The organism is Myroides odoratimimus (genome assembly GCF_030326305.1).
In the GTDB taxonomy this organism is placed as follows: domain Bacteria; phylum Bacteroidota; class Bacteroidia; order Flavobacteriales; family Flavobacteriaceae; genus Flavobacterium; species Flavobacterium odoratimimum_A.
Genome location: NZ_JACAKB010000020.1, coordinates 1 through 57,671 on the forward strand (window position 1 = coordinate 1; position 57,671 = coordinate 57,671).

The window sequence follows — 57,671 nt, forward strand, 5'->3', positions numbered from 1 at the left end:
AATGCTCAAGATAAAGTAGAAGGGGCAGTAGATTCTATGAAAGAGACAGCTAGCAATGCTCAAGATAAAGTAGAAGGGGCAGTAGATTCTATGAAAGAGATAGCTCAAGAAGCTAAGGAGAGAACAAGCGATTTTTTAGGTAATATGTGGGATAAAGCAAAAGGTTTAGTAGAAGATGTTGCAGAGGAAATTAAAGAGTTATCTCATAATACTAAAGATGAAGCTACTAAGGTATCAGATAAAATCTCTGATGTAGTAAGTGATACAAAAGATGCTGTTCAAGAAACAAGTAAAAATGTATCAGAAAAGATAGAATCAGTTGGTAATCAAACTCAATCTAACTTACAGAATACTTCTGAAGATTTTAAATAAGACAATAGCGTCTTAAATTTATTTAAGTATAGAAAGGGGCTGTCTCATAGCAAAATGAGACAGCCCCTTTTTTACTTAGGACGCTATTGAGTAAATATGTGTAAAAATAAATATTGTGATTTTTGTTTTTCATCTCTTTATTGAAATAGCATAAATAATAGTACATCTTTTTTTTTCGTCCTATCCTCTTTCAATAAACTGATCAGCACTTTCTGGATTGACAAAATCAAGTTTGATTGTGATATTTGTGGCCAGGTTGATTACGTTTTTGAATTTCTTGCGAGTTTCTGTAGCAGCTTTGTTTGAGATAGGGATAATAAATTATCCTTAATGGAGTAGATAAGTGATTTATTGCTCTAAAAATAAAATTAGGTTCTGTACCTTGCTTGTATTTTAGAAGTATATGGAGATGCAAAACAAACTTATAGATTATATCAAGACCTATACACCACTTACTCTTCAAGAACAGAAATATCTGATATCCCATATTGTTTATAGAAGTTATGCTAAACAAGAGATCTTATTTCAAGAAGGAAATGTATCTAACGAAATCTATTTTGTGACTAAAGGTTGTGTTAGGCTGTATTATAAGGTTGATGAAATAGATAAGACGGGATTCTTCTACACTGAAGGACAGTTTATCTGTGCGGGTGAGAGTTTTACATATAAAGTAAAGGCTAGTGAGAATTATCAAGTATTAGAAGACACAGAGTTATGTGTATTAACTAGAGAAAATATCGAATCGCTATTAAAGTTGTCTCCCGTATTTGAGATTATCGCTCGTATCGCTGTAGAGAATGAATTATTAACAGCACAGCGTATTATTCGCTCTTTTGTTACCCAATCTGCCGAAGAACGTTATAAAGAACTATTAGTTCATCAGGGAGAACTTTTCTTACGTGTACCCCAGCAGTATATCGCTACCTTTTTAGGGGTATCACCAGAGACCTTGAGTAGAATCAAAGCTAGAGTTTTAACCCAGATTAAGTGATAGAGATATAAACGAAAAGTAATTATACAAAATAGGATTGAATTAGTGATATAAGTATACTGTAGTATGTTTTTTAGAGTTAATGAAACAGATATGAAGTAGAAATGTTTTGAAGTATTTGGTTAATGCTTAATCTGGATTAAAAGTAATTTTTTTCTTGACGATAGTCAAGAGCTTTTTTGGGTTTAGTTATGCAACTTTGTGTAGAGAAATAAAAACAGCAAAGTAAGATGACCAAAAGAGTTTTAGTAGCAGGAGCAACAGGATATTTAGGCGGTGAATTAGTGAAGGAACTAAAAGCAAGAGGATATTGGGTAAGAGCTTTAATCCGCAACTCTTCACAACGCGATAAAGTCGCCCTAGCTGATGAGGTATTTATCGGAGAAATAACAACATCTCAAAGCATAAAAGGAGTTACACATACAATAGACTATGTATTTTCTACCATAGGAATCACCCGTCAGAAAGAGGGAATGACTTATATGGATGTCGATTATCAAGGAAATTTAAATCTATTACACGAGGCGTGTATCACTGATGTAGAACGCTTTTTATATGTATCTGCCATCAATGGAGATAAACTACGTCATTTAAAGATATTCCAGGCAAAGGAAGGTTTTGTGGATAAACTTAAAGAATCAGGTATAGACTATAGAGTAATTCGGCCTAATGGTTTTTTTTCAGATATGCGCGATTTCTTAGAGATGGCTAAGTCAGGTAGAGTTTACTTATTTGGTAAAGGGGATAAGAAGCTCAACCCTATTGATGGACGTGATCTGGCTAAGGTCTGCATTGACAAGATGCAAGGGACTCAAAGAGAGTCTAGCGTAGGAGGTCCTGATATAGTAAGTCATAGAGAATTGGCCTTATTGGCCTTAAATGCATGGGGTAAGAAAGAAAAGATTATCTATATTCCTGATTGTATACGAGTATGTATTATTAAGCTATTGCGTCTATTTACCTCTTCTAAGACTTATGGACCTTATGAATTCTTCCTAACAGCTATGAAAGAGGATAATATTGCTCCTTGTTATGGAGAGCATCGTTTGAAAGATTTCTTTAATCAAGAAGGTGTAGTTCATAGAAAGAATTAAAAATTAGGAGTTAGAAATTGTTTGCCCCTTGGTTTAAATTAAAAGAATCTCTAGTTCTTTGTTCTTTAAAAGAAGCAGTGTACTAGAGATTCAAAAGTACAAATCTATATATTGTTAGGGAGTTGATTCTCGATACTCTCTTTATCTTTTTTGCTCATCATAAGATTACCTAGTTTATTGATATATACACGAGTTTTCAGTGTGCGTATTCTACCGTAGTGGTGGAATAATACATATAATAATACACCTATACCCGCGATATTTATATACCCATATACTGTCTTGGTGGCAGCGAGTACCCCGTTTAGTTGGACAAGGGATAGATTAATACCAGACCCTGACCTTAATAACATGGCATCGTCTAGGTATACGGCTAAGTTGTTTAGACTCTGTATTTGGAACTGGTATTGTGTCCAGCTGTATAATGCACTAAAGATCCCTACAGCGATAAATGTACGCCATAGAATAGCAAACCCGATCAGTCCTAACATACTAGCTAAGTCTAACTTATCTAAGGTGTAATACCAAGTGGTGACAAAGATGACTCCCATTCCATATCCTTTAAAGAACATTGGTAGATACCACATCGAATAGCTGAACTCTGTTGCCATAGCAAGGTACATCATCACACTGTACATAAGAAATGCAGAGAATCCTGAGAAGACTAGAATGCGTATAGGGATTTCGTTTTTATACCAATAATAACAGACAACTGCCGCAGTAATAAGCCCGGGAATCAGTAAGAGATTTAGGGAGGCATTGGTCATGGGATTATATCCTAATATACCTACGGCAAAGATATTTTGTATCGTAGCGGTGGCAAGGTACATTCCTAAACACAATAACATAATCGTTCCGTGTCTTACATTGTTCTTCTTAAAGGCATTTAGAGGTAAGAATGGTCTTCTAATTAACTGCTGGCGAATGACAAAAATAAATAAGAGAATACAAAATAATAATAAGGCATATCTTATGATCTCTGAGTCAAACCAAGCTTGTTGTTTTCCAAAAGCTAGGATATAGGCTAAGGTCATGAATGTCACATTGAATAAAAGGATGCTAATCCAGTCAATGTAAATAAAAGGAACCTTGCGCATAAAGCGTTGGTTATGCTGAAATATAATGCAAATCAATGCTGCTCCAAAGCACATAATAGCTAGGTTCATATAGCTAATTTGCCAGCTGAATATAAAGCTTACTTTCGCTACAAAATAACCTGATAATTGGGTGATAACTAATAGGGCAGAGTAGTAGATACTGTAAAATATTCCTCTGTTACCTCCTACACTTAAGAGCATCATAAGGGGTAATACTACTTCCATCATTCCCATCATTTTAAATACTCCTATTAGATAAGAACAGGCGATAATGATATAGGGTTGATGTGTGGTAGATTGTACCAAATATAATAAACCACATATAGTGAGTGAGGTTACAAGAAGTTCTTTTGTTCTGAATCGGGCTTTGATCCTAACAATAAGAGGCATGACCGTACCTAGACCTATGGCATAGGCATAGTTAGCCCATAGGTAGTACTCTGTCATCGAGCCAGTACTACCCACGATATTGGTTATATTAGTGGTATATATTCCACTAATACTACAGAACACAGCTGCTATGATTACAATGAGTAATAGCATGACTGGTTTTGGTACCCAAGAGTGAAATAATCCTTTGTTATACATGTTTGTTTTTTTGTGAAATCGTGAAATCGTTTTTTTTGTGAGTTTGTGATTTTGTTTGAAAGACAATTTCACTATTAAAGTTGAGTAAAGACTGTTAACTGTCAACTGTCCACCGTTAACTCTTAATTAGCCAGCTGTATATTCATATTCATTCCCGCTTTAAGGTTAGCGATGTTTTCTATATCATTCGTATCTGTAAATTCGATACGTACAGGGATACGCTGTTGTACCTTGACGAAGTTACCAGTTGAGTTATCCGTAGGCATACTAGAATATCTAGAACCAGTAGCTGCAGAGATAGCCGTTACTTTTCCTTGAAAGCGTATTCCTTTTACAGCATCAGCTCTCATGTCGATAATACTACCTATTTGGATATTGTTCATTTGAGATTCTAAAAAGTTGGCTGTTACCCATTTCTCATTATCTTTTACGATAGTAGTAATTTGCTGGCTAGGTGAGAGTAGTTGTCCTTCACTGATTAGTCTTCGTCCCATCACTCCGTCATAAGGAGCTGTAATTACTGTGTATGATAGATTTAGTTTAGCCATATCTAACATCGCTTTTGTACGTTTGATATCTGCTTCATTCAGGGCAAGACGTGTTTCTATCTCTGATACTGAAAGTTTGGTTGTGTTTTGTTGTTTTATTAAACTTTCATAAGCAGATTTAGCAGCTTGGTACTCTGTTTTTACTTGATCATATTGTTGTTGGGTAACAGCCTCAGCTTGTAGTAAATTCTCATATCTTTTGTTGTTTTGTTCAGCGTTCCACAATCTTGCTTTTGCACCTTCAATATTAGAGCTAAATACCCCGATATTATTTGATGCTGTATGTATAGAGGAGCTAGTTACTTTCTTAGCAGCTAATGCGCTTAGATAAGCTGCTTCGGCTTGTTCTACTTGCGTTAAGATTTCTCTGTTGTCTAGGATAATAAGTGTATCGCCTTTTTTGACTTGTTGGTGCTCTATGAATCTGATTTCTTTAATATAAGCAGATACACGGGTATTAATAGGGTTAATGAACTCTTCTACCTGTGCTGATTCTGTGTAATCTCTATCGTTGATGTGAAAGTATTTAGTCAATAACCAGAAGAATGCGATTCCTATTACCGCAAATGTTAGGGTGTTGACTAAGAGTATCTTTGTTTTCTTCTTTTTTTCTTTTTTAGCTTTATCCTCTACAATTTGCTCTACTGGAGCTTGAACTGGTTGTTCAGTAGTTGTATTTTCTTTATTTTCCATTGCTTGTTTTGTTTTTTTGTAAAATCGTGAAGTCGTGATTTTGTTGTTGTCTCTATGCCCTGTCTTTTAGATAGGAATTAAACACAATCTATATCGCGTCATATTAGTACATTATGGCGTAGCTAAACATTCCTAATTCTTAATTAAATGTCCTGCGGGCATTAAAGTGTCCCTGTTGACTTTAATAAATTGTAGTATTGGTATAATACGTTTATTTCAGCATTGGCGTACTGAAGTTCGGCTTCTAATTTTGCATTAGTGGCATCTGTCATTTCAGCTTGTATAGCCAATTGGTTTAGGTATTTAGCCTCTATGATTTTGTAATTCTCTTGTGCGAGTTGCTGACTTTTCTTTAGCAGATTAGCGTTTTGTATAGCCTCATCATATTTGGTATAAGCTGCATTGACTCCCATCTCTAATTGTTGTTGTACTAGGGTGAATGTTTCTTCAGCTTTGTCTTTTTGAAGCTTCTCTAGTTTGACTTTTTTGGGCGTCTTGTATAAGTTGTCAATATTATAAGTTAGTGATACCCCTACTTGCCAAGCGTTAGAATACATATCCATCACAGGATTAGTTGTTGTGATCGGACGACTCATATTATACCCACCTACTGCAGCAAGAGCAGGATACTTATCTGTATTGGCAATCTCTATCTTTTTTTGTGCCGCTTCGACTCCTTTTTCTACTCTTTGTATCATAGGATGTTGCGTATAGGCTAGATCTAGATAATAGTTATAATCTCCTTCTAGTGGTCTGTGTACAAGAGCTTCATTAGGTGTTATTTTAGTTGAGATCGGCAGTCCTAGAGCAATCGCCAAATTATAGTTTAGAATCGATAGGTTATTATCTACACTTAACAGAGCTTGATCCATATTCTGAAGGACTAGTTCACCTCTGATTACTTCATTTCTAGTCATCATTCCTTCCTTGTAGTAACGGTTGACATTCTCAAGGCGGATTTGGGCTAACCTTTTATTGTTTTGATAAACTTGCTCTTGATGAATTAGTTTATATACATCTAGGTAGTTAGAAATAACTAAGAACTTAATGGCTTGTTGATCTTGTACAAGATCAAGAGAAGCAAGCTGTTCACCTATTTCAGCGAGTTCTATATTCTTATTAATCGCTCCCCCTTTAAATAGTAGTTCAGATGCCTGTACTGCATAGCTATTGCCAAAGTGAGGCATGTCTTTAGTCATGACTTTACTGAAATCTCGGTCTAATATAAGCGCATCTCCTATATAGGAAGCATTGGCAGTAAAGGCAAGATTAGGAAGGCGTTGTTGTTTAATTAATTGGGTTTGTTGCTGGCTAATGTTTTTGTTTAAAGCAGTGACTTTTAATTGTTGATGATTTTGCATCGCTAAGTTCACTGCTTGTTCTATACTAAGTGTTTGGTCGCTTACTTGGCTATATATTGAAGTATATGAGAGTAGTAGTAAGCCTAATCCACAAAAGTATTTGTGAATATTTCTTTTCATTTTATTTGTACTTTATGCCGACAAAGTTAGCTCAGTAGTACATGGTATAAAATGATTAAGAATATCAAAAAAGATGTTTAAAAGTATTATTCTATAACTTAAACATCTTTCTATACTGAGTTGGGCTGGTGCCTTGATGTTTTTTAAAGAAGTGAGCGAAAGCATACTGATCACTAAATTGAAGTTTAGTGGCTAATTGTTTGATAGGCAAAGTAGTAGTGGATAACTGTGCTTTAGCTTCGTTAAATATAAACTCATTAATGATTTCTATAGGTGTTTTTCCAGAAGTTTCTTTGACGACTGTACTTAGGTGTCTAATAGAGAGTTGTAGTTTATCTGCGTAGAACTGAACAGACTTGGTCTCTAGGTAATAATCAGAGACTAGCATCACGAATTTATATGTGATCTTTTGTTGTGAGGTCATTTGATTAATAGAATCTTCACTTCTAGGCGTGGCTATACTTACTAGGTGGTAGAGGATGATATTAAAATAATTTTCTATAATGTATTGACCATACTCAATCTCGTGGAAGTGCTCCAGGTAATAACCTAGAGATTCTACATTGGTCCAGAAGATCTCTAGTTCTTGTTTGCTAATGTGGAAATTGCGTTGTAATTGTGTTTTTAAATCTCTATATACTTTTAATCGGTGAAGCTTAAAAGAAGCAGTTTCTAAGAAATTTCGATCATAGCTAAGTAGTCTCAGTTCTGCATCGGGACTTATCTCTAAGATTTCGTATACGTATTTGACATCAATAAGGAAGATAGAGTTCTCTATGATTTCAAATTCATTAATCTGTTCTCTTATTCTTAGTTTTCCTTTTTTGACGAATAGAAAGGAAGAACGAGTGGGTCTATAAGGATGCCCAAAGTTTGCATGATCAAAGATGTTTTGTTGATCGTATATCTGTACATGTATAAATGAAGAATTTGCTGTCTCTATATTTCCTTGAAGCATAAGGATGGTTTTATAGGTGCAAGATAGGGAAAAAATAGGGAGTATAAGCTTTATATGTAAGCAGAATATTTGCTTATTTGGTGTGATATTTTTGTTGAAAGAAGCAATCTGAGTAGGAATATTTTCGGGATATGGAGTTATAGAGGGAAGGGGGGTAATTTAGTATTTATATTATAACTTCTTTATAAATACACAAATACTATATCGGATAGCCGAGTTAAAGATGTTATTAAAAAACAAGTAAAGTTTGTTGATAGTAGCACCATAAGTCTATTTAAAAGAAATATTAAGTTGTAAATCAAAAGACGGGAAATCAAAGGCAGGTGTAAAAGTTCACTCAGTAATTAATCTAATGTTTTAGAAACTTATTTCATTTAAAAAACAACAAAAAATTAAGCTAAATTTTATTTCTTTTTTTATTGTATTTGGATTAAAAAAATGTAAAAAATTATGTGTTACTATTAATAAGGTTAAAGTACTATTTTTAGTTTATAGAATTAAGGTTATTGTATTTTGTGAAGAAAAGTAAAAGTATGAAATATTGGTTTTATTTTAAGGATATCTCATTAATATATGAGGTAATGTGTGATTTTTTCATGATTTATGTCATGTTGACAAGAAAATTGCTGTTATATATTTGTCTCGAAAAAGTAAAAGATAAGGTAACAATGTCGGAGTTGCCTAGTATTTAAAAACGATCTTTTTTAGTCTGTTTTTTATTATGTAAACTTAATTGTGTTTATTTTATTTACAGTGATGTTATATAGCTGTAAAACGTCGAAAAGGGGAATGCAAGGCAGTTGATGTATTAATACCTCCAGAGGGAGAGGAGGTGTACACGGATTAAAAAAGATTATTATTAATTTTTTTTAATTATTTACATTATGAGACGATGTGCGCAAGTTTTAATTGGAGTTTTGATTATTGGTATGAGTTCATTATTAACTAGCTGTAGTACAGATGATAATAATAACTTAGTAATTGACAAAGCAGTAAGTGTTAATAGTATTAATATTGAAAAAACATGGATTGTGGCTCATTTCAACTTCCAAGAAGGAGTGAGTAGAAGTCATAAAGAAAGATACCAAAAGTCTTTAATTGAAATTGATATCATGAAAGGTGGAAAGTATCAAGCAATTGACAAATACAGTTTAGAGGAATCTAAAGGAAATTGGATACTAGAAGGTGAGATGATAAGTCTAGAAAATGATGCCGACGGAGAAGTGAAGAGATACAGAATCATTGATTTGAGTAGAGCAGAAGCTCTAGTTAGTCCAATTAATGTGAAGGAGATCTCACAAATGGAATTAGTGAGCTTTAAGAAATAGCTTCAGATAAGTTCACCTTATTGATAAAAAAGCAATCTATATTTTATAGGTTGCTTTTTTTTGGTGTGCCCAGAATGGGCAATAACTCTAGGGTGCAAGTCCCGAACACACCTTTACAGTGGGAAGTGTTAGCCAATAGCAATGGGGGCCATCGTGAGGTGGAATCTGAAGGAAGCTTACGGCAAAACCTTGACCTGACGAACAGAAACTATATAAGGCTCAAAGTATCGGATAAGGAGTGGACTTAGATTTAGAAAAGTTCTTCGATACAGTTAGTCATAGTCGGTTAATTGAACTTCTGTCAAAGCGGGTAAAAGACTCACATGTAATATCACTTATACACAAGTATCTAAACTCTGGGGGTTATAAATGGAAAATACGAACAGAGTACTCAAAGGAGTTGTTCAAGGAGGACCTCTGAGTCCATTACTGAGTAATATCATGCTTGATGAATTCGATATGGAGCTCGAAAGACGTGGACATCGATTTGTTCGCTATGCAGACGACTGTTTAATCTTCTGTAAAAGTAAGAGAGCGTGCGAACGTGTAAAAGAGAGTATAACTCTATTTATAGAAACAGTATTGCACTTAAAAGTCAATAAAGATAAAACTACTATAGAATATGCTTAGGGGAAAGAAATTCTTAGGATACAGTTTTTATGTCAATAAAAACAAACAGTGGGAACTATGTGTACATGCAAAGAGTTATAATAAACTCAAAGATAAGCTAAGAGTAATTACTAAAATAAGTAATGGACAAGGATATAATAAACTCAAAGAAACATTAAAGATGTTTGTAAGAGGTTGGGTGTCCTATTTCAAGTTAGCAAATATGTCAGATAAGATTAAGCGTATAGATAAATGGCTTCGGTCAAGAATAAGGAAAGCAGGTTATACATTTCTAAATGACATTTACCTAAAAGTATCGTAAATTAAGAACCGCCATGGTACGGAACCGTATGCCTGGTGGTGTGAGAGGTCGGCTGAAGAAATAATCTTCAGCCTCTTACTCGATTATTGAATTTTAAGTATTAAAATTATATTATTCAGCTTGTTTCTCTTTAAGTAAGTAACACCCTAAATACAACAGATGGCAGGCTAGTAATGAATATGCTGTAAGGCTCATAATATCTGCAGGAATAACATTAGTCACGGCCGATATGATAAAGGTAAATAACAGTTGTAATGTTCCTAATAAAGCTGATGCCGAACCACTATTGGTAGTAAAAGGAGCCAAGGCTAACTTAGTTGTGGTAGGGAATAATACACCTAGTGTGAGTACGATAAAAAATAGAGGTACTAGTAAAGCTTGTATAGGTTCTTTAAGTATACACATTACTAAGAAGGCTACTGTCCAAGCGATACCAAAATACACGGTGTATTTAACTATTTGTTCTACAGTCCACCAACGTGACAATACAGAGTTAGCAAGCCATGCCCCAAGGATTAAACCAATGGCATTAAAAGCAAATATACCGCTAAACATATCTGAAGACATTCCTCCATACTCCATGATAAGATAAGGTGCATTGGCTAAGTAAATCATCAAGATACTATAGGTCAAACTCCCAATTAGTGTATATTTGACAAAGACATTATTTTTGACAATCTCTTTAAAGTCAGACATTAGATTGGTATTTACTTTCTCAGTAACGATGCGTGTTTCTGGCAAAAAGAAAATAACAGCAAGCAAACAAATCACTCCAAGTACCACTAAGGTAACAAAAGTAGATTGCCATACAAAGTGACTGATAAGAAAGTTACCAGCTATAGGGCCTACAATAGGAGCCACACCAGCAATAATAGCTAATAGTGAGAACACATTCATATTCTGATCAGCAGAGTAGTACTCATTCACCACAGCACGTGCGATAACTACTCCTGCACACCCTGCAAAAGCTTGAAAGAATCGAGCTGCCCAGAACTGTTCTATGGTCTCTGCATAGATACAAGCTACCGATGCTAGAATAAAGATGATTAAAGAGGCAATAGTCGGAAGTTTACGACCATAGCGATCAGAGATAATTCCCCAAAATAGCTGTCCTGCAGCAAATCCTCCTAAAAAGAAAGAAAGGGACAACTGTACATTTTTTAGATCTGTATTAAAGGTCTGTGAGATTTTTAAGAAACCAGGTAAGTACAGATCTATACTAAAAGGTTCGATAGCAGATAGTAATGATAAAATAATCACTACGATAAACTGCGCTTTTGTTAACTTGTTCATTTTTATATTTTGATGGGGCAAAAGTAGTCTTGTCTCTACTATCACACCTTATCAAAAGAGCGTTTATTATTGGACTTTTTTCACCTTTTTTCTAAACTCAAGAGGAGTTACTCCACTGTTCTTTTTAAAGAAACGGTTGAAGTAGTTCACTTCAGAGAAGCCAAGCTCCTCCGCTATTTGTTGGATATTTAACTCAGAATATCCAATTAACCTTTTGGCCTCTAGTAGTAGTCTGTTGTGAATGTGCTGATTAAGTGTCTGCTCTGTAGATCTAACTACTAATTCATTCATGCGTTTGACAGATAGTGCTATCTTATCTGCATAGAACGAATTAGGGTAGTGCTGTGTGTAATGCTCTTCTATGAGTTCGAGTACTTTAAGTACACGAGTATCCATAAGCTGGTTATCACTAGATAGTTCTTTTAAACATTGAACATGGGTGATGTATAGGTTGAGGTATTTCTCTAAGACTAGTGTGCGCTTTTGGGTATTCCATTCTTCTTTAAATAAAGTCATTAGAGCTGTAAATACGACTTTCTTATCCTCGGTAAGCTTAAACCACAAAGGAGGAGTTAATCGGAACTTCTGCTCTTTAAACTCTTGTGCGATTATTCTATTGAAATAATCTTTATTGACAGAGACGAAGTACCCCTTAATACCACTAGGATTGATATTGTGCATTTGTCCAGGGTAGATCACCCATATCTGATCCGCAGTAATGTCATAAGACTCAAAGTCCACTTGCTGTGAAGCATTATCAGCTTGTGTAAACCAATAGATTTGATAGAAGTTACATTGATAGTGATAATCAAAGTTAAAGAGCTCGATATTATCCTCGATCATAAAGAACTCAATGGGTACATTCTGGTCAAATTGCTGTGCTTTTACAATCTGCTGTTTAGACATTGGACTATTTTTAGGTATGGAGCAAAGATATGGTTTGTTTTAAATATATGATTAATCTACTCTGATTATAAATAACTATTCTATTGAACAGCGTATTGCTAGTAATCAGCATAGCTTAATTTTTTTACCACTTCTATAAAACTATTACTACTTGTTTTTGCTAGTATATTTTTGCGGTGTGTTTGAATGGTATTATTACTAACATTTAATAAAGCTGAAATTTGTTTACTAGAGAGTCCTTGTCGGATTAAAGTTAATATCTCTAGCTCCCTATTTGTTAAATTAAAATTGTTGTTTAAATCTAAATACACATTCTGAACTTTGTCAAATATTTTATAATCTGTATGTTCACAAAAAGTATCTTGATTAATAATTTTGTGCGTAATAAGGGCTTTAGATAAATCTCCATTTTCATTTATTTCTAATGCTTGACTTTCTTGAGCTACTCTGATACTATTACCATCAGCCTTAATAATTCTATAGCTATATTTTTTTATGTATCTAAAGTGATCGTTGTATTGAATCTTACTAGTAAAACTAGTTCCTTGTTCTTCTTTTTCAAAGAAATAATTCAAATCATCTTTATGAATAATATCAATCAAAAAGTCTAAATCAAATTTATCGTTGTTGTAACCTGTAATTCTAGAAAAGGCTGAATTAACGAATAAGACAGTACTTTTTGTATAATCTAAAATAAAGAAGTAGATAGATAGTTCTTCTGATTCTTTGTGCTGTTTTTGCTTTTTTGTACTATGGTTATTATATAGATTTAACCATGTGGTGTTTTTAATGGTTTCCATATTTTTTAAGTTTTGAGTTTTGTTAAAAAGGCTGAATTAACGAATAGGAAGCCTCATGAAAGCTATTGGTTGTCGTTTACAAAGATGTGTAAAACCTAAAAAAGTTCACAATTTGAGATAGGTAGTATTTAGGGTAGTGAGACTTTTGTCCCCTAGCACAAAGCTAACCTACCCACTGACTACCCGCTTAATTTTACCTATACTTTTGCCTATACTTTTAATGTTTTAAATTGTGTAATATGTTTAATTATAGTTGTTTATGTGTGCTTTGTTTTTTGGAAAAGTTTAGGTTAAGTTTAGAATAAACGATTTGAAATATTAACAGAATAAAGTGGACAATTTTATACATTCTTAGGTATTATATAGGAGATAGGATAGTATAAGTAAGTTTAATGTACTTGTATAAGAATAAAAAGCAGTACATTTGGGATAATTTTAAGAGATCATGAGGAATAAACTTCTCAATAATTGTGTTTTTTTACTATGCATGTTATCTTATTTTGTAACTATATCTCAGACATATAATTACAAAGAGTTATTAAATAAGGTTAATGAATATAACAATCAAGCAGAGTATGAAAAGACAATTCTTTTTTTGGAATCAGTTTTATTAAATGAGCAATCAACATCGTATGATAAATACGGTGCTTACTATCTTAAATACCTTACTTATAAAAGAGTGTTTAGCTATAAAGATGCAAAACATAACTTAAAATTAGCTCTAAAAGAAGGCATTAAAACTAGTTATAAAGATAGGATTATTGCTCAGATTAAATGTGAAGAAGTGTTTATAGCCTTTGATTTATTAGAATTTGACAAGGTAGCTAAACTTCAAGCGCTTATTTCAGATAAGGATTTAGAACTTGTAGATTCTAGTACACTTGCCTTTTGGTTTATTGTAAAAGGAACAATGCATACTAGACAAAGTTTTTATCAAGAAGCAGAACAGGTTTATGATACAGCGATTGAAGTATTATCTAAAAAAAATCCTGAGCATTTACCCTTGGTATATAGTAAAAAGATTGATTTATATCAAAAGATGAATGAGCATGAGTTAGCTCTAGAAAGTTTTGAAAAGGGGTTGTTTTATAGCAAACAGCATAATATGGATATTTATATACTCAATATGTATGCTGGTTTAGGGCGCTATTATAAAGACATCGGAGATTATAAAAATGCTATTTCTATTCAAGAGATAACAAATAAGCTAGTTAAAGAGTATGATTCTACAAATAAGGCTGGAAGGTTAAATATTCTCGAAACAAAAATAGTAGAAGAACAGTTAGAAAAACAAAAGGTTCAAAGGAATAAGTATTTGTTAGTACTTTTTTCAATTGGTGTGCTAGTGGTAATTATTTTAGGTGTAATTGTATTTTTTTTGGTTAGGCTTAAAAAGAAAAGGACTATAATACAGCAAGACAACCAATACTTAAGAGATAAAATTATACACGCCACACAAGGTAAAGTAGAACACTTAAATGATAAAAGTGATTTAATTCTTGGTTTATCACAAAGACAACAAGAGGTACTTATTTTAATTAAGAAAGGAATGACAAATAAAGATATCGCTAATGAGTTATTTATATCAGAAAATACGGTGAAATACCATATAAAGAAAATTTATGAAGCTTTAAATATAAATAGTAGAGCAGAACTTTAGTATTAAGAAACAGTTATGAATAAAATTGTTTTGTTTGTTGTCTTACATTTTACCTTGTTTAGTTTTGGATATAGTCCAAGAGATGCACAAGTTTATAAAACTATTGAGTATAATAATAGAAAACAAGATTTTAAAACTTCTATTTTAGAATTGCATAAGGTTATTAATGATTCTAAAAGTACTTATTTAGACAAGTATGAGGCTTATTATTATAAATATGTTGTTTATAAGCTACTATATAATTTCTCTGAGGCTAGAAATAACCTTGATTTAGCTCAAAGCTATGCAGATAAGACTAGATATAAACAAGCTCTACAAAATAAGTATCAATTAGAACTTTTATTAATAGAGGTTGAACTTCGTAATTACAGAGGAGTATTTGATAAAAGTGATGTTTTACAAAATATAGAAATTAAAGAACTAGACAAAGTCGATCAGGCTTTACTTAAGTTTTTAAAAGCTATTGTTCTCGTAGAAACCTCAATGTCTAATGCTGAGCAAGCGTTAGAGTTAGTAGACCAATCAATATTAGTTTTGCAAGAGTATTATCCTGAGTATATACCAGTTGTATTTCGATTAAAAATTAAAATCTATACTATTTTAAATCATCCCATCAAGGTCTATAATATGTATGGGCAAGGTATTTACTTAGCTAAAAAATATAATACAACAAGTTATGAAATAGATCTTCATCGATCTATGGTTGAGTATTATAAAGAGATTGGGGAATATAAGAAAAGTTTAGATTATAGCCGATTAATACTAGATCAAGTAACGCTTTATAATGCAACAGGAAAAAGTACTGATTTAAAGCTAATCGAACAGCAACTTGTTGAGGAGGATAATCGCTTACATTTACTTGAAAAAGAGAGGGAGTTTTATATTCTGATTGGAATAGTAGTAATATTATTTGGAGTAGTGATGTACTTGATTTATATCTTTAAAAGAAGAAGGAGAGTTGTTAAAAGTATTGAGAATCAAAACTCACAAATGCAATTAGATATTAAAAGCTTAGAGGATAAATTAAAAGGGTTAGATATAAATAACTATAAGAAACTCTCAGAAAGACAAAAACAAATTGTTAGCCTAGTTCAACAAGGTAAGACAAATAAAGAAATCGGTGAGGAACTCTTTATTTCAGAAAATACAGTGAAGTATCACTTGAAGATTATCTATGAAGTTTTACAGGTAAAAGGGAAAGTAGATTTGTATTAAACCCAGGTTTCAAATTGCTCAATACTAAGCTAATTCTACTTTATATCTTATCCACTGCTTTTGAAATCATACTGTAATATACTTTTTTCAAGTGTTCAAATCTATTCTGTATAATTCACTCTCGTTAATAGATTTATTGCATGATCTAGGTTAAAATAGAAAGAGCTGTCTTTAAGACAGCTCTTTCACTTGAAAGTGATTTACATTGATAAATAGGAAACGTGTAAATCGTAATCAAAATATAGGGTGATTTTCATCACCTTTAATCCTATTATATCCAATCAGGCATAAACGCATTAGAGTATTTTAATACTCGTGTTTTTGCTGCAGTATTTGTTTCCTTAGTATAAATATTTTTAGGAGATCTATTATCATTAGAAGTATTCGTGAAGATAATAGATGCCTCATTAGGTGAAAACCTAGGGTCTAAGTCATTTGTACCTTTTTCTTTATCACTAGAAATCTGTGTGTGCTTGTTAGTTGTTTTATCAAATAAGTAAACATTAGAGTCTATTCTTCTGTATTCCATGTTCTCAGCACCTTGATTATCTAAGCTATAAAGTATTTTTGTAGCATTGCTTGACAGATGTAAACCACTACTGGCTCCTTTGACATTATTTACTACATCAAATAGAAAATTGCCTTTTAGATCTATACAATAAATTTTAATGTTGTAGCCATTGGTATTATTTGTTTTTATAGCAATAGTATTATACTCTATATTTACATCAACTTCAGAAATAAATGAATTATCTGGTGTCTGGTAAACTAGGTTTAAATCTTGACCATTAGAACTTATACTGTATAACTTATTAAAGCTGGGGAAGTAGATCTTATTGGTATTTGCTGGCCAGCTAAAGCTTAACTCATTTAAATTAAATCCACCTGGTTTTACTGTTGATGTGATTTTTTGTTTATTTGTTCCATCTGTATCCATTACATATATATCTGTATATGCACCTGATGTCTGTAAATAAGCAATCTTGTTAGCTGTAACATTTTTTTTAGGTCTATAACTATTTACTTTTTCACTTGTTAATTGAAACTCAGTTGTGTTTGATTCATCTGAAGAGAAAATAGCAAAATTCCCATCAATATTCTTAGTATAGAAATACCTGTTTTTTTTAGGAGCACTATAAACCTGGAAGCTACTTACCTCACTCTGTACAGGGGTGTTATAGCTATCATCTACTATTATTTGCCAGAAATATTTAACTCCTAATTTTAGATTGTTGTGAGTAAATGAGTTTTGTGTTAATTGGTCATATATCTCAACATTAGAATCTTTATCATTGTGTAGCTTAAGAGTATAGGTAAGTTCTGATTCATCAGGATTTTCTACTGACCACTTGAATGTAGTGACAGTATTATTAAGAATTTCATTACTCGAAGGGCTGATTAAGACTGGTTTTGATGGTGGTTTAACGCTACCTTTAGCTATTTTAAGTTCAAAAACAATATTGGTTTTTCTATCTTGATAGATAATAGCAGGTTTAAATAAACTTGTGTAATCTTTTAGTTCTGCTTTTACTGAGTATTCTGCTACATTTATTTGTTCAATTATAAAATCTCCATTCTCGTCTGTAAATACAGTAGTTGATACTGGTGATGTTTCTATCTTTACATTAGCAAGAGGTATATTCGTATCAGAAGCAACTACTTTACCAATAAGAGTTCCCATTGTACTATCTTCTAAATAATCTTCTTGACAAGAACAAAAAACTAGAAATACAGCAATGGAATATATAAATTTAGTTAGTACGTTTTTCATTTGTAAATTGTATTAAAAGTAATATTTAAGACCTAATCCAAAATTAAAATAGTAGTCGTTTCTCTTACCTAGCTTTAAATTATCTAACTTATCAGTAAAACTAAGATTGTGCTCTGCAAAACCAAACACTCCCCATGAATTCGAAATGTTATAGTTTAACCCTAAACCATACTGTAGCTTCCAAAAGACTGGATTGTCTTTGTCACTTTTGCTTTCAAACAAGGTATTGGTTCCTATCATACCTGGACCTAAATAAACATAAGGAGAGATTTTATCATGAGGCAATAAATTAGCTCTTAGGTTTAGATCCACACTAAATGCTTGATTTTTAAAGTTGCTGCCAGAAACTAATTCAAAGGCATTGAAGTTTACCTCAGTAGATAATACTTTGGATAATTCCCTAGCATAACCTATCCTAAAAGAATATCCAACTTTTTTATCTTTATAATCTCCAAACAGAAGACTTACTCCACCAGATGCAATAACCTCATTTTTTTGGGTTCTATTTAATTGCGCTCTGTTGTATAATAGAGTTGACTCTTCTTGTTCTTTTAGTTTATTGTATTGAAGAACTAACTGATCATCTACAGTTTTTTCTTCTTTAGATTTCCATAATTCGGCATCTATACCTTCTATAATTAAGCTTTCTACAGCTTTTTCAATAGCTTCTTTTAACGCTAATTGAACAGGTTCATTAGATGTAAAACCTGTTTCAACCTCTAGTAGCCGTTGAAAGTTTACATATCTAAATAAATTAGCTGAAACTGCCTGAGAAAGTATTGTCTTAGAAACATATACTGTTTTTAAGACTTTACCATTTGTAGTTGAGACTGCTCGTAGATAGACTGTTAACCTGTCTTCTCTATACTGAGTAGAACCACCAACACCAAAATATCGAGCACCGGTTCCTCCTGTTATAATATTAGAATCATAAGAAGTTATTCCTCCTTCTAGTAAAATACCTGCAAATAATAGGGGAGGTAAAGCTGTTTGATTTTTATCTCCTGCTTGTCTAAATTGTTCGCGGGTTGTATTTATAATATTGCGTTCATTTAATAGATTTCCTAAATTCTCACGCTCTACGATTGTAAACCACCCACTATCCTCTAGTGCTTTTGCAAGGATTGTAGTTCCTCCTTGAGGAACAGCAGTGCTAAAAGAACTACCAACATCTACATTTTTATACTGTCCAGTTTGGTCTCTAAAATTATAGATACCAGCAACTATTGGCTCAGATGGTTTAGGTAGATTTTTTAAGTTCTTGCTTGTAGTACTTGTCTCACCTGTTCTAGCCATTTGTTTGGCATAAGGTTGATTTAAGTACGCTCCGCAGCTACTTATAAGTAAACCAGCTGGGAATGCTATAAGGGCCACTCTTAATAAACTCATACTTTCGCTTAATAAGTTGGCATCACAATTTGTGTCTGTTCACCAGTCTGAGTGTTTAAAATATTGATAACCATCCCTTCAGCAGAGTCATAGATTTCAACAGATAAATTCCCCAAGGAAAAGGTTCCTTCTTTTAATTCATCACCAAATTGATCGTTGAATATTTTTCTAGATAATTGACTTAGTAGTTGACTATTAAGTCTTTCTGAAAACTGATCTAAACCAGAGTTTGTTTTTTGCTTATTTGCAGCAGGATCTTTGAATGAATTCTGTGCAGAGGCAGAAGCAAGCATCATTTGATAATTAAACACATCTCCTCCAAAGAAAGGATTCATAGGTTTGTATGTTAATTGTTGCGCACTACAAATACTAGTGAATAACAATAAAATTATATATAATATATTTTTCATGATTTTTAAAATGTTTTAATTCGTTGTTCATCTCTTTTTAAGCTTTCTAAATACCTCATAGTTTTATTTAAAGCACTCTCGCTCATTGATTTTAAGTAATCATATTGAGTTTTAACGAAAAAGGTAAAAATGGGTTGATCTAAAATATTGATAGTAATTTTAGTATTGTTACCAAGGGTAATAAGTTCTGAAATAGTTATAATATGCTCAGAATTTATGTTATAAGATAAGTACTGTGAATAAAAGAGTTGGTAAAAATCTCTACCTGCTTTGGTTTTTGTTTGATCAACAACTATTCCTTTAAGCTCTATTTTATTATAGGAGATATCCTCTTGTTCTAGAGAAATATCTACCTCAGAGTCTAGTATAGCTGTAAACTCCTGTTTGACTAATGTATTATCTTTATTATCATTGATAACATGTCTACTAGTACCTATTAGTTGTTCATTCTCATCATAGATAAGTAACAAAATAATAAGTCTGTCTTTTGTATTTCTATTTATTCTAGTTGTAGATAGATTTATCGTCTGAAATCCCTCTAATACTTTTCGACCTGTTTGAACATTAGTAGCTTTATTAGCATTTGGATCTTCTAGATTTGACTTTATAACAGAGAGTTTGTAAGAGATACTCTGTGTTATCTCTGTTTTATTATGTGCAATACCTGTAATAATTATATCCTCCGGTATTTCTTGAATACTCAGATCAGCTTTAATCTTAGTGTTTAAGATTTGAGCATTTATAGAGTAAGTAAATAAAATGCACAACAGAAACAAAAGAGTTTGAAAAAATGATGACTGAGACTTTCTCATAATGAAGATGTTAGTTAGTAATTTCTTATTATAAGTGATTTATCGCTACCGATGATTGTTATTTTTAAGTCTTGTGACATTGTATTTTGCCCAAAGACATCTATATTTTGATTGTTTCCTTTTTGTATAATATTAATGTTTTCTACTTTCGTCGAATTGTAATTGTAATGAGAGTATTTGTTTTGATCTCCTATCTGATCTATTGTTTGTTTTGACTCTTGACTTGTTGTTAAGACATCTATACTGTTTTGATTTCCTATTTGTGTGTACTTGATATCACTTGAAGAAGAGTTTATAAGGGTTGAGGCAATAATATTTTCATCCCCAATTTGGGTGATGTAGATTTGTTTCTGATCTTGAAGATTAGATTTATCATTTCTGATTGTGTTCTGATTAATCAGAAATATACCTTCATCACTAGTAATATTATTTTTACCATGTTGTGCCCATATGAATGAACAAGGGGTTAAAAACAACGAGATGTATAGTAGAATTGCGTTTCTCATCTTGTAAACAATAAAATTATCTCTAAAAAAATAAAATTAGTTGTCGCTAGTGAGGTAGCGACAACTAATTGAGTGCATAATTATCTACCTTGTAAAACCACAGAAGCGTTATTGTTTCCAATTTGTGAAACAATACTACTGTTTTGGTTAGACATTTGTGTAATTACACTTGTATTTCCTACTCCATTTTGTAGAACATCTGCCATGTTTTCAGAACCAAATTGTAATGCTACAGAAGTATTACTACCTCCTTCTTGCACGATATTGGCAAAGTTTCCAGAAGATTTTTGATCTACTACACTAGTGTTATATTCACCATTTTGATCTACTAAAGCGAAGTTTTCATTTGCTTGTGTAACAATACTTGTATTTGCAAATCCATTTTGAGAAACTTCAGCGTAGTTTCCATCCTCTAATTGTAATATTGATGATGTGTTACTTCCTACTTGAGATACAGATGCGTAGTTGTCATCTCCTAATTGATCAATTGTAGAAATATTTCTTGTACCTGATTGGCTAACAAGCGCCTCATTAAGATCTCCTGATTGCTTAACAGTTGAATAGTTTAATTCTCCCTCTTGTCTAGTCTCACTGATGTTTAAAAGACCATCTTGATTCACCCATGAATATGATCTTTCTCCCTCTTGTCTAGTCACATTGTAGTTGTAATCTCCAACTTGGTTTGATTCTGAAATATTCTCAGAACCTACTTGATACGCATATGCTCCGTTGTATTCTCCGTCTTGAGCTATTTTAATAGAGTTTGATTCCCCATCTTGAATAGCCATAAAATCATTAGATGTACCAGATTGAGCAGCAACAGATTCATTTCTATCTCCATACTGTAATGTCAGACCTCTATTTTCATTTCCAATTTGAGTAGTAATAGCATAGTTTGCATTACCATCTTGAGTGATTTCAGATTCGTTTAAATCTCCATCTTGTGTTATTCCTGAAGCATTTGAATTTCCAGCAACTGTTACTAAACCTGTATTATGGTCACCTCTTTGAAAAGCAACGCTTAGGTTGTCATTTCCTTTTAAATCAATTGTAGATGTGTTAGAATCTCCTAATTGTTCTGTAAATGTGCGGTTTGAGTCCCCTACAATAGAATAGTCTACTAAGTTTTTATTACCATCTTGGTTAATAGTAGAAGTGTTATCATCACCACGTTGAAGAACAGTACTTAAGTTTTGGTTTTTAGTTTGAGTAAGTTCAAGGTTATTTCTTTCCCCTTGTTGTAAAGCAATAGATAGATTACTATCTCCATTTTGTTTTACTGTTGCCTTGTTGTTCTCTTGGGCATTTGCAGTAAGTCCGATTGCTAGCACAGCTAGGCTTAAAACTACTTTTTTCATAAATAAAAAATTAATAAGTGTTATTAAAAAAATGATTGTTTTATAAATGCATTCTTGTACCGAAACATGAAATACGTTTTTGGTACTATGCAAATTTGAGATTACAAATCATTTCTTGAAATACCCTTTTTAGGTGATTTTTGGAAAAAATTATGATTTTGTATCTAAAAAATACCTAGTAGGGTGCTTTTATTTTCTTATTAACTTCATGTCAATTGTTTGTTTTTTAATGATTTGACTATTTGTTGGTAGTCTCTATAAGTAGTTAGTTTAGTTCTTCTTTTTTTAACTGTTGAATATGTGTACGACTCTTTATTTCTAATTTAGTATAGAGATTACTAACATGATATTTAGTAGTACTTAATGAAATGAATAGCTTTTCTGATATTTGATTATTACTCAAGCCTTGCCATAGACATTCTAAGACTTCTATTTCTCTCGATGTCAGATTGTATTTTTCTCTTAGGGAGTCTAATGTGCTAGTATGTCTTATTTTATGTTCTACATTTTCAGAATTTAGTAATTCAGAATTTTTCTGATCTAGGATCTGTAGGTAATTCTCTATCTCTAATCGGTATTCATTGTTTTGATTTTGTAAATCTCTTACCTTGTAGATAATAGCGAAGGTAATAGTGATAATCTCAGCTGCACTTATAAATCTAAATACATTAATACTAAAATAACTAAACTGGTCAATACCTGTATTTATTTGTACTGTATAGCCTATACCAAATAGGACAATAGCACTAAAAGTAAGCAGTAAGAACCGTGCATAGATGTTTTTTCTAAACTGTGTTGCCGCAAGTATTAAACAAAATAGTGGTACAATAAAACTGATTACTATTATAATACTAAACAAAATATACGTAGGGTAAAGAGTATATATTAGAGATGTCAAGAAGCTTACTATAAATAATGTTACAAAAACTATTTTATAGTGTTGATATATAGGTTTTATATCTAAGAAATGAATAGTAAATAGACATGCTAACATTGAAGTTAATGGCATATTCCACGCAAGTAGATACTTCATCTCCCACTGAGTATTTGAAATATAGTAAAACATTCCATCTTCAAAGAATAGGGAAATAAAAATTGCTATCTGTAATAATGAATAGAATAAAAATCGCTTGTCTTTGAATATAAAGTAAAACAAGATATTAAAGATGATGGATAAAAATGCTATACCATAATAAAGTCCTAAAAACAATAACTGTTTAGCCTCTTGGGCTCCAAACTGTCCTCTCTCTAGAATGAGTATCTTTAAGTGATCTTCTTGATTTTGATGGAGATTTAAATAATACACAGGATTATCTGTGATAATATAGTGCTGAGCGAAACGTGTTTCTAGAAACTTGCCACTACTGTCTAAATTAGGAAGTACAAGATGTAGTTTTCCAAAATTATAAATATACATATCATAGGCGTAGATATGTGCATTTGGTATTTGAAAAATAATAGGCGAATGCAATTGATCTGGATTAAACTCACCTCTAATCCAAGTATTGTTTAAAGAATCTGTCGCTATGTATAGATTACTATTGTCTAATGGACGATAAACTAGTGATTCAATTTGTTTTTGATTTATAGAAGGTACTTGTCCAAGGCTTTTTAATGTTGTTAATAAACAAATGAATACTATAAGATTTAATACAAATCTTTGTGTGTATTTATAATTCATTAATAAAGTATTAGTTAGGTGTTTAAAAATAAAGATTATTTAATTCAACCATGCTTGTTATCTTTATTTTTTACCTCCTAAAATAGTTTTACTTTTCATTCCATAAGAGTGTGTAATATTTGTATGAATAGTATTTAAATAACATTTTTATTGATTTTAACTTCTTGAAGCTGTTTCTTTTTAGTGATATTTTTTGTGTCGTTTCATGTCTTTTTAAAAAAGATTGTTTGATACATTATTATTTTATGATTTAACAAGTTTTTATAGTATGTTTTTTTTCCATTAATAAGATTAAAATGGCTAGAAAAAAGAAATATAATGAGATCAGTAATATCTCTTTATCTCATCTATATGTATGTTGTATAGAATCTACTTTATATAGTACATTTGTTTTTTATGTAAGGAGCCTAACATGTCTAAAATTATATATATCACCATAACAACTTTACTGGTTGTCTGTCTTTTTTGTGTTGTTAATCCACTAGTAGAGTGGATCTATCACTTTTAAATATACTTATATCACCTTATGTCTTATGGAGTGATTATCGCTTAGAGAAAGCAGATGCAATAGCGACTGATAGAAGTTTTCTAACTGTCATTGCAGGTGTTATAAACTTATTGCTCTTCTTTTACTTAAGAACTGTGTTTAAATTAAATACCTATAAGAAGCAAAGTGAACAAATTCTAAAGGCAGAACTGTGGAGTATCTATATGGATAGATTTGTTATTGTATTGTGTATTATAACTTCTCTATGTGTAGCCTTTGCGGTTTTTGACAGCTTGTTGACTGTCATATTCGATATGAATAACTCTTTCTTTGTACCAGGAATTTTAATCTACTCAATCACACACTGAAAGCTAAGATTGCCTTCTTCTGAGTTGATTAAGTAGTGTTTCTGATTAGTAGTAGATTGAGCGATATGGTACTGCTGATTAAAGCGAAGTTCTTTATTAAAGTGCATGTCTATTATAGAGATATTCTCAGGAGCAGTATTATTAGCTTTTAAGGCATTAATAACCCATTCAAGATACTTGATGTTAGTCACGTGATTAACCATGTCTAAATCGGAATATCTTACCATATCAGTTACTAGGTGAGTAGTATCTACTTTTTTGTCAAATGTGGTAAACTCTCCACTGATACTTGTTTTACCCTCATGCTTAGTAAAGTGGTCGTGAGCAATAGCCATCATCTCAGGACGACGTCTTACTGTATTCATAATCACCCACATCGAGCTAGCACTAGCAATAAGCTCTCCTTTACAACGTACCTCAAAGTTACGCACAGAGCGAATACCATCTAGTGTTTCTATCCAAGTAGTGATATCAATGCGTTCTTGCCACTTAGGCATCCTGTCTATTTCTACTCTAAATTTATAAACTACCCAAGACTGGTTAGCTTCTTGTAAATCCCAAAAACTTATTCCTCCTAATACTGCGTGAGTAGAAGAGGCCATCTGTATCATTTTACATAGGTCAACTATCTTTAATTGTGCATTTGTATCACAGTCAAAATAGTCTATCTCAAAACGCTGTGTATATATAGATGTAAAGTTTGGTGATATAGGCATAGTGTGTATTTTTGTGATTTCGTTTTTTGTTGTTCTGTCTTTCTCTGACTTCGTGTTTTGTTGCTTCTAATACGGATAACACAAATCTTATCTGTTGGTATTTCTGCGATTTTGTCTTTTGTTAGATGTTCTTATATAAGAAAATTAAACATTACAAAAACGAAAAAACAAAATAACAAAACAGCAAAATAACATTTTTATCCCATCTTCCCTTCAACTGCTACTACAATCTCTTTAGAAGGAGTCATATAGTCAAACCACATTACATCTGGCGTACGTTTAAACCAAGTAATCTGACGCTTAGCAAAGCGTCGTGTATTCTTCTTGATTTCCTCAATAGCGAACTCTAATGTGAATTCGTTGTCAAAGTACGCAAATAATTCTCGATAGCCAACGGTTTGTAATGCATTGTTATCGCGATGTGGATATAACCCTTGAGCTTCCTTTAGAAGACCATTATTCATCATAATATCTACGCGCATATTAATTCGCTCATACATCTTCTCTCTATCTGCTTCTAGGCCAATAACAATAGGAGTGAAGTTGCGAGTATGCTTTTTAATATTTAAGAAACTAGAGTAGGGCTTACCAGTACCTATACAGATCTCTAATGCTCGAGTTACTCTTTGAGGATTGTCTATCGCTACTTTTTCATAGTGAATAGGATCCAATTCCTTTAGCATGTTTTGCAAATAAGGAAGGCCTTTTTCTGCTAAGTCTTGATTTAATTGTTCTCTAATGCTTGGATCTACATCAGGAAAATCATCAAGCCCGTTGAGGATTGCATTGACAAATAGTCCTGATCCACCTACCATAACCTGTACAGGATTATCTGTAAAGAGCTCATCTAGCTTAGCCAGTGCCTCTCTTTCAAAATCTCCTACAGAGTAAGTATCGTGAATGCTGATATTCTGAATAAAGTGATGCGAAGCAGCAGCTAGTTCTTCCTTAGAAGGCACAGCTGTTCCTATTGCCATTTCCTTATAGAATTGGCGACTATCACATGATATTATATTGGTATTAAAATGTTGTGCAAGTTTGATTCCTAAAGCTGTTTTACCAATCGCTGTAGGTCCAATGACAACAATAAGATAATTGTTATTTTTCGTAGACATCTCCTAATTTTTGACCGCAATTATAGCAGTAATTTGCATCATCATCATAGATTGTAGTAGTACATGTAGAGCAGTTTCTTCTTCTTTTGGCATCTAATCTATTGCGTTTAATATTAGAGAACTCTGCTGTCACGATACCTGTAGGAACGGCGATAATACCGTAACCCATAATCATGATAAAAGATGCTATCATTTGACCTAGTGGGGTCTGTGGAGCTATATCTCCATATCCCACAGTAGTAAGGGTTACGATACACCAATAGATACTTCTAGGTATACTTGTAAAGCCACTTTCTTTACTCTCGATCACATACATTAGCGCACCTAATAAGATCGACATCACAAGCACAAAGTATACAAATACAATAATTTTCGTTCTACTAGACTTAAGGGCCAGTTTTAAGTGTGACTGTTGTCCAATGTATGGAACAAGGTTTAAGATACCAAATAAACGTAGTAAACGCAGTGCTCTTACAACAGTAAGTGCTCTAGAGCTAGGAATAAAGAACGATAAATACATCGGTAGAATAGAGATAAGATCTACTATTCCATAAAAACTAAAGATGTACTTAAACGGTTTTTTATTACAAAGAATCCTAAGGATATACTCTATGGTAAAAAACACAGTGATAATCCACTCACAGACTACTAGACCTGTGTGGTGCCTCATATCATAGCTCTCTATCGATTCAAGCATCACTAGAAGTACACTCATCAGAATAACCGCTAGTAGTGCAATATCAAATAATTTACCTGCAAAAGTATTTGAACCATAAATAATGATGTAAATCTTCTGCTGTAGGATATCCCATTTGTTTTTTAATCTTCGTCTCACAAAAACTGTTTTTTAGTAGTGAATTAATTTGTAACCGATCTTCTTATTTAGATAATTAAGAATAATGTTTCTGTTGTTTCTATTAAACAAAATTGGTGTTAAATTGGCTGCTATTCGTTCTGGGGCGTTGATTTGGTGGTTTAAGTTATAGAAGCAATATCCGTTTAGCTTCCCTTTTTCTAAAGCAATAGCACTCTTCTCATCTACTTTACGGCCTTTGTCTAAGATAAGAACATGGTCTTTATCTATATCATAAGGTTTAAATAGTTCAAGTATATTAGCATTGAACTCTTCTCTTGTCAAGGTAAAGTCGGTGAAGAAGTTATTAGCTGTTATTTTAGTTGATTTTTTCTCATATATAAACTCTACATAAGGTAACTCTTGTTGACCTTGGAATATCTTATGTAAGAATTTTCTAGCTTCGTTAGGCGATGTAAACGCCATTAGATTTCTCTTTCTACCATCTGTCTTTTCGATAGATAGGTATAAGTATCCCTCTAGATTAGTTTTTAAATAAATAGAGTAGGGGAATACACTTTTCTTACTGACCTTATTGTACTTTGGTCTATTGGTATTGATCTCTTCAGCCTCTTTTAGAAGCGCGATGAGTTCAGTACCTGTTTTTTCGAAAGTGACAGTATAGGTTTCTTGTTGTATTTTATTGAATATAGGCGAATTACTTGTAAAGTGCTGTAAAACTTTCTTTCTAATATTCTTACTCTTACCGATGAAGATAATATTACCTTCTTTGTCCAAGATATAATAAATACCTACAGTAGAAGGCAAAGTGTCTACGATATCCAAAAACTTAGGGCTAATCCCAGTCTTGATATCTGACTTAATCATTGAGGTTAAGATAGTCTTCTCTTTATCTTTTGATAGAAGTAATTCAAATAGCTTTTCTGTAGCCATAGCATCTCCATTAGCGCGATGTCTATCTGCAATGGGAATACCAAGTGATCGCACTAGTTTGCCTAAGCTATAAGAAGGCATATCAGGCAGTAACTTCTGTGATAATTCTACTGTACAGAGTGTATTTCTACTGTATTCATAACCTAGTCTTTTAAACTCATTGCGCAGTACTCGATAATCAAATTCAGCATTATGAGCTACAATGACACAGTTGTCCGTTATTTCTATGATGCGCTTAGCTATCTCGTAGAACTTCGGAGCTAGCCGTAGCATAGCATTATTGATTCCCGTAAGTTTTACTACGAAAGGTTGTATTTCCATCTCTGGATTAACTAAACTAATAAACTGATCTACGATCTGATTACCATCAAATCGATATATAGCAATTTCGGTGATTCCTTCTTCATTAAACTGCCCACCAGTTGTTTCTATATCTAAAACTGCGTACAACTTGTCCTTTTAATAAATTAATAATTACGACTACCGAAGATATTACTACCTATTCTAACCATCGTACTCCCACATTCTATCGCTAGGGGATAATCATTACTCATACCCATAGAGACAATGTTTAGGTCTAGGTTATCTTTCGTGCCGTATTTCTCTTTACACATTGCAAATATATTACTTAGTTGTGTAAATTCTTTCTTTACTTGTGTTTGATTATCTGTAAAAGTAGCCATACCCATTAGTCCAACTACTTTAATATTCTTAAGTCCAGCAAATTCCTCACTCGAAAGGATTTCTAATAATTCTGCCTCATCTAAGCCGAATTTTGTATCTTCTTCTGCGATGAATATTTGTAATAAGCATTCTATAACACGGTTATTACGCTTCGCTTGTTTATTTATCTCTTCTAAGAGTCTAAAGCTATCCACTCCATGGATAAGTGATACAAAGGGAGCCATATACTTCACTTTATTGCGTTGTACGTGCCCTATCATGTGCCACTTAATATCTTTAGGAAGAGCTTCATATTTATCAGTCATTTCCTGAATCTTATTCTCACCAAATACACGTTGTCCTGCCTTATATGCTTCTAGAATATCCTCATTTGGTTTGGTCTTAGAAACAGCAACAAGGGTAACATGAGCAGGTAATGTGTTCTTAACGTGTTTTAAATTCTCTGTAATAGACATAATTTTTATCTTTTTTAAATTTCGTATATAAAGAGACCATTCATGAACTTAGGCTCTATATATGTGCTTTTTGGAGGCATGATAAGGTCGTTATCTGCCACTTGTTTGATCTCACTTACATTTGTAGGATAAAGCATAAATCCTACTTCGTATTCACCATCATCTACTAGTTCTTTAATTGTAACGATAGACTCATTACCAGGAACATAGTCTATACGAGCATCGTTTCTTAGGTCATCTAATCCTAGTATAGGATGTAGTACTTCATCGTATAGTATTTGCGCATCTAACTGTTGTAAGATGCAGTCTGTTTGTTTGATGTCTTTTAGCGTTAAGGCATAGAAGTCACCGTCTAAGTACATTCCGAATTCCATCTTCTTGGTAGGTTTCCAAAGTTGTTGTTCTTTATTGACAACGTGAAACTTCTCTTTTAGAAGGTTTAGGAACTCTTCTTTAGTATGATTGTTTAAATCGTGTATAATACGATTAAACTCATAGATTTTAATATTGTTTTCAGCGATTAAATACGTCATCACTGTATTGTTATGAGCTGGAGTTCCGTTAGAATGTTCTGCTTGTAACAGTTCTGCAGAAGCAAAACGGTGATGTCCATCTGCGATATACAGTTCTTTAATATCTGCAAATTGTTCTGTTAACCACTTGATATCGGTATCCTCATCTATCTTCCAGATCGTATGTCTTTCTCTAGTTACAGTACTAAAGTCATACAGGGGTTTCTCATGCTTCTTTGTGATAATCCACTTTTCTATATCTTCCTGATCGGGATACATCATCAGTACAGGTTCAGTATTGAACTTACTGTGATATAAGTATTCCTTAAATAGTCTTACGCGAAACTCTAAGGTGTCTTCGTGTTTTTTGATCACATTACTCTGGTAGTCATCTATAGAAGTTCCTGCCACTATCCCTGTAAAACTCCAACTTTTTGTGCTGATCTGATACAGATAATAAATCGGTTTATCTTCTGTAATCAGAATACCTTCTTTCTTAAAGTCGTTTAACTTTGCTGCAACCATTTTATAACGTTTATCATACGTTACTTTTGAAGGGTTTACATAAGCAGGGTTTAATACGTGCAAAAAAGAGAAGGGGTTGTAGTCTAAAAGATAAGCAATCTCAACAGCATTGTAGTCTTCGAATGATCTACAGCTTACTAAGCTTACTTTATCTCGGGTAGGGCGCAAGCCTTTAAAAGGAATTATTTTAGCCATTATAAGTATGGTTTCAAAAATATCAAAGACAACCAAAGTTTAGTTTGGTTGTCTTTTATTAGTATTTACTAGTTTACAATAACACTGGAGGGTTAAGCGAACATTTTCGCTACTTTCTCAGCTTTTTTGCTTTCGCTATAGTCGTAGAATCCTTCTCCAGATTTAACTCCTAATTTACCAGCCATTACCATATTTACTAATAGTGGACATGGAGCATATTTAGGGTTTTTAAATCCGTCATACATTACGTTAAGGATAGAAAGACATACGTCTAATCCTATAAAGTCAGCTAGTTGTAATGGTCCCATAGGATGAGCCATACCTAATTTCATCACAGTATCGATTTCTTCTACACCAGCTACACCGTTGTATAATGTCTCGATAGCTTCATTGATCATCGGCATTAAGATACGGTTCGCTACAAATCCAGGGTAGTCATTTACCTCTGTAGGAACTTTATCTAATGTTTTAGACATATCCATGATTGCTTTAGTCACTTCATCACTTGTGTTGTATCCTCTGATGATTTCTACTAACTTCATGATAGGCACAGGGTTCATAAAGTGCATACCAATTACGCGCTCAGGGTTTTTCACCACAGAAGCGATTTTCGTAATAGAAATAGAAGAAGTATTCGATGCTAAGATTACATTCTCATCACATACTTCGCTCAGTTGTCTAAAGATATTTAGTTTTAACTCTACATTCTCAGTAGCAGCTTCTACTACTAAATCAGCATTAGCTACACCATCTTTAATGTCAGTATAGGTAATGATGTTTTCGATAGTTGCTTTTTTATCCGCTTCAGTGATACTACCTTTTGCGATCATACGATCTAAATTCTTAATGATAGTAGTCATTCCTCTTTCGATAGCAGCTTCTGATATATCAATTAAAAGAACTGTGAAACCTTTTTGAGCAAATGTATGTGCAATACCATTTCCCATTGTTCCAGCTCCGATAACAGCAATTTTTTTCATAATGGTTAATTTATATTTTTTGATGTTAATTTATTTCTTCTCCATTGCCTCGATGATTTGGTAAGCTAAGCGCAGTGCTTTAGTACCATCATCTAATGTCACGATAGGTGTAGTTTTATTCACTATTGCGTCATGGAATGTCTCTAACTCATCTAAGATAGCATTATTCGCTAATACTTCAGGATTGTCGTAATAAATTTGTTTTTTAACCCCTTCAGCATTTTGAAGAATCAGGTCAAAGTCACCTGGTACTTCAGGAGCTTCTTTCATCTTTACTACTTCACAGGTCTTCTCTAAGTAATCTATAGAGATATAAGCATCGCGTTGGAAGAAGCGCGATTTACGCATATTCTTCATAGAGATACGGCTAGCAGTGATATTAGCCACGCATCCGTTTTCAAACTCTACACGAGCATTAGAAATATCTGGAGATTCGCTTAGAACAGCTACGCCACTAGCACTTACATGTTTCACAGGAGATTTAACCACACTTAAGATAGCATCTAAATCGTGGATCATTAAGTCTAATACTACAGGTACATCTGTTCCTCTAGGATTAAATTCAGCTAGGCGGTGAGTCTCGATAAACATAGGGTTTTCTATCTTTGGACGTACTGCGATAAACGCTGGGTTAAAACGCTCTACGTGACCTACCTGTCCTAGTACATTATACTTAGCAGCTAATGCGATAATGGCTTCAGCTTCTTCAATAGTCGTTGTAATCGGTTTTTCTAAGAATACATGCTTACCAGCTTCAATAGCTTGTTTAGCACAGTCAAAGTGAGAAAGGGTAGGAGTAACGATATCTACTACATCTACTGCCTGAATTAATTCCTCTATAGTGTCGAATTTTCTATAGCCAAATTCTGCTGCTACTTTTTCAGCATTCTCTTTAAAAGGATCGTAAAATCCTACTAGTTCATATTTTTCAGATTGGTTAAGCAAGCGTAGGTGAATTTTACCTAGGTGGCCTGCTCCCAATACTCCAACTTTAAGCATAAAACTATATTTTGAAAACAAAAATATAATTTATTTATCTAAACTTTCAATAAACCTGCTTAAAGTTTTGTTCAATTATATTCTCAGGGCTTATACAGATTGCTTTTGTTAGAAAATATTAGTTATTTTGTGGGAAATAATAATTTAATAGTGAAAGATTCTGCAAAACATCAAGGTCTTAGAAATCAGTTGGTTGAAGTGCTTAAGCAAAAAGGGATTATTGATACCAATGTTTTAAATGCTATCAAGAGAGTACCGCGTCACCTATTTTTAGATTCGAGTTTCGAGGATTTTGCATACCAAGATAAAGCTTTTCCTATCGGAGCAGGCCAGACTATTTCGCAACCTTATACTGTAGCTTTTCAATCTCAGCTACTTCAAGTCAAAAAAGAAGATAAAATCTTAGAGATTGGTACTGGTAGTGGATATCAGACTGCTGTACTTGTAGCTATGGGGGCTAGAGTGTACAGTATCGAGAGACAAAACGAATTGTATAAAAAGACTTCAGCTTTATTGCCAAAGTTAGGAATCAGACCTAAGCTTACTACTTTTGGTGATGGGTATAAGGGATTACCTAATTATGCTCCTTTTGATTCTATTATTGTTACAGCAGGTGCTCCTTTTATCCCACAAGCTTTATTAGGACAAATAAAGGTAGGAGGGAGACTGATTATTCCTATTGGTGAGGAGAAACAAATCATGACAGAGTTGATTCGTATCAACGAAAAACAGTTTGAAAAGTATGAACACGGAGACTTTAAGTTCGTACCCATGTTGGAGAATAAGAATTAGGAATCTTTTGCCTACCACATCTGGTATCTGTATCACGCCCTTAGGCACACAATCGTAGGGCTGTATCACATACAGCCGTCTCCTAGTAGAGACACAATATTTTGTATGTCACCTAATTTATATCACGTCCTATCGGCACACAACCATATTGGCAGTCGTAGGGCTGGTCACGTACAGTCGTGACCTAATAGAGACACAATATTTTGTGTGTCACCCAAACTTATCAAGTAACTAAAAATCACGAGATTTTGTTAATGAAGGTGTTTTTGTGAGGACATATTCTCATAACATATATATAATCTATTAAGGTAGAGATGCAATATTTTGCATGTCACCCAAACTTTATCAAGTAATCAAAAGTAGGGATACTTTGTGGAGGATAAAAAGAAGAATATAAATAAAAAAAGCATCCGATAAAAGGATGCCTTGATAAGTGTATGTCTTAATACGATTTTTTAAGTCTATCTAGATCGCGTTTATTATCGCGATCTTTAATTGTTTCTCTCTTGTCATAGTTCTTCTTACCACGAGCTAGAGCGATATCAAGTTTGGCTCTACCTTTATCGTTTAAGAATAGTCTAAGGGGGATGATAGTCAGACCTTTATTCTGAACATCTTTTAGTAGAGATTTTAATTCTTTTTTGTTTAAAAGAAGTTTTCTCTCTGTTTTTGCTTTGTGATTAAAGTGCTTACTATATGCGTATTCCTCTATCTGACTATTGATAACAAATAATTCGTGTCCTTGAAACTCACAAAAGCTTTCAGCGATATTTGCTTTACCTAAACGTATAGACTTGATTTCAGTTCCAGTTAATACAATACCAGCTGTATACTTATCTAGTATTTCGTATTCGAACTTAGCCCTTTTGTTTAAAATGTTTATTGTCTTTTGCATGGGACAAAAATAACAAATTTTTAAAGTGTTTCTACTTTTATGATATAAAAAAAGAGCTACCTCTAGAGCTAGCTCTTAAATAGTATGTTTTATAGACCTATTATAGGAAGAAGTATCCTAATGATACCATCCAAGTATTAGGTCTTGCTCCGATTTCTTTGTTTGTTTTGCTGAAGCTTCCATCATAAGAAACATCAAGAGTGAATGTCAATACATCAACACCTACACCTAAGCGATATCCGATATTGTTCTTGTCAAAGTTTTTGAATTGTACTGCATCGTTGATTTTGCTTCCAGATAATTTGTCATCGATAGTATTTGTGTACACACCACCTGCAAATCCTCTAAGGCTTACCATTGGTAGTTTTAAGAATTTGTGACCGATAACTACTGGTATTTCAAGTTGTTTAGAAGTACTAGTAGTACTTTCTCCTAAGTTATTTTCAAATTTAGACTTTTTCTCAGCATATAATAATTCTGCTTGGATATATGTTTTTTTGATATCGATTCTAGTCATTGCTCCAACACCAAATCCTGTAGATGCTTTACTACTGTAATCTTTTAAGTCAGTAGAGATATTTGTGAAGTTAGCACCAGCTTTAATACCAAAATGAATTGGAGAAGGTGTTTGTGCAAATGCAGTTGCCCCAACTAACATAATAGCACAAGTAAGTGATTGCATGATTTTTTTCATTGTCGTTTTTTTTATATTGAAAGACAAAATTAAATAAAAAGTTAATTATTTGAAATGTTTTGTTTGTGGATATTGACAGATTTACATAATATATACATAAAGGGCAGTATTTTTATGATAAACGGTTGAGTTGTTTTTGTATAGAAATCAAATTTTCAGTTTATAGCTAATATTATGAGATTGTATTTGCAGTATATTTTTTAATTGATGACTTGATATACAGTTTTTTAAAGACTTTGTTTTATTTAAGCGGCTAAATGAGCTAGAGTAGTTTATAAGTACCGTATAGGAGGAGGGATGTAATAAATATTTTCTTATTTAGTCTATAAGGGATTGGTTTAGAGGTTTTGAATTTGATTAATAGAGGTTTTTATAGTAAATAAACTAGAATAAACGGAATTTTAAAGTCATAAATGTTACATTTGACTATCTTGTAACAATTACTATAAAATGACTATTTCATACAAAAATGCTACAGTAGCAGATTGTGAATTACTAACAGAGACTGCATTAGCTTCCAAGAGATATTGGGGATACAGAGAGGAATATATGTCTATGTGGACAGATGATCTAACAATCACAGATATTAATTTTAGAAAAGGAGAACTTATCAAATGTTTTTATGCAGATGAATATATTGGCTTTTTTGAATTAGAAGATAAAGGCCCTTACCTATGTATAGACCACTTTTGGGTATTGCCTGCACATATTAATAAAGGATATGGGCGAGTGATCATGTCTCAAATTAAAGCGATAGCTAAGTCCAGAGGATATAAGTATATAGAGGTGTATGCAGAGCCTAATGCAAATCTCTTTTATGAGAAAATGGGAGGTGTATGTGTACGTCAGGTGTTAACTAGTGTCCCTGGTCGTATGATGAAGGTGTATCACCTACCTGTTGTAGAAGAAAATTGGATAGATCTAGATACGGCAGGGCTTGTCGTAGTAGAAGAAGGTAAACTATTACTAGCGTATAGCAATAATAAGAAGGCTTGGTATCTACCTGGAGGAAAGATCGATGAAGGAGAGGGGAGTAGAACTGCTCTTATTCGAGAGATAGAAGAGGAGTTAAATCTAGTGCTAGACGTAGATAGGCTGACTTTTTTACATCATATCACTGCTCCTGCCTATGGGGAGAAGCTTAATATCATGATGCAACAAGACTGTTATAGTTATAGCCTAAATGGAGAAACTATAGAAGCTACTAATGAAATAGGAGCTGTGAAGTATTTCAGTTTAGAAGAATATAAGAAAGAAGAAGTACAAGTACCAGGGGTACTGATGGTATTCAATATTTTATCATAAGATAACTAAGACCTAAACAATGCTTAGGTCTTTTTTTGTGGTATTTATAAAAAAATAAGAGGTTCTTATCATCCGATAAGAACCTCCATAGTTATATTAGGTATCTGTATTAGAATTTATATCCTACAGATAGTTGGAATACTCCATTTTTAGAAGCCTCTCCTTCTTTGTTTACTTTAGAAAGACCTACGTTATAACGAGCGTCAAAGAATACTCCCATAGGAAGTTCATATCCAGCTCCGAAGTTTACGCCAAAATCAAAAGATTTAACACTGTCTTTAAAATCTTTATCAATGTCGTCAAACCCTGTTCCTTGTACATTTTGACCAGCAATAATTAAATCATTAATTTTATTCTTAGCCTTAACATTAAATCCAAATTGTGGTCCTACTTGTACGTTTAACCCTTTTACAAGGTAATATTTAGCCATTATAGGAATATTAATGTAACTTAATTGACTTGTTACATCAATTTTATTTTGTACTCCATTGAACGAATCACTTTCCTTTATCTTAAAACCTTGTTCTGAATAAAGTATCTCAGGCTGAATAGAGAATTTTTCATTAATAAAAATCTCTGCTACAGCTCCCACATGAAAGCTCGTACGAGAAGACGCATCAGAATTAGTAAGGTTAGAAACGTTTAAACCAGCTTTAGCTCCGATTTTTACATCTGGAGTTTGTGCATTTGCAGAAAAACCTATTGCTAGGGCTGCAACTAATGATAAAGTAATTTTTCTCATATCTTTAATGTATTGTTAAATTTAACGTAAAACTAGTGCGAATTTCTCATAAAAACAAGGACTGTAAAGTGTTTAGGTGACAAAATGAGAATAAGTGATTGTGTAATAGATTGAAAACAAGCGAATTTATTGACTTAAATCAAAGCTTTTTATTTAGAACAATTCTATCTTTGTACCATGAGTTTGATAAAAATACTTAAACAGATAAAGCCTTTTGTAATGCCTTATAAGAGGTTAATCATAGGGACATTGATATTGACAGCCGTTGGGTCCTTCGCAGTGCAGGTAAATGCACTTATTATTCGCTCTATGGTGGATACGTTAAATGATGTAGTAAGTGGAGTGAAGGATTTGGCTTGGGGGTATAAGATGCTTGTTTTTAGTACTGTTGTTCTTATTGTAAAAGAAATTTTAAATGCCTTTATACAGTTTGGACAGAAGTTTTTTGGGGAGAAACTGCGTATTTATGTTTCTAGAGATATTTCACAGTTAGTCGTTACAAAGATATTGACCTATCAAATGGCTTTCTATACCTCTGATGAGAATGATAGTGGTAAGCTACAGACTCGTATAGATCAGGGAGTAGGGAGTATTACTAGATTGATTCAGAACTTTTTTATCGATATCTTGCCTTTGTTTGCTAATGCTGTAGTGGCGTTGATATTTATCTATACGGCTAATGTGTATGTGGGTATAGTTAGTACAGCGATGATTCCTTTATACTTCTATGTGAGTCAGCTTCAGGCTAGCAAATTAAAAGGTTTTAGAAGAAAAATGCGTAGCTATAGAGAGAATAAAAACAATGGTATTATCTCTCTGATTAATTCTATTACTGTCATTAAGTCTTTTGTAAGAGAGCCTTTAGAAGCGAAGAAGCATGAAGAGATTCAATATGATATGACAGAGAATCAGTTACAGACTAGGCGGATGAGTTTTGTGTTTGATGCTGTAAAAGGGTTTATTGAGCAGTTCGGACTTGTAGTGATTATCCTGATGACAGCTTACTTTGTTCTAAAAGGAGAGATGACTGTAGGAGCTATTATGTTTCACGTTCTATTATTTAATAACGTTACAGCTCCTATTAGACAGCTTCACCGTATCTATGATGATGTGAACGATGCAATGATTTACTCAGAGACTTTCTTTGAGATTATTAATGCAGATCATGAAGTAGAAACAACAGGTACTTATGTTCCTACCGAAATTAAAGGAGAGATAGAGATTAAGGATGTTTCTTTTGATTATCCTAATGGGACAAGCGCTTTAAAAGAAGTGTCTATGACGATAGAACCTAATCAAACTACTGCTCTTGTAGGGCTCAGTGGAGCAGGTAAGAGTACAGTGATTAATTTATTAGATAAGTTCTATGCACCTACTTCTGGACAAATACTGTTAGATGGTGTAGATTTAAGAGAATACGATACTAAAGAACTTCGTAAGCACATAGGGCTTGTACTTCAGAAGAATCATATATTCCAAGGCAGTATAGCGCAGAATATACGTTATGGAAACCCTAATGCAACTATGGAAGAGGTAGAACTCGCAGCACAGAAAGCATATATTCACGAGCAGATCATTGATCTTCCTCAAGGGTATGAGTCTGATGCTCGCCTGTTATCAGGGGGACAACAACAGCGTATCGCTATAGCGAGGTTGTTCTTAAAAGATCCTGCTATTATTTTCTTAGATGAGCCAACAGCTAGTTTAGATGCTATCGCTACGGAGCAGATCAAGAAAAGTTTAGACGCAATTAAGGAAAACAGAACAGTGATTATCGTATCACATAGTATTTCTCAGATTATAGATGCTCATGATATTGTAGTGATGGAAAAAGGAAGGGTAGTGGAGAATGGTAAACATGAGGAGCTGTATGAAAATAAGAATACCTATTATGAGATCTTCTCTGCTATGGCAAATAGTTTAAACCTAGAGAAAATATCACAAACGTTACATCAAGATTAAAAATAGACATTTATAAATTAGGTTGTGTAATAGAGCCACTGCGTATGCGGTGGCTTTATTTATTATAAAGCGTTTTTATTGACTTATGTCAATGTTTTAGGGTTGTAGACAGTTGATATTTGCTGAACCAAAAGATCAAAATTATTAGTGTCTCTCAAGAGATAAAGTCGGAAAAGCTAATAATTATAGTTCAAAAAAGATACCGCCAACCTGATATAAGATTATACATATTATGTGATTTAGACTCTCACAAGTATAGGTTGTGTAATAAAGCCACTGCTTAGGCGGTGGCTTTATTTTTTGGGTGTGTACTAAGGTTTTTTGAGTGTGTTTATTTATTGACTTACGTCAATGTTTTTCGAGGTTAGGAAGAAGAACTTTGTCTTGTCAATAAATAAAAAATAAAAGAATGAAAACGAAGTATTATAAGTATGTAAATACGCTATTTGTGGTTATCCCGATGACCCTTATTATGGCCTTTGTAGGGTTGATTAGAAATTATGGTTTTGGAGATGGATGGTTCTTTATGTTTTTAAAAGCATGGAGTGTAATGTTACCAGTGGCCTATGCTTCTGCCTTTCTAATTATTCCTGGAGCGCGCAAATATGCAGAGAGACTAATAAAAGAGTAAAATATGAATACATTAGAAAATGCCCTTAACCAATTTGGTTGGGATAGTCAAGAAAGAGTTAATCAAGCGTTGAGTTTTTTAAAGAGCGGTAAAGGTGTTCTTTTATTAGACGATCAAGATAGAGAGAATGAAGGAGATATCATCTTCTCAGCACATTTAATGTCAGAACAGGATATGGCGATGATGATTCGTTACTGTAGTGGAGTAGTGTGTTTATGTCTAACAAATGATAAAGCAGACGAATTAGAGCTTCCCTATATGGTGACAGAAAATAGTTCTAGATTTCAAACACCTTTCACAGTAACTATAGAAGCTGCAGAAGGGGTAACCACTGGATTATCTGCCGCAGACCGATTAACTACCGTAAGAGCAGCAAGTGATAAGAATGCTAAACCGGTTGATCTAGCACGCCCAGGACATATATTTCCATTAAGAGCAAAAAATGGAGGAGTATTAGAGCGCAATGGACATACTGAAGGTGCGATTGACTTAATGAAGTTAGCCGGTTTACCTCCTCAAGCAGTATTATGTGAATTAATGAATGACGATGGTACAATGGCAAGATTGCCAGAGGTAGTGGAGTTTGCAAAAGAGCACAAAATGATGGTGTTAAGTATAGCAGACTTAGTATATTACCGTACTTTTGTTACAGAAAAATAATAAGTAATGAAGCAGCTAATAGATTATATACAAGATAGAGTTGAATTAAATGATCAGGAGCTAGATGTAATACTTTCTTTTTTTCACTATGAGAAACTAAAAAAGGGAGAACAACTTACATCAGCAGGGGCGAGTGCACAGAAGCTTTATTTTGTGTGTAAAGGGTGTTTGCGTATATTTTATATCAATGAGGCAGGGCAAGATGCTACGAGATTCTTTGCTTTTGAAAATCAGTTTGCTACAGCCCTAGTGAGTTTTATCAATAGCTCTACGTCATCCGAATATTTACAAGCACTAGAGATAAGCGAAGTATATTCTATTACGCACGCTGATTTTTACAATTTATTAGAGTTAGTCCCGAAGTGGGAGAAGTTCTACAGGCAGTATTTAGAATTCGCTTATATCAATAATACCAATAGATTACACGCTATGGTGACCATGGATGCGGCAGAGCGATATAATGAGCTACTCAAATTAAATCCCCTTATCGTACAACGACTACCCAATAAGATAGTTGCTTCTTACTTAAATATATCTCAAGAAACTCTGAGTAGAATAAAATCTAAATAAGTCGGATTATTTATTTTAACTCAAAATAAGTGATAAACATATAAACGAAAAGTGATTATACAAAATAGGTCTGAATTAGCAATACAAGCATTGTAGTATGGTTTTAGAGTTAATGAAATAGATATAAAGTAGAATTGCTTTGTAGTATGTGACTAATGCGAATTTTGAGTTTAACCCTCTTGAGAGTGTGTGCTGTTGAGAGGGTTTTTTATTTCATTGATTTAAGCAATATAAGATGAATAAGTTGTATCTTAGTAATACTGACATAAGCATATAAAACAATGAATATAGATTTAAACGAACAGTTCTTTTGGGAATTAATAAAACAGTCTAATACTAGTGATAGTTGGCAGAATTATGATATAGATGAACATATTGATGAACTAACTGCTCTCTTAACAGAATTGTCTTCAGAGGAGATGATTCTCTTTGAAATGACATTGAGAAAAAAAATCAATGAACTAGATAAGGTAGAGATAGGAGAGTTAGGTATTATTTTAGAAAACAGTTTTCAAGAAGAGGATGGGATTTATAACTTTGATGATCATATCTCTACAGATGGATTTATCTACTTTAGGTGTTGGTTAATTTTACGAGGAAAAGAGTTTTTCTACGATATCATAAAGGATATTAATGCCTTTATAAGTGGCAAATATTCTTTCGATATAGGAGATACATGGGGGGAAGGCTTATTGTATGTGAGTGATTTAGCCTATGATGCCAAGTATGGAACAGAGGATTCTAGTTTTGTGACAGATGCTGTAAATGAATTGTACCAAGATATAGAACATTATGATGTTATAGACACACAATGGACTCGACCACCTTATACAGGTACAGCGTTACAAGCACACTATCCTGCATTAGTGAAAGAAATAGGAGAGCTAAGGAGAGAGGAGTAGTTTGTATAGAGATAAAATATATCATAAAACTAGAATTATAAATTCTAAAACTTATTTTTGTGTATAGAATTACAGGATAGTCTATTTTATTAATAATGAGTTACACAAAATTAACTAAAGAGATAGAGAAGCATTATAAACAACTTGGTCTCCAATATCATTATAATGCTTTAGAGATTACGCTAGAAGAAGAGCATAAAAGATTAACGAGATATAATGAGGTGCGTGATACTATAATCGCGCAGTGGAAAGAGGCTAAGCGATATAAGGAGCTAATCTCTTGTGCTCATGGAGGCTGGTATAGTTATGAGGAGTTTAATGAACCTCTAGCATTATACTTTGTACAGCAAGAAGAACTTTTAGCTCTTAAGGTATTATGTGAACGTGGTATTCGCTTTAGAGTAGAGGATATATTAAGTACACTAGTAAGGGCAGAAGAAGACTTCCCTAATATCACGAAGGAAGAAATGGTCAAGTTTAATCTAGAGCTTTATTTAAAGAGCCAGGTATATCATCCAGTAGGAGAAGTAGTAAAATGGCGAAGCAAAGCGCTAACTCTAATTGATCACTTGATTCGATATATAGAACAAACGAGAGAATCAGAGTATTTAAGACAATTAAATATACTTAGAGAGAAAGTATATTCATTAGAAGTGAAGAAATCAGATTTAAAATATTTTAAGCATAGGTTGTAAGTAATCTATGCTTTTTTTATTCATTCTTTAACCCAGATCGCGATAGACCTATTAACGAGAGTAAATCATACAAAACAGCTCTGAATTTATGAAAAAAGCATACTAAAGTATGGTTCTAGAAGAAATGAAAGAGATGTAAAGTAGAATTTATTCGTAGTATTGGGCGAATGGAATCTGGGTTTAACTGAGCTAACATTTCGAAGGCGTCTACAAACTCTGTTGAGTTCTCTATGCGATCAAGTACCATGTTTTGTTGCCATTGAGGAATGTTAGATGATTCTTCTTCTGTTAGATAATCAATAAACAAGTCAACTTCTCAGGTAAATTCTCAAGTTTATAGTTAACTCTCTTTAGCCATTCTGATTTGTTATTATTGTCCATTTTGTCAGTTTGTGTTTGGTTAACTTGTTGTTAATTAGTATTGTATTTCAAAATTATACTTTTTTTGTTATCGCTGTATATCTGAATTAAATTTATACAATAGAATGTTTTTTTGATAAAGAACCAATTATAGAAAGATTAATATTTGATTCTCTTGTAACATATCCCCATACAACGTATCTAAATTACAAAACCAATCAACACACATGAGTAAGTATAAAGAAACATTTGAGTCGCTCTATGAACAATATTGGCAACGAATTTATCGATTGGCTCTAGGGTATGTTAACGATGTGGATTGGGCTAAAGATATAGCACAAGAGACATTCGTTAATGTGTGGAATCAGTTGCCCAAGTTTAGAGCTGATTCAGGCTATGGTACATGGATATACCGGATCACTGTAAATATCTGTTTAAGGCAAATAGAACGGAGTAAAAAAGTCATGCCTGATGAAAACAAGATAAGACAGAGCAAAAGTGTAGAGGAGGAGTACAAAGAAACCAATACTCAAAAACTCTATCAAGCCATTAGTGAACTCACAGAGATTAATAGAATTATTATTTCGCTGACTCTAGAGGGGGTGGATCAAAAACAGATTGCTGATGTGACAGGACTTACACATGCTAATGTGCGTACTAGAGTACATCGTATTAAAGAAGAACTATATCAAAAACTCAATAACTATGGAAAGTAATCAAGTAAATTTAGAACAGCTTTGGGCTATTCCGAGAGTAGAACACAGCGATATTAAGGAAGTTTATCAGTCTATAGATACCTATCGTTTAAAGAAAGTAAAGATGAATTGGGCTCTAGCTATAATAGGAGTGTTTACTATAGGATGGATTATCGGGATTAATGTACTATTAAAAGGAACAGTGTTCTATGGATCTATTTGGGTAGTATTAGGGAGTATAATTTGTGTTTTAGCAATCATAATGTTTATGACGAGTTATTATCGCTTAAATGGTTTAATACCAAGCTCTATATTAACACAGACTACAAGTGATTATATTGTATTGTTGACAAAAGAAAAGAAACAACAATTACAATTGTCTAAAGTATGGATGAATGTATATATTTTACTTTTTATAGTTGGGATAGCTATATACTCTTATCCATTTATAGACATGGTAGATACTGCAATATCGATAGGGTATTATATTGTATTAGCAGGATATTATGCTGTATTAGGGATTTGGGCCGGAGTGAATATGTATTGGAATAAAAAGATGAATTCAAAAAAGATAGTGAAGCTAGAGCAAATGATTAAAGCTCTCCAAGCTATTCAATAAAAAAAGTAAAGCCACCTTATGGGTGGCTTTGTATTTTAAATCGTTTTCAGGTGCAAAAAAGTAATTAGAATTTGTAACGTACTGCAATACCGAAATCTGCATAAATACCATCGCGGTAACTGTCATTTAAGTAGATCTCTGGACGCAGGTCTAAGGCTACTTGTATTGGAAATTCAGGGAAAGTGTATTCTACTCCTACAGTACCTGTGATTAGTCCGAATGCTCCACTATCAGAGTGTTTTCTTTTTCCTTCGTAGTAGCTAGAGTTCCATGTACCTACTGCAGCTCCTACACCAGCATACCAATCGAAGTTTCCTTCAATATTCCAAACCCATTGATAAATACCTGTAAGTTTTACAGCATCAAAGTCATTGTTGTTTCTCCAACCAAGATCTAATTCTAAACGGTTGTTTTTAGATAAGTCTCTCTGGTAAGAGATCTCTGTACCTAAACCGTGGTTTCCTCCAAAACGCAAACCTAATGCGTTTTTTGGTCCTTTTTGTGCTTGAGCAGTAAAAGCTACCGCTACAACAAGAGCAGCTGAAAGCAATAATTTTTTCATTGTAATGTTTTGTTTTTTTTGCATTTCAAAAGTAGTACAAAATGTGTGTGAATTCAAACTAAATAAGCAGGAGTGCCTTGTTATGGCATTAAATACGGCTACTCATAAGGCTTAAATGTTTAATAAGAATAAGTTAGTTGTTTTTAAAAAAGAAATAAAAAAATGTGGACTTAACAGATTGTAGTAGAATTATAAGAGGATTAGGAGCTAATTTGTAAATTATTGTAAAAAATGTGACAAGTTTTAAAATTGCTACTTTTCTATAGGAAGAGCAAAATTACTTTTCTACAATCAATTATTTGACTTATCTTACGTTAGTACTTTATAGTGTCTATTATCTAACTAAATATATTATTATATGACTATACAAGAATTTAAAAATAGCCTAACATTACCGATTGTAGTATCTCCTATGTTTATCGTTTCTGGAACGAAGTTAGTGATCGAGTGTTGTAAAAATGGAATCGTAGGTACATTCCCTGCTTTGAATGGAAGAAGTTCAGAGGATTTTGAAAAGATGTTAGTTGAGGTAACAACAGAATTAGCAGCCTTTGAGAAAGAGACAGGTATTAAGCCTGCTCCATTTGGGGTAAACTTAATCGTGAATAAGACCAACCCAAGAGTGATGCCTGATTTACAATTGTGTGTTAAGTATAAAGTGCCTTTAGTGATTACCTCATTAGGAGCAGTGAAGGATCTAGTAGATGCGGTACATAGTTATGGTGGGTTAGTCTTCCATGATATTGTGAAGAAAAGACATGCTGAGAAAGCAGCAGAAGCGGGTGTAGATGGATTAATATGTGTAGCTGCAGGAGCAGGAGGTCATGCTGGTACTGCGAGTCCTTTTGCCTTATTAACTGAGGTAAAGAGCTTTTTTAAAGGAGCAGTATTATTAGCAGGAAGTATAGATACAGGAAGTGATGTATTAGCAGCGCAGACTATGGGGGCTGATATGGCCTATATGGGAACTCGTTTTATAGCAACTAATGAATGTTTAGCTGTAGACGAATATAAGCAAATGATTGTTGACTCAGGTATAGATGATATTATGTATACAGATGGAGTATCTGGTGTGAATGCTAACTTTTTAAAACCTAGTATAGAAAAGGCTGGAATAGATCTATCAGAGAAGAAAGAAGAGGATTTTTCTAAATTAACAGGAGAGCATGCGAAGGCATGGAAAGATATTTGGTCTGCTGGGCATGGTACAGCAGGTATCGATAAAGTACTTAGTGTTAAAGATCTTGTTAGTCAGTTAAAAGAAGAATATAAAAATGCACTGAGTAAGAATGCTGATATTCAGAAGAATATTAAGTTTTAAGACCATATCATTTGATGAATATACAAAAAGAACAGCTCCCAAAAGGAGCTGTTCTTTTTTACTAATTATATAGTTGTATGATCATTTTAGATTTAGTATCTAAACGATAATCCTAGTGTGTAGTATCTACCATTCCCTCTTGCATATTCTGCATCTCTAGCTACTATCATAGAAGAGGATGTATAATACGATTTGTCAAATAGGTTTTCTACTCCTAATGTTAATTGTATAGATTTGTTGTATTGATAGGTAGCATTGAAGTTAAAAAGGTCAATAGGAGATACTTTACCTTCCCCTTCATTATAAACTAATACTCCTAACTTATTAGGCTTAGGTTCAAATTTATCTCGTTTAGAGGTATGGGTATAGTATAAGTTTAACCATAAATTATCAATAGGAGTGACTGTTGTAAATAAGCTTAGTTTAGGCGCAGCAATATTTAAACCACTCATATAAGTATCATAACTACCACTGTTGTTAGATTTCATTTTTCCTTCATAGCTCGAAAAACTTCCTCCTATAGTTGCCCAGCTGATAGGTTTACCATCTAGAGCGATCTCAATACCATTGATTCTTTGTGGACTTCTCACTACTTCCCAGAATCCTCCTTCACCTGCCTGAAGATCACTACCTAGTTTAGCGATAGACCAGAAATAAGCTATTCTAAAGTTCCAATTATTTGCTATCTGTGAGGTGAATCCTACTTCATAGTTATTCGTTACTACAGGATCTGTTTCTATTTTAGAGACAACATTGCTTTTAGCATTTCTAAGTATACGACCTAAATCATAAATTGATAATCCTTGAGAAAATGAAACATAAGGAGTGAATTCTTCTATTACTTTGTATTGTAATGCAGCATTAAATAGTGCTTTATCATAATCTAAGTTTCCTCCCTTTATCGCTAACCACTGTTGCCCTTTTCTTAAAGGAATTGTTTTATAGTCAGGTACCTTTACGTGAATATTATCATATCTCACCCCAGCTTTAAGAGTTAGGTTTTCGTAGAATACAGTACGGGTTTGTAAATATCCAGCACTGTTGTATGCTTTTAATTCAGGAACCCATAATCGCCCATCAACAAGGGGCTGGCTAGTTTTGTCAATTAAGAAATCACCTTCTATAATATAGTTTGTTCTGATATTATCAGTGAAGTTTAGTTTAGAGATGATACTTAATCTAGCACTAATTTTCTCTGCTTTAATAGTTGCTTGACCACCTGTTTCTTCCCATCGTGGAGATTTAGGATTATGCTCTCTGTAGTCAAATAAAGTATATAGTTTTTGCCCAAATACCGAAGCCTCTAAATCAACATTGTCCAAGATATTTTTGCTTGAGAACTTTAGATATCCATTGTGATTGTACTTAGTACCTTCATTTTCAGCTAATGGGTTTTTAGTACCGATAACCCCTTGTTGTGGAGATACGAGGTATTTTCCTCCCTTTGCGATTAGATCTGTGTTTTGTAATGCACTGTAGTAGTTATACATTGCTTCTAATCGATTGTTATCATTAAAGTCATAACCTATCTTAGCTAATAGATTTTGTGTTGTTACTTCTCCTAATCCATAACGAGGAGAGATATAATCTCCTTCACCATCTATCGCTCGTCCAGATTTAATGATGTTGCCATTGATTAAGTAATCGATTTGTTTTAGTCTACCAGAGAACTGTTGGTTTAATTGATACCCATGTGTATTGTTGTTTTTAGTAGAAGTAGCATCAGATAAGGCTATAGAAGTGCTTCCACTAAAAGTTTTGTTTTGATTCGCTTTTTTCGTGATAAAGTTCACAATACCTCCAGCACCTCCATTGCCGTAAAGAGAAGTGGCTCCTTCGATTACCTCAATGCGTTCGATTGCATAAGGACTTATAGTACGAAGATCTCTGTCTGTGTTGCGCAGTGGAGTACTCTGTGGTACACCATCTATTAAGACTAGTATCTGTCTACCACGGATAGTTTGACTTCTATTACTAGTAGTATTAGAGCTCAACCCTATAGAAGGCACTGCAAGACCTAGTATAACTGACATATCAGGATTTAATTGAGCATAACTTTCTATTTCTTTTTGAGTAATGACAATAACAGAACTTGAGCTATTGCGTTTTATCTCTGGTAATCTTGTAGTAGATACGATAATTTCTTCTAGCTGCTCATCGCTTTTTTTTGTTTCTTGTTCTTGCGCTAGTATTGTAGAACTGGTTAGAAGTAGAGTGAGTAGTGTAATTTTTTTTACATTCATTTTTTTATGTTTTAATTAGAATGTAAAGGTATATACATGATGTTATTTAGAATTGGTTTAAATAGATTTTTATAAAATATTGAATTGCTAAGAGGTCATATGTGTGATATATGCGAATAATCTTTTTATTTTTTTTTGGATGTGTTTTTTTTATCAATTTGTAGTGTGAAATATTTAATAGACTCAGTTTATAGAAATCAAATATTTAATTTTTAAAGGCTGTAATTTTAAATGAATATTGCTATAATTGATAAGATGATTGAGTCTGTAATTGCTGCTTTTAGAGTCGAGTATACTTATGTAATTTGCATTTCTTCAAAAAACGATTATCTTTGTCTTTTAATTATCAAGAATTCTACTTAATAAGTAGAATAGCAACCTGCAACAACAAGCAAGGTGCTGCAATCGATAAGCCAGAAATGGAAAAAATGTTGTTTACTTCCTTAGTAAGTTTTATTTCTACCAATCTGGCAAATTATTTGTAATAACATTATTATTAAATGAAAGCTATGTCAGATAACAAGTTTTACACTTTTATTCCTTTTTTTATTTTTATTGCCATCTTTTTAGGCTCAGGTATACTATTAGGTGATTTTTATAAAATACCATCTCCTATAGCAATATTTGTCGGAGTGGTATCCGCATTTTTATTATTTTATAAAACACCAATGCAAGAGAAAGTTATTTCTCTTATTCAAGGATGTGGAGATAGTAAGATTATCACGATGTGTATTATCTATTTATTGGCTGGTGCTTTTGCGACAGTGACTAAATCAATAGGAGGAGTAGACACGATGGTAAATATTGGACTTAGTGTAGTGCCAATAGAATATCTAGCTATTGGAATCTTTGTAATTGCTTGTTTTTTATCTTTAGCGATAGGTACCTCTGTTGGAACTATTGTAGCCTTAGGACCTATTGTAGTGGGGTTAGCCGAGAAATCAGGGACTTCTATGGGGCTATTATGTGGAACGCTATTAGGAGGGGCGATGTTTGGGGATAACCTTTCTATTATATCAGATACAACGATTACAGCTACACAAACGGTGGGATGTGAGATGAAAGATAAGTTTAGAGCTAACTTTAAATTAGCATTACCAGCCGCTTTAATTACGATAGTAGGTTTATTCTTTATGAGTGGAGGGGCTACAGATGTAGCCTTAGAGCTAGGAGATACAAGTAATTTTTGGGTAATTATCCCTTATATATTAATTATCGTACTAGCCTTAGTAGGAGTACAAGTATTCGTAGCTTTATTTATCAGTATTTTGGTAGCGGGAATTATTGGGCTTGTTCAAGCGGATTTTGATGTATTAGGTTTTGCTAATTTGACGTATGAAGGCTTTGTTTCTATGAATGAGATATTCTTATTGTCTATGTTGACAGGAGGATTGGCGAAGATGGTAGAAGATCAGGGGGGGATTCAATGGCTGTTAAAACAAATGAAGAAGCTGATGAAATCTCCTAAAGGGGCTGAGTTCGGTATTGCAGGATTAGTGTCATCGATAGGAGTGTGTTTAGCTAATAATACAGTTTCTATCTTGGTAGCAGGTAATCTAGCTAGGGATATTGCTACAGAGTATGAATTAGAAAGACCACGCGTTGCTTCTATATTAGATATTTTCGCTTGTATTATTCAAGGCATCTTACCTTATGGAGCACAGATACTGATCTTATTAAGTTTTACTAATGGACAGATAGATTATCTAGATTTGATGAAATATTCGTATTACTTTGTTGCTCTGTTGATTATCACGTTAACTTATATGATTTTTTTGAGAAAAAGTACACAAACAGCATAAAAGGGGCGTGAGAAAATACAAATTGTTTATATTTGTCCTCGGTTCAAATACAAAAATTGGATTTACACATGAAATTATTAGAAGGTAAAATCGCTATTATCACTGGTGCTACAAGAGGAATCGGTAGAGGAGTAGCTTTAGCATATGCTCAACAAGGAGCAAGTGTTGCATTCACATATAGTTCTTCTGCTCAGGCAGCTGTAGAATTAGAGCAAGAATTAACAGCTTTAGGTGTTAAGGCAAAAGGATATCAATCAAATGCAGCTGAATATACAGCAGCAGAACAATTGGTAGAAGAGATTTTAAAAGAATTCGGAAACATTGATATTTTAGTTAATAACGCTGGTATTACTAAAGATAACTTATTAATGAGAATGTCTGAAGCAGATTTTGATGCTGTAATTGAAGTGAACTTGAAGTCTGTATTTAATATGACAAAAGCTGTTCAACGCACAATGCTTAAAAACAGAAAAGGGTCTATTATCAATATGAGTTCTGTAGTAGGAGTAAAAGGAAATGCTGGACAAGCGAACTATGCTGCTTCTAAAGCTGGAGTTATTGGATTCTCTAAATCTATCGCATTAGAGTTAGGTTCTCGTAATATCCGTTGTAACGTTGTTGCTCCTGGATTTATTGAAACAGAGATGACTGGTAAACTTCCTGAAGATGTAGTAAAAGGATGGAGAGATGCTATTCCATTAAAACGTGGAGGTACTCCAGAAGATATCGCAAATACTTGTGTATTCTTAGGTTCTGATATGTCTGCTTATATCACTGGTCAAGTGATTAATGTAGATGGTGGAATGCTTACTTAAGAGTGAACACATAACCATATATAAAGGCTATCTGAGTAATCAGGTAGCCTTTTTTAGTTTCAACACTAATTATTTTTTGTCTTTTAGGGAATACTCAGTACTTTTAAATAAAAAAATGAAGAAGGTATTAGATAAAGGAGTAGCAGTAGGAAAACAAGGCCTTAAGTCATTTAGAATCGTGTTTATATGTTTGATTCGATGGCTAAGCATGATGATGGTAGGTGTATTTTTGTCTCTTTGGATTTTTTTCTATTCAATGAGCAAGATTTATCAGTTGAGAAAAGGAAGTGAAGCACAAGGCTTTTGGGATAACTTCACAGCTTTTTTTAGCGATATAAACTATTCTGTGATTATCATCTTTCTCTTACAAGTAGTGATGATTATCGCCTATTTCTATGTAGCTAATAAATATGCTATTCAGAAGGCAATCTCTTTATTATGGGAGAGGCAAGGAAGTGTATTTATTACCAATTACGTGGCTCAGTTGATGGAATATCTACATCAGAAAAAACCTACACTGTTTGGAAGTCAACCTGATAAAGAAGCGATACAGAGAGAGCTAATAGCGCTTAATGAAGATAATCATGTAGCGGGTATGGTACAACGAAAAACGACAAACTACGTCCTTTCAAATGCTAAATTAGGCAATGGGCCTTCTACTTTGTTACAACAGTTGACAACACTTCGTTTTAATCCTTTAGCGTTACTTCCTGGACTATGGATGTTTTATGCCTTAGTAGGGATACAAATCTTGTTTATATTGTATATTTACTATAGATATTAGATGGTTAAAATAATATAGAAATAAATGTTATGAAAATAGGAAATGATACAATAGGTATAAGTAATAGTGATAAGATAACAATATTAGCTTTCTTCTTTATAGTATATGTGTTGATAATGCTTCTTTTTGACTGGTTATTCGATGGAGCTATTAAAAGTTGGGAGAACTATCTTTTAAAAGGGTTGGTGTATAGTATTGTACTTTCTGTATTGATGTATTACGCTATTAAGACCTTGACCAAAAAAGTGGAACTAAAGCTACAAATACCATTAGCAGAAGGAGAAGAGCTAGAAGTATACGGAGTAGCTAATATGTTCTTAGGTAAAGAAGCCTTAGGGGGTAAACTGGGCTTGACAGAAGACACCTTAGTGTTTCACTCTCATAAGTTTAATATACAGAAGAGTACGGTGCGTATCCCTTTTGAAGATATTAAGACGATCAAGCCTTGTAGAGTGATGTGGTTGCTTAATAATGGAATAGAAGTACAGACTGCCACAGACCGATGTGTATTTGTGGTCAATGATAGAAAAACGTGGTTAGAGGTTATTCAGAAAAAGATAAAGTAGCACGAGTTATTCTTTAAGTAAATGTTCGGTTGCTGCATGTGTAAGCTTTTCAAAATCAGCAAAAAAACAAGAAAGGCCTACTTGGTTGCCATGATGATCTCTTAGTTTAAGAGAGCTGTATAACCCTAAATCAAAATAATTAATCTCTTTTATAGTCGCACTATGTGTGGAAATAAACTGATTAATAAATGCTTGATTCCGAGTCTTTTTGTAAATAGAAAAAATACTTAGACCAATGATACTAAATAGAATTGCGTAGGTAATAAAGTGCTTATTCATCGTAGTAAGTAATTTAATAAGAGTAAGATACAATAAATATTTTGATAGAGAACGACTATATACATTAAAGTCGTTTTTTTATGCCTGTATGTGAATTATAATTTAATAGATTAACTCCAATAGATTAGCTAAAAAAATTAGCAAAGTGATGTTTTTTGTAAGTAGGCTAATAGATTATCATCAAAAAAGACTACCTTAGCTATTATGATTACAATACTTCGATGAATAAATTTACAGCTATAGATTTTGAGACAGCTCAGCCTCAGCGCAATAGTATTTGCCAAGTTGGCTTAGTTGTATTTGAGAACGGAATTATAGTAGATTCTTTAAACATTCTTGTACAACCTCCTCAGAATGTCTATTGGAGCAAATTTATTGACGTACACGGTATCACACCAGAAGATACACAGTATGCACCTACATTCGAAGAAGTTTGGCATAAGATATTACCCTTTATACAATTTCAGAATGTAGTAGCACATAATGGCTTTGGCTTTGACTTTCCAGTCTTAGAGAAGACATTAGAGTATTATAACTTGGCTGTGCCTGAATACGAGAAGCATTGTACTTATAGATTGTATAAAAAAGGGTTAGCTTCTTTGGCTGAGAAGTATAATCTTGCATTAAATCACCACGATGCTCTTAGTGATGCTAAAGTATGCGGAATATTGTTTGATCAATATTTAAAGCAAGGAGGTCTAATTTAATAATAGCAAAATTATGACGAACAGTAAAGAGTATTTAGCACACAATAAGAAGTCTTGGGATAAACAGGCGTTAGCTAATCAACAATGGTCTATACCTGTAAGTGCAGAGACAGTAGCAAAAGCTAAAGAAGGTGAATGGGAATTATATGTGTTGCCAACTCCAATAGATAAGAATTGGTTAGGCGAAGTAAAAGGAAAGCGCGTATTATGTCTAGCATCTGCTGGAGGGCAACAAGCACCTATTTTAGCGGCTATAGGAGGTAAGGTGACTGTGTTAGACCTGTCTACTGAGCAACTTAATAAAGATAAGCAAGTGGAGCTAAGAGACGGTCTTGACCTAACTACTGTAGAAGGGGATATGACGAATCTAGAGATGTTTGAAGACAATAGTTTTGACATTATTGTACATCCGATATCGAATCATTATGTAAGTGATGTGACGAAGATCTGGAGAGAGTGTTATCGCGTGTTGGACAAGGGAGGAAGACTAATCAGTAGCTTCTATAATCCAGTGATATTTATACACGATAGAGATCCTAAGTATGCAGCAGAAGGAGTTGTGAAGCCTATGTATAAGATTCCTTATGCAGACTTGACAGATATGACTCCAGATCAGGTAGAAGAAAAAAGAAATAAAGAGGAGGCTTTCGTCTTCGGACATAGTCTTCAAGATTTGATAGGAGGACAGCTACAAGCAGGTTTTTTAATTAAAGAATATGAAGAGGTATTTCAACCACATCCTCGCTTTGTAGTAGATCATTATTTACCAACTTTTATAGGTACAGTAGCAATTAAACTTCAATAGTATGGAGAAAAATATAGTCTGGACAGGTGTCGATAATTTATCGATTGAAAAATGTGTCCTGATTGATAAAGGAGAAACTATTCACAGTAAAGGGGAATTAGTAGGAAATAAGAATAATCAGGTGTATGGTGTAGAGTATCAGGTAGTAGTAGATCAGAGGTGGGAGACTAGATTCTTTGATATCACTAGTAAGGTAGGGCATAAGCACTATACTATACATGGATATAAGTTAAATAATCAGTGGATTATAGATGAACAAGAGCATCCAGAGTTACACGATTGTTTAGATATAGATATTTCTGTGACACCTTTTACTAATGCATTGCCTATTAATAGACTTAACTTAGCGATAGGAGAGTCTAAGGAGATTGCAGTGCTGTATATTAACCCTATAGAGGAGCGTTTTACTAGAGTAGTGCAGCGTTATGAGAGACTATCTAAGACCACTTATCACTATAAAAACTTGTGGAGTGATTTCGAGTCTACGATAGAAGTAGATATAGATGGCTTAGTGACTAATTATCCGAAGTTATTCAACAGACTATAAAAAGACAAAGCCCCAATGAAGATCGGGGCTTTTTTATATACGTTTCAAAAGAAGCTTATTTCTTCTTCTTTTTATTGTTTTCAATCATTTTTAAGTCTTCAGCTTGTTCTATGGCATTCCCTTCTAAGTCAAACTTAGCTTCCTCTTCAGTAGGGACAACAAACTTATCCTTTTTAGATTTATACAGTGGAAATAAATAAGAGATGGTATAATTAAACCCTACACCGATACTACCACTGTGTTTTTTGTTATACCCTGGAATATATAGGTTCTCAAAATCATCAGGTTGTGTCTGTGATATAAGTCCGTTTAGTCTCATGGTGAATCCCATAAAGACATTGCTAAATACTCTTGTTTTAATACCTGCTACAAATTCTACCCAGTGTGCACTAAGTCCACTTTGTTTTCGATCTACTTCTATTCTTTCTTTAGGGAAATATGGGTCAGTAGTATATGACTGATACCAATTAAGAGTTTGAGAGAAGGTCGCAAAACCGTATCTAAAACCTACATAGATCATATCTTCTCTATCTAACCAGTTTTCGTATAGGTTATAGTTACCTCCTATACGAATGTAGTTACCATTGGTTGTAAAACCATAGCTGCTCTCATCTCTATCCATCTTATCATGACCTATCTCTGCTGCCGCATACCAGTTTTTAGTAAGACGATAATCCCCAACTACTTCAAAACCTTGATAAGTATTGTCATAGAATGAACGCGTGATTCTAAATAAATCAACTCCCACACGCAGTCCATATCTCTGTGGGTAGTAATGAGGTGATTCTTCTGCAGCATTAGTAAGTGGAGCAGGAGTCTTTAGTTCTGTAGGATTATTCTCTTGTGCAAATGAAGAGAAAGCTAATAGTAGTAAACCACAATTAATAATAAATCTTGAAGTGTGCTTGTTTGCTATCTTGAATTTCATTTGTTTCTGTTGTATAATATTTGATCCAGTTACCACTCGTTTGTTGAGGTTCTCCGTTTAACAAAGGAGAAGTACCATCTTGATTTAAGGAAAATGTAGATACATATCCACAGGCTTTATTAAGATACTTGGTATTGATTTTATATTTAAAAGTCAATGTATCATAAAGTGTGTCTGTCTGATTCTGAGTTCTTCTTATTGATTTAAGTATCCATTCAGATTCTTGATTATCTAAGCGAAGCGGTATTAGTAATTTGTTTGCTTTGCTTTTGATAACATCTTTTTCTCTACCTGCAACAAAAGCTTCAACTAAGTCATTCTTAGCGATTCCTTGATCCTCAAAATTGTAGAATTCAATTAGAAAGTTAGGCGTAGTAGGCTCTTCCGTACCACAAATATCATCTTTCTCACAAGCGCTAAAAATAAAACTTCCTAAGCTTAGAAATACTGCTGCCAATATTAGTTTTTTCATATAGATTTTTTATCTCTGTATATAAGTTGTCAAAAATACTAAAACTAATTCAGAACTCTTTAAAAAAGTTCGACGTCAACTTCTATACTTTTAGAGTATAAATGTTTTGGAATAAATGTAGAGAAAATGATTCTTTTTTGCTTTAAAGATTCTAAATAGTGTCGTTTTTTGGATTTTTATGACTGTAATTAACATAGTAATTGTAAATAACGCCTTATATTTAAAGTTCTAAGATAAGTAAAGATTAAGTAAAATGTTAGAAACTGTTTCAGGTTTGCAGGTAATATTAGCAGTTACCCCTGTTATATTGTTAATTGTATTGTTAGGTTTTTTAAAGTTGCCAGGTGAGAAAAGTGCCAGTATTACTTTAGTTGTTACAGCATTAATAGCGTTATTTGGTTTTAATCTCTCTTTGATAGATACTTCTTTATCAGTGATATATGGAGTAGTTAAAGCTGTTTTTCCTATCTTGATTATTATCTTAATGGCTATTTATAGTTATAATGTACAAGTAGAATCTCAGAAAATAGAGATTATTAAACAACAGTTTTCGGCTATTTCAACAGATAAATCTATTCAAGTATTACTACTGACTTGGGGATTTGGAGGATTGTTAGAAGGAATGGCAGGTTTTGGTACAGCAGTAGCTATTCCTGCAGCTATTTTGATTAGTTTAGGTTTTAAGCCCATGTTCTCAGCCGTTGTTAGCTTGATTGCTAATAGTGTGCCTACAGCCTTTGGAGCTGTTGGTATTCCAGTTATTGTCTTGGCTAGAGAAGTAGATATGGTAGAGCAGATTACCACGATTAGTGCCCATGTAGTTTGGCAGTTAGCAGTATTGATGTTTTTAGTTCCATTTTTAATTGTAACATTAGCAGATAAATCTGTAAAAGCTATCCCAAAGAACATTATTTTAAGTCTTCTAGTAGGAGGTGTTACCTTAGCTGTTCAATATTATGCAGCAGTATATATAGGAGCAGAGACTCCTGCTATTTTAGGAAGTATAGCCTCGGTGATTACCATTATTGTATTTGGAAAAATCACGGCAAAGAAAGAAAACAAAATAGAGAAGCACAGCTTTAGCCATCTAAGTATCTTTCAGGCATGGAGTGTATATGGGCTGATCTTATTACTGGTTTTATTGACTAGTCCTCTGTTTCCTTTTGCAACAATGATGAAATCTAATTGGGAAATATTCCAAACGAATTTTAATTTTAATATAGCTGGAGGTATCCGTACTGTGGGGATATATTGGCTAACAGATACAGGAGTACTTATCTTTGTAAGTTCTTTAATAGGAGGACTTATACAAGGAGTTTCTCTAAGTGAGTTGTTTGCTTTATTAGGTAAGACAACTGTCCAATTAAAAAAAACTGTTATCACAGTATGTTGCTTAATCGCCTTATCTACTTTAATGGATTTGTCAGGTATGATTACTGTTCTAGGATTAGCCTTAGCAACAGCGACAGGAGCATTTTATCCATTCTTTGCGCCTGCAATAGGAGCATTAGGTACTTTTCTTACAGGTAGTGATACTTCGTCTAATATCTTGTTTGGTAAGTTACAGGCTACAGTTGCCGATAAGATTGGAGCAGATAAAGGATGGTTGGCAGCAGCGAATACAACAGGTGCTACAGGTGGAAAGATTATTTC

58 protein-coding genes, 1 pseudogene and 1 riboswitch (1 of these 60 running past the window's edge) are annotated in these 57,671 nt (G+C 33.3%); of the genes and pseudogenes, 28 read left to right on the forward strand and 31 right to left on the reverse strand.

Annotation, left to right across the window (positions count from 1 at the left end):
- Positions 1-372 (forward strand): Rv1893 family protein (locus HX049_RS13150; RefSeq protein WP_435793527.1); only part of this gene is annotated, 372 nt, incomplete at its 5' end.
- A 124-nt stretch (positions 373-496) separates the two neighbouring features.
- Here HX049_RS13150 and HX049_RS13155 read toward each other — a convergent pair.
- Positions 497-684: pseudogene (locus tag HX049_RS13155) on the reverse strand (nucleoid-associated protein); the annotation flags it as partial.
- 97 nt (positions 685-781) lie between these two features.
- On the opposite strand from HX049_RS13155, the gene HX049_RS13160 reads away from it, so the two are divergent.
- Complete coding sequence (locus tag HX049_RS13160) at positions 782-1,363, forward strand: Crp/Fnr family transcriptional regulator (RefSeq protein ID WP_286416373.1); 582 nt, start codon at positions 782-784, stop codon at positions 1,361-1,363.
- Positions 1,364-1,593: 230 nt separating this feature from the next.
- Positions 1,594-2,457, forward strand: coding sequence for an SDR family oxidoreductase (locus HX049_RS13165; RefSeq protein ID WP_286416375.1), 864 nt, complete (start codon positions 1,594-1,596; stop codon positions 2,455-2,457).
- Positions 2,458-2,561: 104 nt separating this feature from the next.
- Here the strand turns inward: HX049_RS13165 and HX049_RS13170 are convergent, their stop codons facing one another.
- The 4 genes from HX049_RS13170 to HX049_RS13185 all read right to left on the reverse strand — a co-directional run bounded on the left by HX049_RS13170 (position 2,562) and on the right by HX049_RS13185 (position 7,822).
- Entirely contained in the window at positions 2,562-4,142 is a 1,581-nt protein-coding gene (locus HX049_RS13170) for an MFS transporter (protein ID WP_286416376.1), read from the reverse strand.
- 122 nt (positions 4,143-4,264) lie between these two features.
- Positions 4,265-5,383, reverse strand: a complete 1,119-nt coding sequence (locus HX049_RS13175; RefSeq protein WP_286416378.1) for an HlyD family secretion protein — start codon at positions 5,381-5,383, stop codon at positions 4,265-4,267.
- 161 nt (positions 5,384-5,544) lie between these two features.
- Positions 5,545-6,864: a TolC family protein gene (locus HX049_RS13180; RefSeq protein ID WP_286416380.1), complete on the reverse strand. Its 1,320-nt coding sequence runs from the start codon at positions 6,862-6,864 to the stop codon at positions 5,545-5,547.
- Between the two features lie 91 nt (positions 6,865-6,955).
- A complete protein-coding gene (locus tag HX049_RS13185) occupies positions 6,956-7,822 on the reverse strand; it encodes a helix-turn-helix domain-containing protein (protein WP_286416382.1) in 867 nt (288 codons plus the stop codon).
- Positions 7,823-8,706: 884 nt separating this feature from the next.
- On the opposite strand from HX049_RS13185, the gene HX049_RS13190 reads away from it, so the two are divergent.
- The 3 genes from HX049_RS13190 (at position 8,707) to HX049_RS13200 (ending at position 10,081) form a co-directional block, all read left to right on the forward strand.
- Positions 8,707-9,150, forward strand: a complete 444-nt coding sequence (locus HX049_RS13190; RefSeq protein WP_286416383.1) for a hypothetical protein — start codon at positions 8,707-8,709, stop codon at positions 9,148-9,150.
- A gap of 369 nt (positions 9,151-9,519) precedes the next feature.
- The gene (locus tag HX049_RS13195) at positions 9,520-9,780 is read left to right on the forward strand and encodes a reverse transcriptase domain-containing protein (protein ID WP_286416384.1); all 261 of its coding nucleotides are present in this window, start codon (positions 9,520-9,522) and stop codon (positions 9,778-9,780) included.
- Complete coding sequence (locus HX049_RS13200; RefSeq protein WP_286416385.1) at positions 9,773-10,081, forward strand: group II intron maturase-specific domain-containing protein; 309 nt, start codon at positions 9,773-9,775, stop codon at positions 10,079-10,081. Before HX049_RS13195 ends, HX049_RS13200 begins: the two co-directional genes overlap by 8 nt.
- A gap of 111 nt (positions 10,082-10,192) precedes the next feature.
- Here the strand turns inward: HX049_RS13200 and HX049_RS13205 are convergent, their stop codons facing one another.
- From HX049_RS13205 to HX049_RS13215, 3 genes are all read right to left on the reverse strand, one after another.
- Positions 10,193-11,374, reverse strand: a complete 1,182-nt coding sequence (locus HX049_RS13205; protein ID WP_286416386.1) for a multidrug effflux MFS transporter — start codon at positions 11,372-11,374, stop codon at positions 10,193-10,195.
- A gap of 66 nt (positions 11,375-11,440) precedes the next feature.
- Positions 11,441-12,280 (reverse strand): helix-turn-helix domain-containing protein, encoded by an 840-nt coding sequence (locus HX049_RS13210; protein WP_286416388.1) that lies wholly within the window; start codon positions 12,278-12,280, stop codon positions 11,441-11,443.
- Positions 12,281-12,378: 98 nt separating this feature from the next.
- On the reverse strand, positions 12,379-13,080 hold the full coding sequence (locus tag HX049_RS13215; protein WP_286416390.1) for a LuxR C-terminal-related transcriptional regulator: 702 nt from the start codon (positions 13,078-13,080) through the stop codon (positions 12,379-12,381).
- Positions 13,081-13,675: 595 nt separating this feature from the next.
- On the opposite strand from HX049_RS13215, the gene HX049_RS13220 reads away from it, so the two are divergent.
- On the forward strand, positions 13,676-14,740 hold the full coding sequence (locus tag HX049_RS13220; protein WP_286416391.1) for a response regulator transcription factor: 1,065 nt from the start codon (positions 13,676-13,678) through the stop codon (positions 14,738-14,740).
- Between the two features lie 15 nt (positions 14,741-14,755).
- A complete protein-coding gene (locus HX049_RS13225; protein WP_286416392.1) occupies positions 14,756-15,955 on the forward strand; it encodes a helix-turn-helix transcriptional regulator in 1,200 nt (399 codons plus the stop codon).
- A 271-nt stretch (positions 15,956-16,226) separates the two neighbouring features.
- Here HX049_RS13225 and HX049_RS13230 read toward each other — a convergent pair whose 3' ends face one another.
- The 7 genes from HX049_RS13230 to HX049_RS13260 all read right to left on the reverse strand — a co-directional run bounded on the left by HX049_RS13230 (position 16,227) and on the right by HX049_RS13260 (position 23,882).
- Entirely contained in the window at positions 16,227-17,726 is a 1,500-nt protein-coding gene (locus HX049_RS13230) for a hypothetical protein (RefSeq protein ID WP_286416394.1), read from the reverse strand.
- Between the two features lie 12 nt (positions 17,727-17,738).
- A complete protein-coding gene (locus HX049_RS13235) occupies positions 17,739-19,115 on the reverse strand; it encodes a CsgG/HfaB family protein (RefSeq protein WP_286416396.1) in 1,377 nt (458 codons plus the stop codon).
- Between the two features lie 8 nt (positions 19,116-19,123).
- On the reverse strand, positions 19,124-19,525 hold the full coding sequence (locus HX049_RS13240) for a curli production assembly/transport component CsgF (protein ID WP_286416397.1): 402 nt from the start codon (positions 19,523-19,525) through the stop codon (positions 19,124-19,126).
- Positions 19,526-19,530: 5 nt separating this feature from the next.
- Entirely contained in the window at positions 19,531-20,337 is an 807-nt protein-coding gene (locus tag HX049_RS13245) for a CsgE family curli-type amyloid fiber assembly protein (protein WP_286416398.1), read from the reverse strand.
- A gap of 14 nt (positions 20,338-20,351) precedes the next feature.
- Complete coding sequence (locus HX049_RS13250; protein WP_286416401.1) at positions 20,352-20,843, reverse strand: hypothetical protein; 492 nt, start codon at positions 20,841-20,843, stop codon at positions 20,352-20,354.
- 80 nt (positions 20,844-20,923) lie between these two features.
- Positions 20,924-22,201, reverse strand: coding sequence for a hypothetical protein (locus HX049_RS13255; RefSeq protein WP_286416404.1), 1,278 nt, complete (start codon positions 22,199-22,201; stop codon positions 20,924-20,926).
- A 265-nt stretch (positions 22,202-22,466) separates the two neighbouring features.
- Positions 22,467-23,882 carry a 7TM diverse intracellular signaling domain-containing protein gene (locus HX049_RS13260; protein WP_286416405.1) on the reverse strand — a complete coding sequence of 472 codons (1,416 nt, stop codon included), beginning with the start codon at positions 23,880-23,882 and terminating at the stop codon, positions 22,467-22,469.
- Positions 23,883-24,371: 489 nt separating this feature from the next.
- On the opposite strand from HX049_RS13260, the gene HX049_RS13265 reads away from it, so the two are divergent.
- Positions 24,372-24,737, forward strand: a complete 366-nt coding sequence (locus HX049_RS13265; RefSeq protein ID WP_286416406.1) for a hypothetical protein — start codon at positions 24,372-24,374, stop codon at positions 24,735-24,737.
- Here the strand turns inward: HX049_RS13265 and HX049_RS13270 are convergent.
- The 8 genes from HX049_RS13270 to HX049_RS13305 all read right to left on the reverse strand — a co-directional run bounded on the left by HX049_RS13270 (position 24,719) and on the right by HX049_RS13305 (position 32,665).
- Complete coding sequence (locus tag HX049_RS13270; protein WP_286416407.1) at positions 24,719-25,453, reverse strand: acyl-[acyl-carrier-protein] thioesterase; 735 nt, start codon at positions 25,451-25,453, stop codon at positions 24,719-24,721. The two genes, HX049_RS13265 and HX049_RS13270, sit on opposite strands and share 19 nt — an antisense overlap.
- 197 nt (positions 25,454-25,650) lie before the next feature.
- Positions 25,651-26,568: a tRNA (adenosine(37)-N6)-dimethylallyltransferase MiaA gene (gene miaA / locus HX049_RS13275; protein WP_286416409.1), complete on the reverse strand. Its 918-nt coding sequence runs from the start codon at positions 26,566-26,568 to the stop codon at positions 25,651-25,653.
- On the reverse strand, positions 26,552-27,403 hold the full coding sequence (locus HX049_RS13280; protein WP_286416410.1) for an ion transporter: 852 nt from the start codon (positions 27,401-27,403) through the stop codon (positions 26,552-26,554). Before HX049_RS13280 ends, miaA begins: the two co-directional genes overlap by 17 nt.
- A 12-nt stretch (positions 27,404-27,415) precedes the next feature.
- On the reverse strand, positions 27,416-28,765 hold the full coding sequence (locus HX049_RS13285; RefSeq protein WP_286416412.1) for an exonuclease domain-containing protein: 1,350 nt from the start codon (positions 28,763-28,765) through the stop codon (positions 27,416-27,418).
- A 17-nt stretch (positions 28,766-28,782) separates the two neighbouring features.
- Positions 28,783-29,454 (reverse strand): YggS family pyridoxal phosphate-dependent enzyme, encoded by a 672-nt coding sequence (locus HX049_RS13290; RefSeq protein ID WP_286416414.1) that lies wholly within the window; start codon positions 29,452-29,454, stop codon positions 28,783-28,785.
- A 14-nt stretch (positions 29,455-29,468) separates the two neighbouring features.
- Positions 29,469-30,686 carry a DUF1015 domain-containing protein gene (locus tag HX049_RS13295; protein ID WP_025124814.1) on the reverse strand — a complete coding sequence of 406 codons (1,218 nt, stop codon included), beginning with the start codon at positions 30,684-30,686 and terminating at the stop codon, positions 29,469-29,471.
- A gap of 92 nt (positions 30,687-30,778) precedes the next feature.
- Positions 30,779-31,666: a 3-hydroxyacyl-CoA dehydrogenase family protein gene (locus tag HX049_RS13300; RefSeq protein ID WP_025124813.1), complete on the reverse strand. Its 888-nt coding sequence runs from the start codon at positions 31,664-31,666 to the stop codon at positions 30,779-30,781.
- Between the two features lie 30 nt (positions 31,667-31,696).
- Positions 31,697-32,665 (reverse strand): Gfo/Idh/MocA family protein, encoded by a 969-nt coding sequence (locus HX049_RS13305; protein ID WP_286416415.1) that lies wholly within the window; start codon positions 32,663-32,665, stop codon positions 31,697-31,699.
- A 150-nt stretch (positions 32,666-32,815) separates the two neighbouring features.
- On the opposite strand from HX049_RS13305, the gene HX049_RS13310 reads away from it, so the two are divergent.
- Positions 32,816-33,457 (forward strand): protein-L-isoaspartate(D-aspartate) O-methyltransferase, encoded by a 642-nt coding sequence (locus HX049_RS13310; protein WP_286416453.1) that lies wholly within the window; start codon positions 32,816-32,818, stop codon positions 33,455-33,457.
- Positions 33,458-33,899: 442 nt separating this feature from the next.
- Here the strand turns inward: HX049_RS13310 and smpB are convergent, their stop codons facing one another.
- Together smpB and HX049_RS13320 are read right to left on the reverse strand one after the other, a co-directional pair.
- Positions 33,900-34,352 (reverse strand): SsrA-binding protein SmpB, encoded by a 453-nt coding sequence (gene smpB / locus HX049_RS13315; protein WP_006259985.1) that lies wholly within the window; start codon positions 34,350-34,352, stop codon positions 33,900-33,902.
- A 100-nt stretch (positions 34,353-34,452) separates the two neighbouring features.
- Positions 34,453-35,046: a porin family protein gene (locus tag HX049_RS13320; RefSeq protein ID WP_286416416.1), complete on the reverse strand. Its 594-nt coding sequence runs from the start codon at positions 35,044-35,046 to the stop codon at positions 34,453-34,455.
- 450 nt (positions 35,047-35,496) lie between these two features.
- On the opposite strand from HX049_RS13320, the gene HX049_RS13325 reads away from it, so the two are divergent.
- Entirely contained in the window at positions 35,497-36,351 is an 855-nt protein-coding gene (locus tag HX049_RS13325; RefSeq protein ID WP_286416417.1) for a GNAT family N-acetyltransferase, read from the forward strand.
- Positions 36,352-36,460: 109 nt separating this feature from the next.
- On the opposite strand, the gene HX049_RS13330 is transcribed toward HX049_RS13325, so the two are convergent.
- Positions 36,461-37,093 carry a porin family protein gene (locus HX049_RS13330; protein WP_286416419.1) on the reverse strand — a complete coding sequence of 211 codons (633 nt, stop codon included), beginning with the start codon at positions 37,091-37,093 and terminating at the stop codon, positions 36,461-36,463.
- Between the two features lie 177 nt (positions 37,094-37,270).
- Here HX049_RS13330 and HX049_RS13335 point away from each other — a divergent pair, with 177 nt between their 5' ends.
- From HX049_RS13335 to HX049_RS13370, 8 genes are all read left to right on the forward strand, one after another.
- Positions 37,271-39,055, forward strand: a complete 1,785-nt coding sequence (locus HX049_RS13335; protein WP_286416420.1) for an ABC transporter ATP-binding protein — start codon at positions 37,271-37,273, stop codon at positions 39,053-39,055.
- A gap of 409 nt (positions 39,056-39,464) precedes the next feature.
- Complete coding sequence (locus tag HX049_RS13340) at positions 39,465-39,686, forward strand: DUF2798 domain-containing protein (RefSeq protein ID WP_286416421.1); 222 nt, start codon at positions 39,465-39,467, stop codon at positions 39,684-39,686.
- 3 nt (positions 39,687-39,689) lie between these two features.
- A complete protein-coding gene (gene ribB / locus HX049_RS13345) occupies positions 39,690-40,346 on the forward strand; it encodes a 3,4-dihydroxy-2-butanone-4-phosphate synthase (protein ID WP_286416422.1) in 657 nt (218 codons plus the stop codon).
- A gap of 6 nt (positions 40,347-40,352) precedes the next feature.
- A complete protein-coding gene (locus tag HX049_RS13350; protein WP_025126173.1) occupies positions 40,353-40,916 on the forward strand; it encodes a Crp/Fnr family transcriptional regulator in 564 nt (187 codons plus the stop codon).
- A gap of 281 nt (positions 40,917-41,197) precedes the next feature.
- Positions 41,198-41,818 (forward strand): DUF4240 domain-containing protein, encoded by a 621-nt coding sequence (locus HX049_RS13355; protein WP_286416423.1) that lies wholly within the window; start codon positions 41,198-41,200, stop codon positions 41,816-41,818.
- A 95-nt stretch (positions 41,819-41,913) separates the two neighbouring features.
- Complete coding sequence (locus HX049_RS13360; RefSeq protein WP_286416424.1) at positions 41,914-42,513, forward strand: hypothetical protein; 600 nt, start codon at positions 41,914-41,916, stop codon at positions 42,511-42,513.
- Positions 42,514-43,100: 587 nt separating this feature from the next.
- Complete coding sequence (locus HX049_RS13365; protein WP_286416425.1) at positions 43,101-43,589, forward strand: RNA polymerase sigma factor; 489 nt, start codon at positions 43,101-43,103, stop codon at positions 43,587-43,589.
- Positions 43,579-44,187: a hypothetical protein gene (locus HX049_RS13370; protein ID WP_286416427.1), complete on the forward strand. Its 609-nt coding sequence runs from the start codon at positions 43,579-43,581 to the stop codon at positions 44,185-44,187. The genes HX049_RS13365 and HX049_RS13370 overlap by 11 nt, the downstream gene beginning before the upstream one ends.
- A 64-nt stretch (positions 44,188-44,251) precedes the next feature.
- Here the strand turns inward: HX049_RS13370 and HX049_RS13375 are convergent, their stop codons facing one another.
- Positions 44,252-44,749, reverse strand: a complete 498-nt coding sequence (locus tag HX049_RS13375) for a hypothetical protein (RefSeq protein ID WP_006263740.1) — start codon at positions 44,747-44,749, stop codon at positions 44,252-44,254.
- A 358-nt stretch (positions 44,750-45,107) separates the two neighbouring features.
- On the opposite strand from HX049_RS13375, the gene HX049_RS13380 reads away from it, so the two are divergent.
- Entirely contained in the window at positions 45,108-46,070 is a 963-nt protein-coding gene (locus tag HX049_RS13380; protein ID WP_286416429.1) for an NAD(P)H-dependent flavin oxidoreductase, read from the forward strand.
- Positions 46,071-46,162: 92 nt separating this feature from the next.
- Here HX049_RS13380 and HX049_RS13385 read toward each other — a convergent pair whose 3' ends face one another.
- Complete coding sequence (locus tag HX049_RS13385; RefSeq protein ID WP_286416431.1) at positions 46,163-48,313, reverse strand: TonB-dependent receptor; 2,151 nt, start codon at positions 48,311-48,313, stop codon at positions 46,163-46,165.
- A gap of 338 nt (positions 48,314-48,651) precedes the next feature.
- Positions 48,652-48,752: riboswitch (SAM-I-IV-variant riboswitch) on the forward strand.
- A 61-nt stretch (positions 48,753-48,813) separates the two neighbouring features.
- Between HX049_RS13385 and HX049_RS13390 the strand changes: the two genes are divergently transcribed.
- The 4 genes from HX049_RS13390 to HX049_RS13405 all read left to right on the forward strand — a co-directional run bounded on the left by HX049_RS13390 (position 48,814) and on the right by HX049_RS13405 (position 52,280).
- Positions 48,814-50,115 (forward strand): Na+/H+ antiporter NhaC family protein, encoded by a 1,302-nt coding sequence (locus HX049_RS13390; protein ID WP_286416433.1) that lies wholly within the window; start codon positions 48,814-48,816, stop codon positions 50,113-50,115.
- 68 nt (positions 50,116-50,183) lie between these two features.
- Positions 50,184-50,930 (forward strand): 3-oxoacyl-[acyl-carrier-protein] reductase, encoded by a 747-nt coding sequence (fabG, locus tag HX049_RS13395; protein ID WP_006260004.1) that lies wholly within the window; start codon positions 50,184-50,186, stop codon positions 50,928-50,930.
- A gap of 115 nt (positions 50,931-51,045) precedes the next feature.
- Positions 51,046-51,714, forward strand: a complete 669-nt coding sequence (locus tag HX049_RS13400) for a hypothetical protein (RefSeq protein WP_286416434.1) — start codon at positions 51,046-51,048, stop codon at positions 51,712-51,714.
- Positions 51,715-51,743: 29 nt separating this feature from the next.
- Complete coding sequence (locus HX049_RS13405; protein WP_286416435.1) at positions 51,744-52,280, forward strand: GRAM domain-containing protein; 537 nt, start codon at positions 51,744-51,746, stop codon at positions 52,278-52,280.
- Positions 52,281-52,286: 6 nt separating this feature from the next.
- On the opposite strand, the gene HX049_RS13410 is transcribed toward HX049_RS13405, so the two are convergent.
- On the reverse strand, positions 52,287-52,559 hold the full coding sequence (locus HX049_RS13410; protein ID WP_286416437.1) for a hypothetical protein: 273 nt from the start codon (positions 52,557-52,559) through the stop codon (positions 52,287-52,289).
- A gap of 221 nt (positions 52,560-52,780) precedes the next feature.
- On the opposite strand from HX049_RS13410, the gene HX049_RS13415 reads away from it, so the two are divergent.
- From HX049_RS13415 to HX049_RS13425, 3 genes are read left to right on the forward strand one after another with little or no spacing between them, the layout of a single operon-like run.
- The gene (locus HX049_RS13415) at positions 52,781-53,266 is read left to right on the forward strand and encodes a 3'-5' exonuclease (protein WP_006260008.1); all 486 of its coding nucleotides are present in this window, start codon (positions 52,781-52,783) and stop codon (positions 53,264-53,266) included.
- A gap of 13 nt (positions 53,267-53,279) precedes the next feature.
- The gene (locus tag HX049_RS13420) at positions 53,280-54,071 is read left to right on the forward strand and encodes a class I SAM-dependent methyltransferase (protein WP_286416438.1); all 792 of its coding nucleotides are present in this window, start codon (positions 53,280-53,282) and stop codon (positions 54,069-54,071) included.
- Between the two features lies 1 nt (position 54,072).
- Positions 54,073-54,618 carry a putative glycolipid-binding domain-containing protein gene (locus HX049_RS13425; RefSeq protein WP_286416440.1) on the forward strand — a complete coding sequence of 182 codons (546 nt, stop codon included), beginning with the start codon at positions 54,073-54,075 and terminating at the stop codon, positions 54,616-54,618.
- Positions 54,619-54,673: 55 nt separating this feature from the next.
- On the opposite strand, the gene HX049_RS13430 is transcribed toward HX049_RS13425, so the two are convergent.
- Complete coding sequence (locus HX049_RS13430; RefSeq protein ID WP_286416441.1) at positions 54,674-55,546, reverse strand: DUF6048 family protein; 873 nt, start codon at positions 55,544-55,546, stop codon at positions 54,674-54,676.
- Entirely contained in the window at positions 55,500-56,018 is a 519-nt protein-coding gene (locus HX049_RS13435) for a DUF6452 family protein (protein WP_286416443.1), read from the reverse strand. Before HX049_RS13435 ends, HX049_RS13430 begins: the two co-directional genes overlap by 47 nt.
- A 253-nt stretch (positions 56,019-56,271) precedes the next feature.
- On the opposite strand from HX049_RS13435, the gene HX049_RS13440 reads away from it, so the two are divergent.
- On the forward strand, positions 56,272-57,671 hold the 5' portion of the coding sequence (locus tag HX049_RS13440) for an L-lactate permease (RefSeq protein WP_286416445.1). 133 nt of this gene lie beyond the right edge of the window; only the first 1,400 of its 1,533 coding nucleotides appear in the window; its start codon is at positions 56,272-56,274; its stop codon lies beyond the right edge, outside the window.

What these genes read in the sequence shown, in the direction of transcription:
- HX049_RS13160 (WP_286416373.1), top strand. Translation starts at nt 782, where the DNA reads ATGCAAAACAAACTTATAGATTATATCAAGACCTATACACCACTTACT.
- HX049_RS13165 (WP_286416375.1), top strand. Translation starts at nt 1,594, where the DNA reads ATGACCAAAAGAGTTTTAGTAGCAGGAGCAACAGGATATTTAGGCGGT.
- HX049_RS13170 (WP_286416376.1), bottom strand. Translation starts at nt 4,142, where the DNA reads ATGTATAACAAAGGATTATTTCACTCTTGGGTACCAAAACCAGTCATG.
- HX049_RS13175 (WP_286416378.1), bottom strand. Translation starts at nt 5,383, where the DNA reads ATGGAAAATAAAGAAAATACAACTACTGAACAACCAGTTCAAGCTCCA.
- HX049_RS13180 (WP_286416380.1), bottom strand. Translation starts at nt 6,864, where the DNA reads ATGAAAAGAAATATTCACAAATACTTTTGTGGATTAGGCTTACTACTA.
- HX049_RS13185 (WP_286416382.1), bottom strand. Translation starts at nt 7,822, where the DNA reads ATGCTTCAAGGAAATATAGAGACAGCAAATTCTTCATTTATACATGTA.
- HX049_RS13190 (WP_286416383.1), top strand. Translation starts at nt 8,707, where the DNA reads ATGAGACGATGTGCGCAAGTTTTAATTGGAGTTTTGATTATTGGTATG.
- HX049_RS13195 (WP_286416384.1), top strand. Translation starts at nt 9,520, where the DNA reads ATGGAAAATACGAACAGAGTACTCAAAGGAGTTGTTCAAGGAGGACCT.
- HX049_RS13200 (WP_286416385.1), top strand. Translation starts at nt 9,773, where the DNA reads ATGCTTAGGGGAAAGAAATTCTTAGGATACAGTTTTTATGTCAATAAA.
- HX049_RS13205 (WP_286416386.1), bottom strand. Translation starts at nt 11,374, where the DNA reads ATGAACAAGTTAACAAAAGCGCAGTTTATCGTAGTGATTATTTTATCA.
- HX049_RS13210 (WP_286416388.1), bottom strand. Translation starts at nt 12,280, where the DNA reads ATGTCTAAACAGCAGATTGTAAAAGCACAGCAATTTGACCAGAATGTA.
- HX049_RS13215 (WP_286416390.1), bottom strand. Translation starts at nt 13,080, where the DNA reads ATGGAAACCATTAAAAACACCACATGGTTAAATCTATATAATAACCAT.
- HX049_RS13225 (WP_286416392.1), top strand. Translation starts at nt 14,756, where the DNA reads ATGAATAAAATTGTTTTGTTTGTTGTCTTACATTTTACCTTGTTTAGT.
- HX049_RS13230 (WP_286416394.1), bottom strand. Translation starts at nt 17,726, where the DNA reads ATGAAAAACGTACTAACTAAATTTATATATTCCATTGCTGTATTTCTA.
- HX049_RS13235 (WP_286416396.1), bottom strand. Translation starts at nt 19,115, where the DNA reads ATGAGTTTATTAAGAGTGGCCCTTATAGCATTCCCAGCTGGTTTACTT.
- HX049_RS13240 (WP_286416397.1), bottom strand. Translation starts at nt 19,525, where the DNA reads ATGAAAAATATATTATATATAATTTTATTGTTATTCACTAGTATTTGT.
- HX049_RS13245 (WP_286416398.1), bottom strand. Translation starts at nt 20,337, where the DNA reads ATGAGAAAGTCTCAGTCATCATTTTTTCAAACTCTTTTGTTTCTGTTG.
- HX049_RS13250 (WP_286416401.1), bottom strand. Translation starts at nt 20,843, where the DNA reads ATGAGAAACGCAATTCTACTATACATCTCGTTGTTTTTAACCCCTTGT.
- HX049_RS13255 (WP_286416404.1), bottom strand. Translation starts at nt 22,201, where the DNA reads ATGAAAAAAGTAGTTTTAAGCCTAGCTGTGCTAGCAATCGGACTTACT.
- HX049_RS13260 (WP_286416405.1), bottom strand. Translation starts at nt 23,882, where the DNA reads ATGAATTATAAATACACACAAAGATTTGTATTAAATCTTATAGTATTC.
- HX049_RS13270 (WP_286416407.1), bottom strand. Translation starts at nt 25,453, where the DNA reads ATGCCTATATCACCAAACTTTACATCTATATATACACAGCGTTTTGAG.
- miaA (WP_286416409.1), bottom strand. Translation starts at nt 26,568, where the DNA reads ATGTCTACGAAAAATAACAATTATCTTATTGTTGTCATTGGACCTACA.
- HX049_RS13290 (WP_286416414.1), bottom strand. Translation starts at nt 29,454, where the DNA reads ATGTCTATTACAGAGAATTTAAAACACGTTAAGAACACATTACCTGCT.
- HX049_RS13295 (WP_025124814.1), bottom strand. Translation starts at nt 30,686, where the DNA reads ATGGCTAAAATAATTCCTTTTAAAGGCTTGCGCCCTACCCGAGATAAA.
- HX049_RS13300 (WP_025124813.1), bottom strand. Translation starts at nt 31,666, where the DNA reads ATGAAAAAAATTGCTGTTATCGGAGCTGGAACAATGGGAAATGGTATT.
- HX049_RS13305 (WP_286416415.1), bottom strand. Translation starts at nt 32,665, where the DNA reads ATGCTTAAAGTTGGAGTATTGGGAGCAGGCCACCTAGGTAAAATTCAC.
- smpB (WP_006259985.1), bottom strand. Translation starts at nt 34,352, where the DNA reads ATGCAAAAGACAATAAACATTTTAAACAAAAGGGCTAAGTTCGAATAC.
- HX049_RS13320 (WP_286416416.1), bottom strand. Translation starts at nt 35,046, where the DNA reads ATGAAAAAAATCATGCAATCACTTACTTGTGCTATTATGTTAGTTGGG.
- HX049_RS13325 (WP_286416417.1), top strand. Translation starts at nt 35,497, where the DNA reads ATGACTATTTCATACAAAAATGCTACAGTAGCAGATTGTGAATTACTA.
- HX049_RS13330 (WP_286416419.1), bottom strand. Translation starts at nt 37,093, where the DNA reads ATGAGAAAAATTACTTTATCATTAGTTGCAGCCCTAGCAATAGGTTTT.
- HX049_RS13335 (WP_286416420.1), top strand. Translation starts at nt 37,271, where the DNA reads ATGAGTTTGATAAAAATACTTAAACAGATAAAGCCTTTTGTAATGCCT.
- HX049_RS13340 (WP_286416421.1), top strand. Translation starts at nt 39,465, where the DNA reads ATGAAAACGAAGTATTATAAGTATGTAAATACGCTATTTGTGGTTATC.
- ribB (WP_286416422.1), top strand. Translation starts at nt 39,690, where the DNA reads ATGAATACATTAGAAAATGCCCTTAACCAATTTGGTTGGGATAGTCAA.
- HX049_RS13350 (WP_025126173.1), top strand. Translation starts at nt 40,353, where the DNA reads ATGAAGCAGCTAATAGATTATATACAAGATAGAGTTGAATTAAATGAT.
- HX049_RS13355 (WP_286416423.1), top strand. Translation starts at nt 41,198, where the DNA reads ATGAATATAGATTTAAACGAACAGTTCTTTTGGGAATTAATAAAACAG.
- HX049_RS13360 (WP_286416424.1), top strand. Translation starts at nt 41,914, where the DNA reads ATGAGTTACACAAAATTAACTAAAGAGATAGAGAAGCATTATAAACAA.
- HX049_RS13365 (WP_286416425.1), top strand. Translation starts at nt 43,101, where the DNA reads ATGAGTAAGTATAAAGAAACATTTGAGTCGCTCTATGAACAATATTGG.
- HX049_RS13370 (WP_286416427.1), top strand. Translation starts at nt 43,579, where the DNA reads ATGGAAAGTAATCAAGTAAATTTAGAACAGCTTTGGGCTATTCCGAGA.
- HX049_RS13375 (WP_006263740.1), bottom strand. Translation starts at nt 44,749, where the DNA reads ATGAAAAAATTATTGCTTTCAGCTGCTCTTGTTGTAGCGGTAGCTTTT.
- HX049_RS13380 (WP_286416429.1), top strand. Translation starts at nt 45,108, where the DNA reads ATGACTATACAAGAATTTAAAAATAGCCTAACATTACCGATTGTAGTA.
- HX049_RS13385 (WP_286416431.1), bottom strand. Translation starts at nt 48,313, where the DNA reads ATGAATGTAAAAAAAATTACACTACTCACTCTACTTCTAACCAGTTCT.
- HX049_RS13390 (WP_286416433.1), top strand. Translation starts at nt 48,814, where the DNA reads ATGAAAGCTATGTCAGATAACAAGTTTTACACTTTTATTCCTTTTTTT.
- fabG (WP_006260004.1), top strand. Translation starts at nt 50,184, where the DNA reads ATGAAATTATTAGAAGGTAAAATCGCTATTATCACTGGTGCTACAAGA.
- HX049_RS13400 (WP_286416434.1), top strand. Translation starts at nt 51,046, where the DNA reads ATGAAGAAGGTATTAGATAAAGGAGTAGCAGTAGGAAAACAAGGCCTT.
- HX049_RS13405 (WP_286416435.1), top strand. Translation starts at nt 51,744, where the DNA reads ATGAAAATAGGAAATGATACAATAGGTATAAGTAATAGTGATAAGATA.
- HX049_RS13410 (WP_286416437.1), bottom strand. Translation starts at nt 52,559, where the DNA reads ATGAATAAGCACTTTATTACCTACGCAATTCTATTTAGTATCATTGGT.
- HX049_RS13415 (WP_006260008.1), top strand. Translation starts at nt 52,781, where the DNA reads ATGAATAAATTTACAGCTATAGATTTTGAGACAGCTCAGCCTCAGCGC.
- HX049_RS13420 (WP_286416438.1), top strand. Translation starts at nt 53,280, where the DNA reads ATGACGAACAGTAAAGAGTATTTAGCACACAATAAGAAGTCTTGGGAT.
- HX049_RS13425 (WP_286416440.1), top strand. Translation starts at nt 54,073, where the DNA reads ATGGAGAAAAATATAGTCTGGACAGGTGTCGATAATTTATCGATTGAA.
- HX049_RS13430 (WP_286416441.1), bottom strand. Translation starts at nt 55,546, where the DNA reads ATGAAATTCAAGATAGCAAACAAGCACACTTCAAGATTTATTATTAAT.
- HX049_RS13435 (WP_286416443.1), bottom strand. Translation starts at nt 56,018, where the DNA reads ATGAAAAAACTAATATTGGCAGCAGTATTTCTAAGCTTAGGAAGTTTT.